This window comes from Streptomyces uncialis (genome assembly GCF_036250755.1).
Classification (GTDB): Bacteria; Actinomycetota; Actinomycetes; order Streptomycetales; family Streptomycetaceae; genus Streptomyces; species Streptomyces uncialis.
On record NZ_CP109583.1, the window covers coordinates 1610838 to 1668508 of the forward strand.

The 57671-nt window shown below is 72.8% G+C and carries 48 protein-coding genes and 1 riboswitch (1 of these 49 only partly in view); of the genes, 14 read left to right on the plus strand and 34 right to left on the minus strand.

What is annotated here, in order from left to right; genetic code table 11:
* Positions 1-229: 229 nt before the first annotated feature.
* Together OG711_RS06400 and OG711_RS06405 are read left to right on the plus strand one after the other, a co-directional pair.
* On the plus strand, positions 230-1438 hold the full coding sequence (locus OG711_RS06400) for a Glu/Leu/Phe/Val dehydrogenase dimerization domain-containing protein (RefSeq protein ID WP_329558697.1): 1209 nt from the start codon (positions 230-232) through the stop codon (positions 1436-1438).
* Between the two features lie 113 nt (positions 1439-1551).
* The gene (locus OG711_RS06405; RefSeq protein WP_329558698.1) at positions 1552-2214 is read left to right on the plus strand and encodes a TetR family transcriptional regulator C-terminal domain-containing protein; all 663 of its coding nucleotides are present in this window, start codon (positions 1552-1554) and stop codon (positions 2212-2214) included.
* A gap of 76 nt (positions 2215-2290) precedes the next feature.
* On the opposite strand, the gene OG711_RS06410 is transcribed toward OG711_RS06405, so the two are convergent.
* Positions 2291-3496: a DUF6745 domain-containing protein gene (locus tag OG711_RS06410; RefSeq protein ID WP_329558699.1), complete on the minus strand. Its 1206-nt coding sequence runs from the start codon at positions 3494-3496 to the stop codon at positions 2291-2293.
* 306 nt (positions 3497-3802) lie between these two features.
* Positions 3803-4129: a hypothetical protein gene (locus OG711_RS06415; protein WP_099280332.1), complete on the minus strand. Its 327-nt coding sequence runs from the start codon at positions 4127-4129 to the stop codon at positions 3803-3805.
* Between the two features lie 200 nt (positions 4130-4329).
* Between OG711_RS06415 and OG711_RS06420 the strand changes: the two genes are divergently transcribed.
* The 5 genes from OG711_RS06420 (at position 4330) to OG711_RS06440 (ending at position 9535) form a co-directional block, all read left to right on the plus strand.
* Positions 4330-5286 carry an STM4015 family protein gene (locus OG711_RS06420; RefSeq protein ID WP_329558700.1) on the plus strand — a complete coding sequence of 319 codons (957 nt, stop codon included), beginning with the start codon at positions 4330-4332 and terminating at the stop codon, positions 5284-5286.
* 2 nt (positions 5287-5288) lie between these two features.
* On the plus strand, positions 5289-6422 hold the full coding sequence (locus OG711_RS06425) for an STM4014 family protein (protein WP_329558701.1): 1134 nt from the start codon (positions 5289-5291) through the stop codon (positions 6420-6422).
* 61 nt (positions 6423-6483) lie between these two features.
* On the plus strand, positions 6484-7299 hold the full coding sequence (locus OG711_RS06430) for an STM4013/SEN3800 family hydrolase (protein WP_073785187.1): 816 nt from the start codon (positions 6484-6486) through the stop codon (positions 7297-7299).
* A complete protein-coding gene (locus tag OG711_RS06435; RefSeq protein ID WP_329558702.1) occupies positions 7296-8678 on the plus strand; it encodes an STM4012 family radical SAM protein in 1383 nt (460 codons plus the stop codon). The genes OG711_RS06430 and OG711_RS06435 overlap by 4 nt, the downstream gene beginning before the upstream one ends.
* A 5-nt stretch (positions 8679-8683) precedes the next feature.
* Entirely contained in the window at positions 8684-9535 is an 852-nt protein-coding gene (locus OG711_RS06440; protein WP_099280328.1) for an STM4011 family radical SAM protein, read from the plus strand.
* Positions 9536-9554: 19 nt separating this feature from the next.
* Here OG711_RS06440 and OG711_RS06445 read toward each other — a convergent pair whose 3' ends face one another.
* Positions 9555-10346 carry an SGNH/GDSL hydrolase family protein gene (locus OG711_RS06445; protein ID WP_329558703.1) on the minus strand — a complete coding sequence of 264 codons (792 nt, stop codon included), beginning with the start codon at positions 10344-10346 and terminating at the stop codon, positions 9555-9557.
* A gap of 222 nt (positions 10347-10568) precedes the next feature.
* Entirely contained in the window at positions 10569-11534 is a 966-nt protein-coding gene (locus tag OG711_RS06450) for a M23 family metallopeptidase (RefSeq protein WP_329558704.1), read from the minus strand.
* 2 nt (positions 11535-11536) lie between these two features.
* A riboswitch (cyclic di-AMP (ydaO/yuaA leader) is annotated at positions 11537-11657 on the minus strand.
* 457 nt (positions 11658-12114) lie between these two features.
* Between OG711_RS06450 and OG711_RS06455 the strand changes: the two genes are divergently transcribed.
* Positions 12115-12912, plus strand: a complete 798-nt coding sequence (locus OG711_RS06455) for a tyrosine-protein phosphatase (RefSeq protein ID WP_329558705.1) — start codon at positions 12115-12117, stop codon at positions 12910-12912.
* 746 nt (positions 12913-13658) lie between these two features.
* On the opposite strand, the gene OG711_RS06460 is transcribed toward OG711_RS06455, so the two are convergent.
* The 17 genes from OG711_RS06460 to OG711_RS06540 form a co-directional block, all read right to left on the minus strand.
* Positions 13659-13820 (minus strand): DUF6126 family protein, encoded by a 162-nt coding sequence (locus OG711_RS06460; RefSeq protein WP_178390913.1) that lies wholly within the window; start codon positions 13818-13820, stop codon positions 13659-13661.
* On the minus strand, positions 13817-14476 hold the full coding sequence (locus OG711_RS06465) for a helix-turn-helix domain-containing protein (protein ID WP_266506318.1): 660 nt from the start codon (positions 14474-14476) through the stop codon (positions 13817-13819). The genes OG711_RS06460 and OG711_RS06465 overlap by 4 nt, the downstream gene beginning before the upstream one ends.
* A 61-nt stretch (positions 14477-14537) precedes the next feature.
* The gene (locus tag OG711_RS06470; protein WP_266506320.1) at positions 14538-15923 is read right to left on the minus strand and encodes an aspartate aminotransferase family protein; all 1386 of its coding nucleotides are present in this window, start codon (positions 15921-15923) and stop codon (positions 14538-14540) included.
* 153 nt (positions 15924-16076) lie between these two features.
* Positions 16077-17099: an adenosyl-hopene transferase HpnH gene (gene hpnH, locus OG711_RS06475; protein ID WP_073782431.1), complete on the minus strand. Its 1023-nt coding sequence runs from the start codon at positions 17097-17099 to the stop codon at positions 16077-16079.
* A 5-nt stretch (positions 17100-17104) separates the two neighbouring features.
* The gene (locus tag OG711_RS06480; RefSeq protein ID WP_329563647.1) at positions 17105-17779 is read right to left on the minus strand and encodes a phosphorylase family protein; all 675 of its coding nucleotides are present in this window, start codon (positions 17777-17779) and stop codon (positions 17105-17107) included.
* Positions 17780-17868: 89 nt separating this feature from the next.
* Positions 17869-20130: a squalene--hopene cyclase gene (shc, locus tag OG711_RS06485; RefSeq protein ID WP_329558706.1), complete on the minus strand. Its 2262-nt coding sequence runs from the start codon at positions 20128-20130 to the stop codon at positions 17869-17871.
* 104 nt (positions 20131-20234) lie between these two features.
* Complete coding sequence (locus OG711_RS06490) at positions 20235-21368, minus strand: polyprenyl synthetase family protein (protein ID WP_073782429.1); 1134 nt, start codon at positions 21366-21368, stop codon at positions 20235-20237.
* Complete coding sequence (gene hpnE / locus OG711_RS06495) at positions 21365-22804, minus strand: hydroxysqualene dehydroxylase HpnE (RefSeq protein ID WP_073782427.1); 1440 nt, start codon at positions 22802-22804, stop codon at positions 21365-21367. The genes OG711_RS06490 and hpnE overlap by 4 nt, the downstream gene beginning before the upstream one ends.
* A 172-nt stretch (positions 22805-22976) precedes the next feature.
* The gene (gene hpnD / locus OG711_RS06500; RefSeq protein ID WP_073782425.1) at positions 22977-23927 is read right to left on the minus strand and encodes a presqualene diphosphate synthase HpnD; all 951 of its coding nucleotides are present in this window, start codon (positions 23925-23927) and stop codon (positions 22977-22979) included.
* Positions 23924-24898, minus strand: a complete 975-nt coding sequence (gene hpnC, locus OG711_RS06505; RefSeq protein WP_329558707.1) for a squalene synthase HpnC — start codon at positions 24896-24898, stop codon at positions 23924-23926. Before hpnC ends, hpnD begins: the two co-directional genes overlap by 4 nt.
* Before the next feature lie 421 nt (positions 24899-25319).
* Positions 25320-26075: an ABC transporter ATP-binding protein gene (locus OG711_RS06510; RefSeq protein WP_107499094.1), complete on the minus strand. Its 756-nt coding sequence runs from the start codon at positions 26073-26075 to the stop codon at positions 25320-25322.
* 16 nt (positions 26076-26091) lie between these two features.
* Positions 26092-27021 (minus strand): ABC transporter permease, encoded by a 930-nt coding sequence (locus OG711_RS06515; protein WP_329558708.1) that lies wholly within the window; start codon positions 27019-27021, stop codon positions 26092-26094.
* Between the two features lie 110 nt (positions 27022-27131).
* On the minus strand, positions 27132-28016 hold the full coding sequence (locus tag OG711_RS06520) for a glycosyltransferase family 2 protein (RefSeq protein ID WP_073782419.1): 885 nt from the start codon (positions 28014-28016) through the stop codon (positions 27132-27134).
* Positions 28017-28024: 8 nt separating this feature from the next.
* Positions 28025-28804, minus strand: coding sequence for a CDP-alcohol phosphatidyltransferase family protein (locus OG711_RS06525; protein ID WP_073782417.1), 780 nt, complete (start codon positions 28802-28804; stop codon positions 28025-28027).
* Positions 28782-29843 (minus strand): iron-containing alcohol dehydrogenase family protein, encoded by a 1062-nt coding sequence (locus OG711_RS06530; RefSeq protein WP_073782415.1) that lies wholly within the window; start codon positions 29841-29843, stop codon positions 28782-28784. Before OG711_RS06530 ends, OG711_RS06525 begins: the two co-directional genes overlap by 23 nt.
* A complete protein-coding gene (locus tag OG711_RS06535) occupies positions 29831-30583 on the minus strand; it encodes a phosphocholine cytidylyltransferase family protein (RefSeq protein ID WP_073782413.1) in 753 nt (250 codons plus the stop codon). Before OG711_RS06535 ends, OG711_RS06530 begins: the two co-directional genes overlap by 13 nt.
* Positions 30580-32418, minus strand: a complete 1839-nt coding sequence (locus tag OG711_RS06540) for a DUF5941 domain-containing protein (RefSeq protein ID WP_329563652.1) — start codon at positions 32416-32418, stop codon at positions 30580-30582. Before OG711_RS06540 ends, OG711_RS06535 begins: the two co-directional genes overlap by 4 nt.
* Positions 32419-32704: 286 nt before the next feature.
* On the opposite strand from OG711_RS06540, the gene galE reads away from it, so the two are divergent.
* From galE to idi, 3 genes are all read left to right on the plus strand, one after another.
* On the plus strand, positions 32705-33691 hold the full coding sequence (gene galE, locus OG711_RS06545; protein ID WP_329558709.1) for a UDP-glucose 4-epimerase GalE: 987 nt from the start codon (positions 32705-32707) through the stop codon (positions 33689-33691).
* A gap of 150 nt (positions 33692-33841) precedes the next feature.
* Positions 33842-34780, plus strand: a complete 939-nt coding sequence (locus OG711_RS06550) for a cation diffusion facilitator family transporter (RefSeq protein ID WP_073782407.1) — start codon at positions 33842-33844, stop codon at positions 34778-34780.
* 745 nt (positions 34781-35525) lie between these two features.
* Positions 35526-36119: an isopentenyl-diphosphate Delta-isomerase gene (idi, locus tag OG711_RS06555; RefSeq protein WP_073785181.1), complete on the plus strand. Its 594-nt coding sequence runs from the start codon at positions 35526-35528 to the stop codon at positions 36117-36119.
* Between the two features lie 122 nt (positions 36120-36241).
* On the opposite strand, the gene OG711_RS06560 is transcribed toward idi, so the two are convergent.
* Both OG711_RS06560 and OG711_RS06565 read right to left on the minus strand, forming a co-directional pair.
* Positions 36242-36769: an ATP-binding protein gene (locus tag OG711_RS06560; protein ID WP_399546453.1), complete on the minus strand. Its 528-nt coding sequence runs from the start codon at positions 36767-36769 to the stop codon at positions 36242-36244.
* Positions 36770-36942: 173 nt separating this feature from the next.
* Complete coding sequence (locus OG711_RS06565; protein ID WP_329558710.1) at positions 36943-37605, minus strand: HdeD family acid-resistance protein; 663 nt, start codon at positions 37603-37605, stop codon at positions 36943-36945.
* Positions 37606-37677: 72 nt separating this feature from the next.
* On the opposite strand from OG711_RS06565, the gene OG711_RS06570 reads away from it, so the two are divergent.
* A complete protein-coding gene (locus OG711_RS06570; protein ID WP_073782401.1) occupies positions 37678-38439 on the plus strand; it encodes an enoyl-CoA hydratase/isomerase family protein in 762 nt (253 codons plus the stop codon).
* Between the two features lie 15 nt (positions 38440-38454).
* On the opposite strand, the gene OG711_RS06575 is transcribed toward OG711_RS06570, so the two are convergent.
* Both OG711_RS06575 and OG711_RS06580 read right to left on the minus strand, forming a co-directional pair.
* Positions 38455-39078 (minus strand): DJ-1/PfpI family protein, encoded by a 624-nt coding sequence (locus tag OG711_RS06575; RefSeq protein ID WP_073782400.1) that lies wholly within the window; start codon positions 39076-39078, stop codon positions 38455-38457.
* A gap of 131 nt (positions 39079-39209) precedes the next feature.
* Entirely contained in the window at positions 39210-40172 is a 963-nt protein-coding gene (locus OG711_RS06580; protein WP_329558711.1) for a GlxA family transcriptional regulator, read from the minus strand.
* Between the two features lie 136 nt (positions 40173-40308).
* On the opposite strand from OG711_RS06580, the gene OG711_RS06585 reads away from it, so the two are divergent.
* Positions 40309-41172: an SCO6745 family protein gene (locus OG711_RS06585; RefSeq protein WP_266506345.1), complete on the plus strand. Its 864-nt coding sequence runs from the start codon at positions 40309-40311 to the stop codon at positions 41170-41172.
* A gap of 155 nt (positions 41173-41327) precedes the next feature.
* Here the strand turns inward: OG711_RS06585 and OG711_RS06590 are convergent, their stop codons facing one another.
* Positions 41328-41621, minus strand: a complete 294-nt coding sequence (locus tag OG711_RS06590) for a hypothetical protein (RefSeq protein ID WP_329558712.1) — start codon at positions 41619-41621, stop codon at positions 41328-41330.
* A 290-nt stretch (positions 41622-41911) separates the two neighbouring features.
* On the opposite strand from OG711_RS06590, the gene OG711_RS06595 reads away from it, so the two are divergent.
* Positions 41912-44368 carry a Tex family protein gene (locus tag OG711_RS06595; protein WP_073782394.1) on the plus strand — a complete coding sequence of 819 codons (2457 nt, stop codon included), beginning with the start codon at positions 41912-41914 and terminating at the stop codon, positions 44366-44368.
* A gap of 256 nt (positions 44369-44624) precedes the next feature.
* On the opposite strand, the gene OG711_RS06600 is transcribed toward OG711_RS06595, so the two are convergent.
* The 8 genes from OG711_RS06600 to OG711_RS06635 all read right to left on the minus strand — a co-directional run.
* Positions 44625-46262 (minus strand): ABC-F family ATP-binding cassette domain-containing protein, encoded by a 1638-nt coding sequence (locus OG711_RS06600; RefSeq protein ID WP_073782392.1) that lies wholly within the window; start codon positions 46260-46262, stop codon positions 44625-44627.
* Positions 46263-46856: 594 nt separating this feature from the next.
* A complete protein-coding gene (locus OG711_RS06605) occupies positions 46857-47885 on the minus strand; it encodes an oxidoreductase (RefSeq protein WP_266506352.1) in 1029 nt (342 codons plus the stop codon).
* A gap of 751 nt (positions 47886-48636) precedes the next feature.
* Complete coding sequence (locus tag OG711_RS06610; RefSeq protein ID WP_329558713.1) at positions 48637-49995, minus strand: M14 family metallopeptidase; 1359 nt, start codon at positions 49993-49995, stop codon at positions 48637-48639.
* Positions 49992-52238, minus strand: coding sequence for a Xaa-Pro dipeptidyl-peptidase (locus OG711_RS06615; RefSeq protein ID WP_329558714.1), 2247 nt, complete (start codon positions 52236-52238; stop codon positions 49992-49994). The genes OG711_RS06610 and OG711_RS06615 overlap by 4 nt, the downstream gene beginning before the upstream one ends.
* A 156-nt stretch (positions 52239-52394) precedes the next feature.
* Positions 52395-53327 (minus strand): oxygenase MpaB family protein, encoded by a 933-nt coding sequence (locus OG711_RS06620; protein WP_329558715.1) that lies wholly within the window; start codon positions 53325-53327, stop codon positions 52395-52397.
* Between the two features lie 329 nt (positions 53328-53656).
* On the minus strand, positions 53657-54343 hold the full coding sequence (locus OG711_RS06625; protein WP_329558716.1) for a hypothetical protein: 687 nt from the start codon (positions 54341-54343) through the stop codon (positions 53657-53659).
* Positions 54344-54487: 144 nt separating this feature from the next.
* A complete protein-coding gene (locus tag OG711_RS06630) occupies positions 54488-56740 on the minus strand; it encodes a 3-hydroxyacyl-CoA dehydrogenase NAD-binding domain-containing protein (RefSeq protein WP_329558717.1) in 2253 nt (750 codons plus the stop codon).
* Positions 56741-56804: 64 nt separating this feature from the next.
* A protein-coding gene (locus OG711_RS06635; RefSeq protein WP_073782385.1) for an acetyl-CoA C-acetyltransferase crosses the window boundary here: on the minus strand, positions 56805-57671 show its 3' portion. Its footprint extends 348 nt past the window's final position; only the last 867 of its 1215 coding nucleotides appear in the window; the start codon falls outside the window, past its right edge; the stop codon is at positions 56805-56807.

Genomic DNA, 57671 nt, shown 5'->3' on the forward strand with positions numbered 1-57671 from the left:
CGCCGCGCCGTACGATGCCAGCGCCGTCCGGCGGCACACGGCGTCGGCCGTGCGCAGACGCCGCGACGGCCGCCCCGGAGGCGGTCACAAGGCGTGACGGGAGCCGCGAGCAGCCGCGTTGACACATCCCTGACGCGGTCCCGATACTGACCGGCGATTCAGTTGCAGGCCGGTCGGCTCGCCCCATCCCTCCTTCGGGCCTCTGATCGCCGTCGCCCCAGGAGTACGCATGCTCAACGCCCTCGCCCCGGACAAGCTCCCGACCGCGCCCCTGATATCCCTGACCTGGACCGACCATGTCACCGGCAGCCGCGGCCACCTCGTCGTGGACCGGCTGGTGCGCGGCGTGGCGAGCGGCGGGGTGCGGATGCGGGAGGGCTGCACGCTGGAGGAGGTCGCCGGGCTGGCGCGCGGGATGACGATGAAGGAGGCCCTGCACTACGACCCCAAGGCGCGGTACGTCCCGCTGGGCGGCGCCAAGGGCGGGATCGACTGCGACCCCCGGCATCCGGACGCGTACGGCGTGCTCGTGCGGTACCTGCGCGCGATGCGCCCCTACCTCGAGAGCTGCTGGGCGACCGGCGAGGACCTGGGCCTGACCCAGGACACCGTCGAGCGGGCCGCGGCCGAGGCGGGGCTCACCTCGACGGTGCAGGCCGTGTACCCGCTGCTGGACGACGAGGAGGCGGCCCGCGCGCGGCTCACCGACGCGTTCGCCTGCGAGGTGGACGGCATCGGCCTGGACGAGCTGGCCGGGGGCTGCGGGGTGGCCGAGGCGGTCCTGTCCGCGCTGGACGACGCGCGGATGCCGTACGAGGGCACCCGGGTCGCCCTCCAGGGGCTCGGGACCATGGGCGGGGCGACGGCCCGGTTCCTGTCCCAGGCGGGCCTCACGGTCGTCGCGGTGGCGGATGTGCGGGGCACCATCGTCAATCCGGCCGGTCTCGACGTCGAGGCGCTGCTCGGGGCCCGCGACAGCTTCGGGACCGTCGACCGCGCGGTGCTGCGCGAGGGCGACCGGGAGATGCCGGGCGACGCGTGGCTCGCCGTGGACACCGATGTCCTCGTCCCCGCCGCGCTCTCGTACGTCATCGACTGCACCAACCAGCACCGGGTGACGGCACGGTGGATCGTGGAGGCCGCCAACATGCCCGTCCTCCCGGCGGCGGAGTCCCTGCTGACGACGCGCGGGATCGCCGTGATGCCCGATGTCGTCGTCAACTCCGCGACGAACGCCTGGTGGTGGTGGACGCTCTTCGGCGACATCGGGGCGGACCCCGACGAGGCGTTCGCGCACATCCGCGGCTCCATGCGGGATCTGATCGCCCGGGTGCTGGCCCGTGCGGAGGCGGACGGCACCGCGCCCCGTGCCGCCGCCCACGCGCTGGTCGCGGATCTCGTCCCGGAGATCACGGAACGCTTCGGCACCTACCGCTGACGCCCCGCCGGGGGCGTACCGGGTGTGTCCGGGCCTTCCGGCGGCGCGGCGGAGTGTCCCGGCTGTCGTCGTGCGCCGACCGGGCAGCACGGGGCAGCCCTTAGGGTGACGGGATGGCCAGGGTGCGATTGAACGTCAGTGAGCGGCGCGAGGAGTTGTTGCGTGCCGCGATCCAGCAGATCGAGGTACGCGGCGCGGCCTCCGTGCGGATCGCCGATGTCGCCGCGGCGCTCGGGGTGAGCAACGCGCTGGTGCTGTACCACTTCGCCTCCAAGGAGAAGCTGGTCGCCGCGGCGTTCGCCCACGCGGCGGAGGCCGATCTGGCCCGGCTGCGGGCGGTACTGGGCCGCCGCACGACCGCGCTGCGCCGGTTGCGCGCGGCCGTCCGCTGGTACGCCCCCACCGGTCAGGCGAAGGGGTGGCGGCTGTGGATCGAGGGGTGGGCCGTCTCCCTGCGGGAGCCCGCGCTGCGGTCGGTGACCCGGGATCTCGACCAGCGGTGGAAGTCCGCGATCGCCGAGGTGATCGCGGAGGGTGTGGACGCCGGGGAGTTCAGCTGCCCGGACCCCGCCGCGACGGCCCTGAGGCTGACCGCGCTGCTGGACGGGCTGGCCGTCCAGGCCACGGTCTACACGGGTAGCGTCTCCCGGGCCCGGCTCCAGGCGTGGGTCGACACCGCGCTGGCCCGTGAACTCGGCTTCTCCCCGGAGGCGTTCACCGCGGCCGTGGCGCAGCCCTCCGCCCGCCCGCCGGCCGGTACCCCGCCCCGGCCCTGACGGGGCTCCGGGCGGGGCGGTGAGCCCACCTGGCCGGGCGGTGAGCCCGTCCGGCAGGGCGGGACCGGGCGGTCGGTCAGGTCTGGCGCAGCGGGGTGTAGGTCTCGGCGCTGAGGCCGAAGGTCCAGGCGACGCCCTCGCGGGCCGTGGCCGTGGCCGGGGGGACCCGCAGCCAGTAGGTGCGGCTGGTGCCGTCCGGCTCCGGGGTGGAGTTGACGACCTCGACCATGACCACGTTCTCGTCGCCGGGCATCGGTATCGACCAGAGGACGCCCGTCTCGTCCCGGTGCAGGGGGACGGCGCCCGACTCCGCGAGATACCGGTCGTACCCGTAGTGCTCCAGCATCACCCGCCGGAGTTCGGCGTTCTCCTCCAGCCGGATGCGGTCGGGGGTGAGCCCGGCCAGTTCCTCCAGGAACTCGCCGGGGACCGGCATACCGCGCCAGGAGTACAGGGCGAAGCCGTCGGGGTAAGCGAGCGCGGGTCCGTCCGCGCGGTCGAGGCGGCCCGCCTCGTCCCGGTGCAGGGCGCTGGGACGTTCACAGACGACGGCGACGTTCTCGTACGGCCACCACCAGCCCGCAGAGCGGGCGACCGCCGCGATCCCGTCCAGGGGACCGTCGTCGGGGTGGTCGAAGGCGCAGAGCCAGGCGGCGTCCTGCTGGCCCAGGACGGCGTCCAGCAGGAGAAGGCGGACCTCGCTCTCCTCGCGCCCGCGCCGCCGGGCCTCCTCCGCCGGGTCGCCGCCGGTGCCCTGGCCACCTGTGGCCGTGTCCGTGCCCGGGTCCGTGCCTGCACCGGTCGGCGCGGCGGCGGGTGCGGCCGCCGCCACCGCGTCCTCCACGAGTCCTTCCCGCAGCCGCTGGGTGAGAGCCTGCGCCGATTCCCAGAGCCCCGCGCCGGTCGTCCCCCAGTGACCGGACCAGCCGACCGGTCCGAGCCGGTCGTGCAGCCGAAGGCGCTCCGCCGCCCAGGGCGCGTTCCTGACGGCGTCCCGGACACAGGCGCCCGGCTCCCCGCCCAGCGCGTCCGCGCCGGCCGACAGCAGCCGTACGGCCTCCCGGGGCGAGCCCGCCCACACGATCCGCTCCGGCTCCGCGAGGCCCGCCCGCCGGTAGGCGAGCCGTACCCCGGACTCCGCGGCGGGCCGGTCGGCGGGCTCCGTCGACACCCCCACGGACCGCCAGTGGGCGACCCTCGCCAGCACATCGTCCCCGGCCGGACCGTCCCCGGTGCCGACCGGCAGCGCCGCCGTGCCTCGCTCCCCCATGTCCACCGTCATGTCCCGCTCCCCATCTCCCGGTGCCCCCTGGCCCCGCTGTGTCCATGTGCCGTGTGTACGGCCGTGCCGTGCACCGGTCGCTCTCCGCGTACCGGCGGCTGTGCGTGGTGTACCGGCCGCGCCCGCGTGCCGGGTTGTGCCTGGGTGCGCTCACGCTCCGCGTACCGGCGGCCGTGCTTCGTGTACCGGCGGCTGTGCGTGGTGTACCGGCCGCGCCCGGGTGTGCGCCCGTCGGCGGGAGTCCGACCGTCTGCCGGAACCTGCCGGTGCGGGAAGCCGCCGCTCCCCCACGCCCCGGCCCGGCGGTCAGTCCGCGACGACGCGTACCGAACCCGGTACGTACTCCCGCTGCCTGATCACCCGGTACCAGCCCTTGGGCAGCGGGATCGCGGAGTGCTCCTCGTGCACCACCCGGCCGCCGTCCGGCAGATGCAGCAGGAAGGGACCGAACAGGCCCTCCTCGCGGACCAGCCTGCCGGGGCCGACGACCGCGTGGGCGTGGCCGGTGACCTCGCCGAGCGCCAGGATCAGCCGGCCCCGGGCGTCACGCGGTTCCTCCGGTGCCGTGGCGGCGTGCGACGGTACCGCGTCCTTCGCGACGGGCACGATGAGGACATCCCCCTGCCGGTACATGGCTCTCCCCTTCCGGGTCGTCACCTGGTGCGACGACCACGCTTTCGACAGTAGGGGCAGGGTCTGACAACCGGTCCCGGCGATGCTTCCGTTCACCCCCGGCCGACCCGGTTGTCAGTGGGGCTTGGTACAACTTCAGGCACATCGGACCCGCTCTGTGCCGGGCTCCGGTGACCGGCCCCGTATCCAGGAGCAGCGGAATGATCACGAACCACCACGAACAGCACTTCGGCCTTCCCCCGTTCGACTTCCCGCGCCACGGCGCGGAGATCCCGGCGGAGCTGCCCGACCCCGCGTCCGTCGCCTGGCGGATCGTCGTCGACTCGTACGACAGCGAGGAGTCCTGGCCGGAGGCGTTCGCGCGGTTCCGCGGCGCCGTCGACATCGGCCGGGTCAGGGCGCTGGTCGTGGGCAGTTGGAGCGATCCGTACGAGAACGGCCCGCAGGATGTGATCGAGACCCTGTGCTCGGTGCGGGAGGAGATGCCGGAGCTGCGCTCGCTGTTCCTGGGGGACATATCGTCCGAGGAGTGCGAGATCTCCTGGATCATCCAGGGGTCCGTGGCACCCCTGCTCGAAGCGTTCCCGCGGCTCACCGAGTTCATCGTGCGCGGCGGCACCAGCCTGGACTTCGCGCCCGTCCGGCACGAGTCGCTGCGCAAACTGGTCATCGAGTCCGGCGGGCTGCCGCGTGAGGTGGTGCGCGGGGTCGCCGAGAGCGACTTCCCCGCGCTGGAGTGCCTCGATCTGTGGCTCGGCACCGCGGAGTACGGGGGCGACGCGGAGCTCTCCCATCTGGCGCCGATCCTCGCGGGTACGCGGCTGCCCGCCCTGTGGGCGCTGTCCCTGCGCAACAGCCAGATCCAGGACGAGATCGCGGCGGCCACGGCGATGGCGCCGGTCGTCGCCCGGCTGAAGGTGCTGGACATGTCCATGGGCACCCTCGGCAACGAGGGGGCGGCCGCCCTGCTGTCGGGGCAGCCGCTCACCCATCTGAAGGTGCTGGACCTCAACCACAACTACCTCAGCGAGGAGATGCGCGACCGGCTGCGCAAGGCGCTGGAACCGGCCGGGGTGGAGCTGGACCTGGACGGTGACGACGTCGAGGAGGACGACGAAGACGACGAGGTCTGGCGGTACGTGGCGGTGTCGGAGTAGCCATGCGCGCCGAACCTCCTCGTTTCGCGGTCGTCGGGAACCCCGCCAACCGCCGCACCGGATTCTTCCTGGACGCGGTACGCGCCGCCGGGCTGCCCGACGCGCGGGTGCTGCCCTGGGTGGACGTCCTGCGCGGTGGTGCCGGTTTCCGTCCCGGTGAGACCGTCCGTGTCGACTCCCCGGGTGAGGACCCGGAGGTCGAGCGGCTGCTGCGGGGCACCGACGATCCCGCGCGCGTGGAGGGCACGGCGCGCTGGTACACGCGGTTCACGGCGGCCGTCCGCGAGGTGGCGGACTCCGCGCGCGGCGCGGACTGCCTGCTGCTGGACGGCCCCGGGGACCTGGCGGCGCTGTTCGACAAGCGCCTGTGCCACGCGGCGCTGAGCCGCGCCGGGGTGCCCGTACCGCCGTCGCCGACCTCGGGCGGCGGGGTGCCGGTCCGGGGCTGGGACGACGTACGGGAGCTGATGCGCGGGCAGGGGACGCCCCGGGTGTTCGTGAAGCTCGCGCACGGTTCGTCGGCGTCCGGGGTCCTCGCGGTGGAGTCCGCCGGAGCGGGGCGGCTGCGTGCCACCACCTCCGTCGAGCGGACCCCCGGCGGGCTCTTCAACTCGCTGCGGGTGCGGCGGTACACCACCGAGCGGGAGATCGCCGCGCTGGTGGACGCGCTCGCGCCGGACGGGCTGCACATCGAGCGCTGGCTGCCGAAGGCCTCGCTGGACGGGCGGGTGACGGATCTGCGGGTCGTGGTGGTCGGCGGACGGGCCACCCACGCGGTGGCGCGCACCAGCCGTTCCCCGATGACGAATCTGCATCTCGGCGGTGCCCGCGGCGATCTCGCGCGGGTGCGGGACGCGGTGACGCGGGCGGGCGGGGACTGGGCCGGGGCGCTGGAGGTCTGCGAGCGGGCCGCGGCGTGCTTCCCGGACACCCTGTGCGTGGGTGTCGATCTGCTGCCGCTGGTGGGCTGGCGCCGGTTCGCGGTCGCCGAGGTGAACGCGTTCGGTGATCTGCTGCCGGGGCTGACCGGGCTGCCGGGCGGTCCGGCGGAGGGCCTGGACACCTATGCCGCCCAGGTCGCCGCGGTCCGGCGCGGCTGGTCCACGGGAGCGGAGGCCGACCGTGCAGCGGCATGAGACGGGCGGGGCGGCGAGCGCCCTGGACCCGGGAACGACCGGTGCTCCGGGCATCCCCGACATGAACGCGGTCGTCGGCCGTGACGATCTGCTGCTCGTCACCCTCGACACCCTCCGGTACGACGTGGCGGTGGAGCTGGCGCAGGCGGGGCGGCTGCCGAATCTCGCCCGTCATCTGCCGGGCGGCGGCTGGGAGAAGCGGCACGCGCCGGGCAGCTTCACCTATGCCTCGCACCAGGCGATGTTCGCGGGATTCCTGCCGACCCCGGCGACGCCCGGCCCGCATCCCCGGCTGTTCGCGGCCCGGTTCGCGGGCAGCGAGACCACCGAGCGGCGCACCTATGTGTACGACACCCCCGATCTCGTGTCGGGTCTCGCGCGGGACGGCTACCGCACGGTGTGCGTGGGCGGGGTCGGGTTCTTCAACAAGCAGGGCGCCTTGGGGGACGTGCTGCCCGGCATGTTCCAGGAGAGCCACTGGGAGCCGGGGTTCGGGGTCGCCTCACCGTCGTCGTTCGAGGCGCAGGTCGCGTGCGCGGAGCGCGTCGTCGCGGGGCTGCCGCCCGAGCGGCGGCTGTTCCTGTTCCTGAACGTGTCGGCGCTGCATCAGCCCAACTGGTTCCATCTGCCCGGCGCGACCCGCGCGGCGGGCGACAGCCGCCGGACCCACGCCGCCGCGCTGGAGTACGTCGACCGGCACATCGGGCGGCTGTTCGCGGCGATGAGCAGCCGCCGCCGATGCTTCGCGATCGTCTGCTCGGACCATGGCACGGCCTACGGCGACGACGGATTCACCGGTCACCGCCTCGGCCACGACGTGGTGTGGACCGTGCCGTACGCCCACTTCTTCCTGGACCCGACCGAGGCAGCCTCATGAGCACCACGCATCCCGCCGCGACACCCGTGGCCACCGGGCCGGACACCCCGCGCCCGTACCAGAACTACGTCTACGCGTACCCGCACAAGACGGCGTACCGTCCGCTGCCCGAGCCGGGGCCCCGGCTCGCGGAGCTGTGGCGCGGTGAGCCCAAGGACGCCCTGTCGCTGTATCTGCACATCCCGTTCTGCGACGTGCGGTGCGGCTTCTGCAATCTGTTCACCCGGATCGGCGCGCCCGACGAGTTGTCGACGCGCTATCTGGACGCGCTGGAGCGGCAGGCGGGGGCGGTGCGGGAGGCGCTGGCCGGGGACGGTCCGGTGCGGTTCGCGACGGCGGCGTTCGGCGGCGGCACCCCCACATTCCTCACGGCCGACGAGCTGACCCGGCTGTGCGACATCGCGGAGCGGCGAATGGGCGCCGATCTGCGGGCGGTCCCGCTGTCGGTGGAGGCGTCCCCGTCGACGGCGACCGCCGACCGGCTCGCCGTCCTGGCCGAGCGGGGCGCGACCCGGGTGAGCCTCGGGGTGCAGAGCTTCGTGGACGCCGAGGCGCGGGCGGCGGTCCGGCCCCAGCGGCGCGCCGATGTGGAGGCGGCCCTGGCCCGGATACGCGCGGCGGGCATACCCGTGCTGAACATCGACCTGATCTACGGGATCGACGGGCAGACCGAGGAGTCCTGGCGGCTGTCCCTGGACGCGGCGCTGCGCTGGCGGCCGGAGGAGCTGTATCTGTACCCGCTGTACGTCCGGCCGCTGACCGGGCTGGGGCGGCGGGCGGCCGTCGGTGAGCGCGCGTGGGACGAGCACCGGCTGGGGCTGTACCGGGCGGGCCGGGACCATCTGCTCGCGCACGGCTACGAGCAGCGTTCGATGCGGATGTTCCGGCGCGCGGACGCCCCCGCGCAGGGCCCCGACGACTACGCCTGCCAGACGGACGGGATGATCGGTCTGGGCTGCGGCGCGCGTTCGTACACCTCGGCGCTGCACTACTCCTTCGACTACGCGGTGGACGCGCGTGAGGTCAGGTCGATCATCGACACGTACACGGCGACGGAGGACTTCGGCCGTGCCGTCCACGGGCGGTACATGACCGAGGACGGCGACGGGGACGAGGCGCGGCGCAGACATCTGCTCCAGTCGCTGCTCCAGGCCGGCGGGCTGGAGCGGGCCGACTACCGGGGGCGGTTCGGCGGGGACCCGGAGGACCACTTCGGGGCGGAGCTGGCGGGCTTCGCCGCGCGCGGCTGGCTGGACGGCGGCGCCCCGGCGGGGGTGCTGCGGCTGTCGCCGGAGGGGCTGGCGTACTCCGACGCCCTGGGTCCCGAGCTGTTCTCCCCCGCGGTGCGGGCGGCGATGGCCGCGTACGAGGCACGGTGAACGCCATGGATCTGACCGTGCTGTACCGGGGGCCGCTGGCGTCGTGCGACTACGACTGCCCGTACTGTCCGTTCGCCAAGCGGCGTGACAGCGGGGAGCAGCTCCGTGCGGACCGGGCGGCGCTGGCCCGGTTCACCGAGTGGGTGGGCGCGTACGAGCAAGGGCGGCTGTCGGTGCTGTTCACCCCGTGGGGCGAGGGGCTGGTGCGGTCGTGGTACCGGCGGGCGCTGGTGGAGCTGTCGCGGCTGCCGCATGTCGAGCGGGTGGCGATCCAGACGAATCTGAGCTGCCGTACGGACTGGCTCGCCGAGGCCGACCTGGACACGGTCGCTCTGTGGTGCACGTACCACCCGGGCCAGACGCCGTACGAGCGGTTCCTCGGCAAGTGCCGGGAGCTGAGCGCGCGGGGGGTGCGGTTCAGTGTGGGGATCGTGGGGCTGGCGGAGCATCTGGAGGACGCGCGGCGGCTGCGGGCGGAGCTGCCGGAGGAGGTGTATCTGTGGGTGAACGCCGCGGAGGGGCACACGTACTCCGACGAGGAGGCCGACCGGTGGACGGCGCTGGACCCGCTGTTCCCGTACAGCCGTCATCCGCATCGCAGCGCGGGGCTGCCGTGCCGTACCGGTGAGTCGGTGGTGTCGGTGGACGGTGACGGCACGGTCCGCCGCTGCCACTTCGTCCCGGCGGAGCTGGGCAATCTGTACGACGGCTCCTACCGTGCCGCGCTGGCGCCCCGGCCCTGCCCGCTGACGCTGTGCGACTGCCATATCGGGTACGTGCATCTGGAGACGCTGCCGCTGTACGACGTCTTCGCGGGCGGGGTCCTGGAGCGGATACCGGCCGGGCCGGGCGGCTGAGCCGGGCCGGGCGGCCGGGTCACAGGGGCAGCAGATCGGGGCGCTTGGCCTCCACATGATCGCCGGAGGACTCGCCCCGCAGCCGCCGCCCGATCCAGGGAACGAGGTACTCGCGCGCCCAGTGGATGTCGTCGCGGCGCACTTCGAGGGTGCCCCGGGGCGGCAGCGGGGGCCACGGCTGGTCGGGGTCGGCGGGGACCTCGACGCCGAGCACCTGACCGGCCCGCAGGGCGACCCGGGTGTGGCCCTCGGCCGAGAGATGCAGCCGGTCGCCGTCCCAGGCGCGGCGGTCCTGCACGGTCCGCAGCGACCACAGGTCGAGGACGGGGCATCCGTAACGGTCGGCGATGGCCCGGACATGACCGTTGTAGGTGGCGATCTTGCCGCGGAACCGCCTCAGTACGGGGATGTCACGGGTGTCGAAGCCGGTGGTCACCATCACGGTCGCCACGGTTCCGGTGAGGTCCGCGACGGCGCGCTCGAAGCGTTCGGCGACCTCGTCGGGGTCGGTGCCGGGCCGGATGATGTCGTTGCCCCCGGCGCAGAACGTCACGAGGTCGGGGGCGAGCCGCCGGGCGCGGGGGATCTGCTCCGCGACGATCTGGTCGAGGAGTCGGCCGCGTACGGCGAGGTTGGCGTACCGGAAGCCGTCCTCCGCCAGCCGGTCGGCGAGGAGGACCGCCAGCCGGTCGGCCCATCCCACGAACGCTCCGCCGGGGCCGGGGTCACCGACCCCTTCCGTGAAGCTGTCGCCGATGGCCGCGTAGGACCGGAGGGGGTGCGGTGGGGGGAAGGTCGACTGTGCGCTCACGTCGGCCCATCTTTCACGGCGGGCCGTGACCTACGCCACCGTAATAATGCGCTGAGGGGGGTTGACGGGACGTGAGAAAGGCCATGCCGCTGTTTTGCGCCGGGCAGGAATAGCGGGCGCCCCCGACGACAGCGCGCCGCTCACTGTGCGGTGGCACGCGAACGGGGCCGTATCCGCCGATACGGCCCCGTTCAGGGATGCGGCCGGTGGCCGCGGGAGTCGTCAGATGCCGACGCCCTTCGACCGCAGGTAGGACATCGGGTCGATGTCGGAGCCGTAGTCGGGCGAGGTACGGATCTCGAAGTGCAGGTGCGGCCCGGTGCTGTTGCCGGTGGAACCGGCGAGACCGATCTGGTGGCCGCCCGTGACCGACTGCCCGGCCGAGACGGTGAGCTGCGAGAGATGCGCGTACTGCGAGTACTTGCCGTCGGTGTGCTGGATGACGACCTGGTTGCCGTACGAACCGGCCCATCCGGCCGACACCACGGTGCCGGGGCCGACGGACTTCAGGGGCGTACCGGCGGGCACGCTGAAGTCGACACCGGTGTGGTAGCCGCTGGACCACATGCTGCCGGAGGCGCGGTACCCCGTGCCGACACCGGAGTCGACGGGCCGGGTCCAGCCCGAGTCGGCCTGCTCCGGGGCGGCGGCCTCGGCGGGGGCGGCCTTCGGGGCGGCGGCCTTCGGGGCGGCGGCCTCGGGCTCCGCGGCCTTCGGCTGCGCCTTGGGCGCGGCGGCCTTGGGCGCCTGCGCCTTCGGGGCCTGCGCCTTCGGGGCGGCCGGCTTCGGCGCGGGGGCCTCGGGCGCGGCAGCGGCCTTGGCGCCGATGGTGAGCTTCAGTCCGGGATGGATCAGGCCCGGGTCCGAGCCGACGGTGCCGCGGTTGTCGTCGTAGAGCCGCTGCCAGCCGCCCTGGACGGCCTGCTCGTCGGCGATCTTCGAGAGATGGTCACCGACCTTGACGGCGTACGTCCTGACCTCGGAGGTCTTGACGGCGGTCCGCTCGGCGGGGGCCTGTACGGCGTTCTGGGCGCCGGTCACGGCCGGGGCGGAGTGCGGGGTGGCCGCCTCGGCGCCGGTGGCGCCGATCAGCGGCAGGGCCAGGGCCGCGCCACCGGTTCCTGCGACGGCGATCGACCTGGCTATACGGGTGGACTTGGGACGGCGGTGCTTACCCTTCGCGGGCATGACGTTTTCCTCTCCGGCGCCTGCGAGGTGAGCTGTCGGGTTCGGGCTGGAGATGCCCGGCCGCGCTTTCACGCGGCTTCACCCCGAGCCGGTCCGGTTGCCCGGACACGGCGTACTACCTGTGGGTTCCCCGCTCCTGCCGGTGTCGGGTGACGTTGCGGACCCCGGACGGCGGCAGGACTAGGCGTCCGCCCGGATTGAGCGTGACGCTAGGCGAGCGGGCTCGCCGTGGACAACCAAGACCCCCGGGGCGACCGGCCATTCCTTGATCCAAGGCCGGATTCCCGGTCACCCTGCGTCGACCGCGGAGGTCAGCGGGAGGCTCAATTCCCGGACGGTGAAAGGGCGCCCGGGAGTCCTCGTCCGACACCCAACGTGACAATTATGATCCCGGTCACGGGTATCCGGACCAGGGCACTTTATTCCGGGGCCAGTTCAACTTAATGCCACTAAACAGACATAGAGCATCATCAACCCTTTATCACCACTTGGGGTCTGATCATCCGATGACTGGATGTCGTATCGTCGGAATCGCGCTCGTCGGCGGAGGTGCCGGCGGCGGACCGGGAGGAGCCCCCGCGTGACGCAGCAGATCCCGTCGACCGAGCCCGAACTGACCGGAGTCCGCAACTTCCGTGACGTGGGTGGCCTGCCGACCACGGACGGCAGGCGCGTCCGCCACGGGGTGCTGTACCGCAGCGGGCATCTCGCCCAGGCGACCGCGGAGGACAGCGACTACCTCGCCTCGCTGGGGCTGCACACCATCTTCGACTTCCGCGACTCCGCGGACCGGGGGCTCGACGGTCTCGATGTGGCACTGCCGGGCGTCCGCAACGTGAACGTACCGCTGAGCGATCCGGCCGACGGTACGGAGTTCTGGCAGATGGTCCGGCAGGGGGATCTCGCCCAGCTCCGCGAGCACCTCGCGGAGGGCCGCGCGGCGAACCGCATGGTCGAGGCGTATCGGACGATCATCGAGGAGCGGACCGCCGAGCACGGGCGGGTGCTGCGGTCGCTCGCGGACGGGAGCGTGCCCGCGCTCATGCACTGTGCCGCGGGCAAGGACCGCGCGGGGCTGTCCATAGCGGTGACGCTGCTGGCGCTCGGTGTCGAGCGGGACGCCATCGAGGCGGACTACCTCAAGTCGAACGCGGCGCACCGGCGGTACCGGGTGCGGCGCAGCGAGGCCGCGGTGGACGGGTACGCGCCGGAGGTCATGGAGCTGTTGCGCCCGCTTTTCGACGCGCGGGTCGAGTATCTGGCGGCGGGGTTCGACTCGATCGACCGGCGCTGGGGCAGCACCGAGGCCTACCTGTCCGACGGCCTCGGCCTCACCGCCCCGGACCGTGACCGCCTTCGCGACCGCTTCTTGGCGTAAGGGTCTGTCCGGCTGGACGCACTCCGTTCCTGTGCCGTCGCTCGTGGGTTTCGCGCAGTTCCCCGCGGGTCGCCTTCGCTTGCGCTTCCCAGGTCCGTCCGGCTGGACGCACTCCGTTCCTGTGCCGTCGCTCGTGGGTTTCGCGCAGTTCCCCGCGGGTCGCCTTCGCTTGCGCTTCCCAGGTCTGTCCGGCGTGGCGCACTTCGTTCCTGTGCCGTCGCTCGGTGGTTTTGCGCAGTTCCCCGCGCCCCTTTGGGGCGCGTTCTGCTTGTTCTTCGGGTCGGGGCCGGTCGGGATTCTCCGTCCTCGATCCGACACGCTCGGTAACACGTCCAGCGGAGCTACTGAAGAGCATCGGAGTCTGCGAGCAGAGATTCCCGCCCACCCCCTCCCGCAGCAGCGCGACTGCACGAGGAGGAGGGCGAACAGCAACATCAGGCGGCCGAGGCGCCCCAAAGGGGCGCGGGGAACTGCGCATCCACCGAGCGACCCGCACGAACGGGGTGCGCCCACCGGGGCCGACCTAAGGGGCGCGGGGAACTGCGCGAAAGACGAGGGCCGACCCGCACCCGAAGAGCGACCGCAAGGGGGCACCACCCAGGGGCGCGGGGAACTGCGCACCCCACGAGCGACCCGCACAGGGACAAGTAGGCCCAGCACAGGAAACCCGGGGGCGGGGCTCACCGGGGGGGGCCGTAGGTGAACCGGGGCGAGGGGGGACGCCCGCTGCCGCCCGACCGGTCAGGTCACTTCGCTCCGGCCTCGAACAGCAGCCAGATGAACCCGGCGACGGCGTGTCCCACCGCCACATAGATGATCAACCGGATCCAGATGCTCCGCGGCATCTTGTCCTCGATGTTCTGCCGGGACGGCGGACGCGGTTCCGTGGGCTGAAGGGGCTCGGTCATCGGAGGTCTCCCAGGGTGTGGCCGTCGGCCGGGCCCAGACACAGCGCGGTGGACGGACTCTGCAACAGGGTGTGCACGAAGAGGAGGTCGGTCCCGTCCTCGTCGGCGGCGCCGATCCGGTGGGGGGTCAGCGAGTCGAAATGCGCGCTGTCGCCGGGCGCGAGCACATGCGTACTGTCGCCGAGTCGCAACCGCAGCCGCCCGGAGAGGACGTACAGCCACTCCTCGCCGGGATGGACCCGCACGATGTCGCCCTGGGTGCCGTAGGGCACCCGTACCCGCAGCGCCTGCATACCGCGGCCGGGCGCGCCGGCCTGCCAGTACGTCCAGCCGCCGGCGAGCGTGGGGTCCATGGCGGCGCCGTGGACGATGGACTCGCGGTCGGCGACCGTCTCGCCCAGCAGCTCGGACACGGTCGTGCCGTAGATGCGGGCCAGTGAGAGCAGCATCGGCAGTGAGGGCTGCCGGCGGCCGGTCTCCAGCCGGGACAGATGTGCCGGTGAGAGCCCGGCCGTGGCCGCGGCGGCCTCCAGGGTCAGCCCGGCGCCGCGGCGCCGCTCCCGCAGCTGCGGGGCCACGGCGGGCAGCTCGTCGGCGACCGGGGTGCCGGTGGCTTCCGTGGGGTCCGGCCGCGGGGCCGGTTCGGAGGGGCTCATACCCTTGATTGAGCCAGAAAAATGCCTCCCAGGCAAACTACTTGCCTGGGAGGCAAAACGATCAGCGTTCGGCGACGGCCTGTCTCACCAGTGTCCTCCCGAAGTCCCACATCAGCCCACCCCCGCTGTGTGCGTCGTCCATCACGGCGGTGAACGCGGTGACGAACCGGTCGATGTCCGCCTCGTCCACCACCAGCGGCGGGATCAGCTTGATGACCTCCATCCGGTCCCCCGAGACCTGGGTGAGCACCCGGTGCGTCCGGAGCAGCGGGCCGACGACCATCTGTGCGAAGAGTCCCTTGCGGGCCGTCTGGAGCATGGTCCAGCCGCCGCGCAGCCGCAGCGAGCGGGGCCGCCCGAACTCGATGCCGATCATGAGCCCCCGGCCGCGTACCTCGCGCAGCATCTCGTAGCGGTCCACGAGGGCCGTGAGCCGGGTGCGCAGCAGGTCGCCGGTGACGCGCGCGTGCGCCACGAGCTGCCGGGACTCGATGACCGACAGCACCGCGAGGCCCGCCGCCATGGCCTGGGCGTTGGAGCCGAAGCTCGCGGAGTGGACGAGGACGCGGTCCATGGACGAGTAGACCTTCCGGAAGATCCAGTCCTTGCCGAGGGTCGCGCCGACCGGGACATAGCCGCCGGACAGGGCCTTGGCGACGCAGACCAGGTCCGGTTCCACGCCTTCCTCGTGCTGGTAGGCGTAGAAGTCGCCGGTCCGGCCGAGGCCGGTCTGGACCTCGTCCGCGATGAGCAGCGCCTTGTGCGCCCGCAGCAGTTCCTGGGCGGCCCGCAGATAGCCGGGCGGGCTCTCGTGCACGCCCTTGCCCTGGATCGGCTCCACGATGAGCGCGGCCACGTCGCCCCGGCGCAGTTCCCTCGCCAGTGCGTCCAGGTCGCCGAGGGGGACGGCGGTGTCGGGCAGCAGCGGGGCGAAGCCGTCGCGGAATCCGGCCTCGCCGTTGACGGAGAGGGAGCCGGTGGTGAGTCCGTGGAAGGCGTGGGCGCAGTAGAGGACCCGGGGGCGCCCGGTGGCGTAGCGGGCGAATTTGAGGGCGGTCTCGACGGCCTCGGTGCCGCTGTTGCCGAAGAAGACGCGGTCCAGATGCGGGCTGTGGGCGAGCAGTCTCTCGGCGAGCAGGCCCGGCAGGGGCTGGCAGTCGAAGCGGGTGAGGTCCGCGAGTGAGGCGTCGAGCACGTCGTGCAGCGCTTTGCGGACCACGGGGTGGTGGCGGCCGAGGCCCATGACCCCGAATCCGGCGAGCATGTCGAGATGGTCGTTGCCCTCGGCGTCCCAGAAGTGCGCGCCCTCGGCCCGTTCGTACGTCTTGTCGAAGCCGATGGTGTGCAGCATGCGCGGCAGTTGGTGGTTGAGGTAGCGGCTGTGCAGCTCGTACCGCTCGGCTCCGCGACTGGCGAGCAGCGCCGCCAGGTCGAACTCCTCGGTCATCGGGGCGTTCCTGGTGCTCGTGGTGCGGTGGGTGCCCTGGGGCCGGGTCCGGCGGCGTGGCGGACCGGGCCCGGCCTGGACGCCCCTGGCGGGCCGGGGCCGGGGTGCGGCCCCGGCCCCGTTCGGTGGGTGCCGGCCGTCAGCCGGCGGGTGTCATCCCCGGTTGCCGGAGACGGTCTCGCGGGCCGCGCGCAGCGACTCCTTGAGGGAGCCCATGGTGGCGAGGACGGCGGTGGGCTCGTAGCCGCAGTGCGCCATGCAGTTGGCGCAGCGCGGGTCCTTGCCCCGGCCGTACGCGTCCCAGTCGGTCTTCTCGATGAGGTCGCGGTAGGTGGGGACGTAGCCGTCGCTCATCAGGTAGCAGGGCTTCTGCCAGCCGAAGAGGGAGTAGTTGGGGATCGCCCAGGCCGTGCAGGGGAAGTCGACCTTGCCCTCCAGGAAGTCGAGGAACAGGGGCGAGTGGTTGAGCCGCCAGCGGCGCCGGTTGCCGCCGGCGAACGCCTTGCGGAAAAGTTCCCGGGTCTGTTCGACGCCGAGGAAGTGTTCCTGGTCGGGCGCCTTCTCGTAGGCGTACGCGGGCGAGATCATCATCTCGTCCACCTGGAGCTCGTCGTTGAGGTAGTCGAGGACCTCGACGATGGTCTGCGGGGTGTCCGTGTTGAAGAAGGTGGAGTTGGTGGTGACCCGGAAGCCGCGTTCCTTGGCCTCCTTGATGGCGGCGACCGCCTCGTCGAACACACCTTCCTTGGCGACCGATTCGTCGTGCCGTTCGCGCAGACCGTCGATGTGCACGGCGAACGCGAAATAGGGCGAGGGGGTGAACTTCTCCATCTTCTTCCGCATCAGCATCGCGTTGGTGCACAGGAAGACGTACTTTCTGCGGGCCACCAACTGCCGCACGATCTCGTGGATCTGCGGATGCATCAGCGGTTCGCCGCCCGCGATGGAGACCATCGGGGCACCGGATTCCAGGACCGCGCCGACGGCCTGTGCCACCGGCATCCGCTGCTTGAGGACGCCTGCCGGGTGCTGGATCTTGCCGCAGCCCTCGCATGCGAGATTGCACGCGAAGAGCGGTTCCAGCTCCACGATCAACGGGAACTTGTCCCGCCTGCGGAGCTTCTGTTCGAAAAGGTACGTCGCGACCTTGATGGACTGACGGAGCGGCATGGCCATTCAGCTCACCTCCAGGGGAGCATCACCTTGCGGTGCCATTCACAGAATGCGGGGATCACGGCACGAAGAACATGGAAAGCCGATATTCCACCGCGGAGTGTGCCGATTCGGACCAGTTCATGTGTCGGAGCGTCCACGACCACCCGTACGGCCGCAACCGGACGGGTCCGTCCGCCGGGGTCCGCCGGGCCGGGTTCGGGCAGTTCCGCGACGGCGGCGGTACGCAGGGTGACCGCCGATTCCATGTCGGCCGCGATCGCGCCGGTGGCCAGCAGGGCGGCGCGCTCGGGGCCGCGGACGACATGGTCGGTGCCCAGGAGCGGGCCGGTGTGGACGGTCCGGCCGGGCAGCAGCCGGGTCAGGGAAGCGGTCAGCGGTCCGGTACCGGCGCAGGGGACGGTGTCCGCTCCGTCCCGGGTCTCGGTGGCGACCACCAGGTCCCCGGGGCGCATACCGGGTGCGAGTCCCGCGCAGAACCCGGTCGCGAGGACGGCGGCGTCCCGCAGGGCCGGACGGGTCAGGGCGCGGCTCACCGCCCGTTCGGCGGCACGCGGGCCCATGCCCGTACGCAGCACCGTCACGGGCCCGGTCGCGGAGCGGCTGCCGAGCAGCAGGGCGAGCCGTTCGACGCCGAGGGCGCAGGCGATCAGCAGCGGGGCCGGCCCGGTGCCCGGGGTCACCGGACCGGGGCGGTCCGGCGGGGTGGCGGCCCGCTCAGGGCGGGCCGCCCGGCGGAGCGGATCGGGAGGGCCGGCCGGGGTGGCGGCCATCAGCTCCCCTTGCCGGCCCGCTCGGCGATCCGTCCGGCCGCGGCGGCGGCGAGCGCGCGGGCCGCGCGCACCACACCGGGTCCGGCGCCCCAGACGGTCGACACCTCCCGTACGGTCACCCGGCCGATGTCCCGGGCGCCCGTCAGGGATCTCAGGACGGCCGGGGAGCCCGTACCGGCGGCCGGGACATGGGCGCCGAGGCCGGTGGGGTCCTGGCAGGTGAGGCCGCCGGGGGTGGCGGGTACCTGGCCGGTGCCCTTGGCGGCCGGTGCGCCGACGCGGTCCGGGGAGGGTTCCCCGTACACGTAGCGGCCCAGGGCCGTGAGGGGGAAGACCTGGCGGTAGAGGTGGTAGTTGATGGAGAAGTCCCACGGGAAGCCGGTCCCGGTGAAGTGGGGTTCGTCCCAGGAGCCGTCGTCCCGCTGGGTCCGGGCGAGCCAGTCGACGCCCCGCTCGGCGGCACCGCCGTCCCGCTCCCCCGCCGCGATCAGCGCGAGCAGCGCCCAGGCCGTCTGGGAGGCGGTGGAGACACCGCGTCCGCCCCAGCCCGGACCGTCGTGGTAGGAGCGCAGGTCCTCGCCCCAGCCGCCGTCGGTGTTCTGCACGGACTCCAGCCAGGCGACGGACCGGCGGATCGCGGGGTGGGTGCCGGGCAGCCCGGCGGCGGTGAGCGCGGGGACGACCGACCCGGTGCCGTAGATGTAGTTGACGCCCCAGCGGCCGAACCACGCGCCGCAGGACTCCTGTTCCGCGAGGAGCCAGGCGATGCCCCGGCGGGTGCGCGGGTCGTGCGCGAGCCCCTCGAAGGCCAGCATCTCCACGACATGGGCGGTGACATCGGCCGAGGGCGGGTCGACGACCTTGCCGAAGTCGCAGAACGGCAGCCGGTTGGGGAAGGTGCTGGTGTTGTCCACGTCGAAGGCGCCCCAGCCGCCGTCCTTGGACTGCATCCCCAGGTTCCACGTGACACCACGCGCGACGGCGGCGTCCATGCGCGCGGGATCGGGGTGGCGGACCCGGCGCAGCGCGAGGACGACCTCGGCGGTGTCGTCGATGTCGGGGTAGTTGTCGTTGTGGAACTCGAACGCCCAGCCGCCCGGGGCGAGATCGGGGCGGCGGACCGACCAGTCACCGGGCCGGTCGATCTGTTCCGCGAGCATCCAGTCGGCGGCCTTGACCAGTTGGGGGTGGTCGGCGGGGACCCCGGCGTCGGCGAGCGCGATGGTCGCCAGACAGGTGTCCCAGACGGGCGACTGGCATGCCTCGACCATCCGGGAGCCGTCCTCGCGCCATACGGCGAACCGGTCCAGGGACTCCAGACCGGCGCGCAGCACAGGATGGTCGAGGTCGAAGCCGAGCAGGTGCAGGGCGATGATGGAGTACACGGCGGGGGGCTGGATGCCGCCCCAGCAGCCGTCGTTCTCCTGGCGTTCGACGATCCAGTGGGCCGCGGACCGGACGGCCGCCGACCGGACGGCCCTGGGCGCCACCTTGCGGTACAGGTGCAGCGCCTTGTCCAGCCGCTGGAACACCCCGTCCCAGCTGGTGAGCGGGGCGAGGGGCCGCGCGGGGCAGGGGTCGGCGGGGTCCGTGTGCAGTTCGTCGAGCGGGAAGGGCGCCGGGCGTACGGGCCGCTTCGCGGAGACGATGGTGAGCGCCACGATGGTCTGGCGGGCCCAGCATCCGAAGTCGTAGATGTTGAGCGGGAACCAGGAGGGCATGTAGACGAGTTCGGGCGGGACCTCGGGGAGGTCGGACCACTTCCACCAGCCGAACAGGGCCAGCCAGATCCGGGTGAAGACCCGGGCGGCGGCGATGCCTCCCCGGTCCCTGATCCAGGCGGAGGCGCGTGCCATGTGCGGGGCGTCCGGGCTGTCCCCGGCGAGCCGCAGCGCGACATACGCCTCGATGGTGGCGGAGAGGTCTCCGGGGCCGCCGTGGAAGGTGGCCCAGGTGCCGTCGTCCCGCTGCTTCCCCCGGATGAAGAGGGCCGACGCCTGGGTGGTGGCGTCGTCCCGGATGCCGAGGAACTGCCGCAGGAGGAGGTCCTCGGCGTCCATCGTGACGTTCGTTTCGAGGTCGCCCTTCCACCAGCCCTGGGGGTCCTGGCGGGAGAGCAGGAAGTCGGTGGCGCGCCGGGTGGCGCGCAGGGCGGCGTCGAGGGTTCCGGCCGCCTGCGGGATCGGTTCGGTGGGATCGGAAAGGGCCGAGGGCGCGCGGGGCGGTACCGCTCCGGTGCTTCCGTCGGTCGTCGCTGTCATGGCTTCCCCTTCGTGCAGTGTGGTTCTTCTGCTGGGTCCGCCGTCGGCCGGTGCGCTGGATGGACACCGGCCGGCGACTGCGAGTCATATGGAAGTGTTGATCATCATCTCTTTCGTACGACGACGAAGTCGGCGAGCGCGGTGAGCTGCGCCCGTACCCGCTCGGGCATGTCCACGGAGTTCAGGGCCTCGATGGCGACGGTGTGCTGACGGCGGGCCTCCTGGTTGGTCCACTCCCGGCCGCCGGCCGCCTCGATGAGGGCGGCGCGGACGGCGAACTCCGTCTCGGAGAAGCTGTCGAAGTCGTTGCTCTTGGCGTCGGCGGCGAGCAGTTCGCCGAGTTCCTCGGACGCGCTTCCGCCCGCGGCCAGGGCGGCGACGACGGGCAGGGACTTCTTGCGCTGGCGCAGATCGCTCCAGGTCTGCTTGCCGGTGGCCTCGGGGTCGCCCCAGATGCCGAGGACGTCGTCGATCGCCTGGAAGGCGAGCCCGAGGTGGTGCCCGAAGCGTTCCAGGGAGTCGGCGGTGCGGTCGTCGGCGCCGCCGAGGACGGCGCCGATGGAGGAGGCGCAGGCGAGCAGGGCGCCGGTCTTGTTGCCCTCCATCTCCAGGCACTCCTCGACGGTGACCCGCTCGCGGTGCTCGTAGGAGATGTCCTGGGCCTGGCCGTCGATGAGGGCGCGGCTGGCCCGGGTGAGCCGCCGCGTGGCGCGCCCCGCCTCGACGGTGCCGAGTTCCAGCAGCACCTCCCCGGCGAGGGCGAACAGGGCGTCGCCCACCAGGATGGCCTGGGCGGGGCCGTGGACCTTCCATACGGTGTCGCGGTGCCGGCGCTGTTCGTCGCCGTCCATCAGGTCGTCGTGCAGCAGGGAGAAGTTGTGCACCAGCTCCACGGCTACCGCGCCGGGCACCCCGGTCTCGGGCGGGGCTCCGGCGGCCTCCGCGGAGAGCAGGGCGAGCGCGGGACGGACGGCCTTGCCGCCGTCGCCGTCGGCGGGGTTGCCGAGCGCGTCGATCCAGCCGAAGTGGTAGGCGGCGACGGTGTCCATGGGCGGGGCGAGGCGGTCCACGGCGGCCCGCAGCACGGGCGTCGACAGTGTCCTGCCGCGCTCCAGCAGCGCGGTGACGTCCACGGCCTCGGCGGACGTTTCGGCCGGGGGCACAGTGGGCACAGTCTCTCCTCTTGTCGCGGTGGTGCAGGGGGTACGGGGGCCAGCCCCGCGGTGATCGAGTCTCATGCCGTCTCCCGGAAGAGATGATCACGCGGCCGGCCGATGACCCCGAGCGCCGCGTCGGCGGCGCTGACACCACTGCGTACGGCTCCCTCCATGGTCGCGGGCCAGCCCGTGGCGGTCCACGCCCCGGCGAGGTGGAGACCGGGCACCTGGGTACGGGGGCCGGGCCGCAGGGCGGCGGTGCCCGGCGCGGGCGCGAAGGTCGCGGTCCGTTCCCTGGTGACGAAGAAGTCGTGCACCCGGGCGCCCCGCGCGGCGGGCAGCAGCCGCTCCAGCTCGGGCAGGAAACGCTCCCGCAGTACCGCCACGGGCTCGTCGATGTACTCCTGGGCGGCCGACTGGGAGAGCGCCAGGTACTGGCCCTCGGTCACCCCGGACGCCTCGGTGCGGTCGAAGACCCACTGCACCGGGGAGCCCAGCGCGGCGAAGAACGGCCGCCGCAGCACCGTGCGGTCGTAGTGGACATGGATGTTGAGGATCGGCGCGGTGCCGAGTCGCAGCAGCCGCTCCGGGTGGTCGAGCGCGCCCGGCGGCAGCAGGTCGTACGCCTCGCGCTGGGCGACGGCGAGGACGACGGTGTCGGCCTCGATCCGCTCGCCGGGCAGGTCGACGGCGAGCCGGCCGGTGCCGGTGCGGGAGACGGAGGCGACCCTGGCGCGGACCTCGGTGCGTACCCCGGCGGCGTCGAGGGCCTTGCGGGCGAGGGTGTCGTGGAGTTCCCCGAGCGGGACCCGGGCCCAGCCGATGTCGGCGGCGCCGGGCTCCTCCAGCAGTCCGGTCCTGAACACCTTCGCGGCGAGGGCGAGCGAGGTGTCCGCGGCGACGGCGTTGAGGGTGGCCACCCCGACCAGGTCCCACAGCGCCTCGACGGCGCGCGGGGACTGGCCGTGCCGGGCGAGCCAGCTCCCGAAGTCCTCCTGGTCGAGGGCCGGGTCGGCGGGGTCGAGGGCCTTGAGGGCGAGGGCGGCGCGGCCGACGGAGGCCCGTTCGGCGAGCGACAGATGCGGGTAGCGGGCGAGTCCGCGCGCGAGGTGCAGCGGGACGGGCAGGGCGTCACGGCTCAGGGTGCCGAGCCGGGGCCCTTCGCCGGAGCGGGTGCGCACCCGGTGCGCGGCGTCCACGACGGGGACGCTGAGCCGGTCCTGGAGCGGCGCCAGGTCGGTGCCGCCGATCCGGTCGAGGAACCAGCGGTAGGCGGTGCAGCAGCGCAGATAGACGTGCTGGCCGTTGTCGACGGTGAGGTCGCCGCGCTGGAAGGAGAAGGCGAGGCCGCCGAGCCGGGGCCGTCCCTCCAGCAGGGTGACGGCCGTCCCGGCGTCGGCGAGGCGCAGCGCGGCGGTGACCCCGGCGAGGCCGCCGCCGACGACCACGGCCGCCCGTGCCGGGCGGCCCTCGGCGTGACTGTCCGGCCCGGTGGGCCGCAGGTCGGTGTCGCTCACGCGGCTCCCTCGGGTGCTGGGTCGTGCGGCACCGGCCGGGCGGACCCGCGGGGCGTGCGCCCGCGCGGACCGGTGGCGGGCGCTGTCATGGTCAGAGACCCGGTGCGGGCCCCGGGGGTTGACCGGGCCGGTGGGCAGGGTTCGGCGGACCCGCCGGGGGCCGGTGTCCTCATCAGGGCCGCCTCCGGACGCTCTGCCGGGCGATGTGCCGGGCGTCGAGCCCGGACAGTCCGCGCACGGCGACGTACGCCTTCTCGTGGCCGGGCAGCGAGACCCGGCCGCGCAGCACGGCCTCCGGCTCGCGCTCGATGCGGTCGAGGAGACGGCGGTAGATCCCGGCCATGGCGGCGACGCAGGCGCCGCTGCGCCGGTCGAGCATCGGCAGCAGCCGGTAGCCCTCGGCGAACAGGGCGCGGGCCCGGCGGACCTCGTAGTGGACGAGACCGGCGAAGTCGGAGCCGGGGGGCGGCTGCGGTCCGTCGAACCCGGCGGAGCAGCCGAACTTGGCGAGGTCGTCGGCGGGCAGGTAGACCCGGCCGCCGGTGGCGTCCTCGCGGACGTCGCGGAGGATGTTGGTGAGTTGCAGCGCGAGGCCGAGGGTGTCCGCGTACTCGGGGGCGCGTTCGGTGCCGCGGGCGCCGGGCTCGGTGCCGAAGACGCCGAGCGAGAGCCGTCCGATGGCTCCGGCGACACAGCGGCAGTACCGCTTGAGGTCGTCCCAGGTCTCGTACTTCTCGCCGTGGACGTCCATGAGGACGCCGTCGATGAGTTCGTCGAGCCCGCCCAGCGGTACGGGGAAGACCGTGGCGGTGTGCCGCAGCGCGACCGCGACGGGGTCGGTGTCGTCCTCGTCGACGGCTCCGTCCCGTACCCGGGTCAGCAGTTCACGGGTCTCCTCCAGCCGGGTCCGCTTGACCTCCGGGGGCAGTTCGCCGTCGCCGATGTCGTCCACGCGCCGCGAGAAGGCGTACAGCGCGGACATGGCTCGCCGCTTCGCCGTCGGCAGCAGTCTGATGCCGTAGGCGAAGTTGCGGGCCTGCTGCCCGGTGACGGTCTCGCAGTAGCTGTACGCGGCGAGTACCGGTGCGGACACATATGGGTCTGGCTCCACGGCCCGGCTCACCCCTCTCCTCGCAGTGTCGCGCCCACCTCGCGCAGCAACCGGACCTTGGTGGGCTCAGGTGGTCCGGGAAGTACGTCGTAGGAGACGGCCGTGATGGCGTGGACGGCCGCTCTCCCTCCGCCCACGAAGCCCGCGAGGAGCAGCCGCAGCCTGCCGTGGACGCTGCCCACCAGCGGAAGGCCCTCGTCGAGCAGGTGCCGGGCGCGCTGTGTCTCGTAGGCGACGAGCGCGCGCACCGAGGCGCCGGTGGTGCGTGCCGCGAGGTCGCTCTCCTGGACATGGAAGCGTCGCATGTCCTCGGCGGGCAGATAGATCCGGTCGCGGGCGAGGTCCTCGCTGATGTCCTGGAGGTGCTCCACGATCTGGAGCGCCGTGCAGACGGCGTCGGAGCGGCGGACGCGTTCGGGGGTCGAGGTGCCCGTCACGGCGAGGACGAGACGGCCGACGGGGTTCGCGGAGAGCTCGCAGTACGCCAGCAGCTCGTCGTAGGTCGCGTAGCGGGTGACGAGCTGGTCCTGGCGGTTGGCGGCGATCAGCGCGAGGAACGGTTCGGGGTCGAGACGGTGGCGGCGGAGCGTGGGGACGAGCCGCCGGAGCAGCGGGTGGCCCGGGTCGCCGGTGGTGAAGGCGCGGCGGAGGTCGTCCTCGAAGGCGTCGAGGAGGAGGAGCCGGTCGTCGGCGGCGTCGCCGGTGACGCCGAGGTGGCGGGCGTCGGCGCCGCCGGGCGCGAGGTCGCCGTCGCCGATGTCGTCGACGAGCCGGGCGAAGCCGTAGAGCGCCATGAGGTCGTCGCGCCAGGCGCGGGGCAGGAAGAAGGGGGCCACCGGGAAGTTCTCGTGCGCGGCCTTGTCGAGGGTGGCGAGGGCCGCGGGGGTGCCGTGGGCGGGGGTGCCGCCCGGGGTGGGCCCGGTGGCGGGCGCGCCCGCGGGGCGGGGGGCGCTGCGCGTGGGTGTGTTCCGGGCTTCCGTCACCGGGCGCCGCCCGGTGCGAGGACTGCGGAAGCGTCGCGGAGCTGGAGACTTTCCGTAGCCATTGCCGTCACATCTCCGTTCTACACTACCGACCGAATGCATCCTCTTTCGGACACACCGCCCGGGTCATTCACCGAGTGCGACAGGCGGTAGTCCGCTATCTCCGCACTTGCCGTGAATCAGGACCGTCACAGCTTACGTTGTACGCCGTCGAACCGTTGGCCCGGGGTTCCCGGCCCGCCCGGCGGTGCGCAACCCGGGGGTGGATTGCCTGGCGTACGGGGATTTCGGCAAGGCGGCCGGCATTCCGGACCGCAATGCCGGTGGCCGGTCACCGACACGAAGGAACCCCGCGCGGTGGTTCCGGCGGGGTTCACTCGTCGTGCCAGGTTTTCCACGGTGATTACGGGACGGAAAGCTTTTACTTTCCGGTGAACTTCTCGTACTCCTTGAGCACGTCGTCCGTGGCACCGTCCATCCGGAGTTCGCCGTGCTCCAGCCAGAGCACCCGGTCACAGGTGTCCCGGATGGACTTGTTGTTGTGGCTCACCAGGAAGACCGTACCGGCTTCCTTGCGCAACTCGCGGATACGGGCCTCGGACCGCCGCTGGAAGCTGCGGTCGCCGGTGGCCAGTGCCTCGTCGATCATCAGGACGTCATGGTCCTTGGCCGCCGCGATGGAGAAACGCAGCCGGGCCGCCATTCCCGACGAGTAGGTCCGCATCGGAAGGGTGATGAAATCGCCCTTCTCGTTGATGCCGGAGAAGTCCACGATCTGCTGGTAACGCTCCTTGATCTGCTCACGTGTCATGCCCATAGCGAGACCGCCCAATATGACGTTCCGCTCTCCCGTGAGGTCGTTCATCAGGGCCGCGTTCACCCCGAGCAGCGACGGCTGGCCGTCGGTGTAGACCTTGCCGCGCTCGGCGGGCAGAAGTCCCGCGATGGCCCGCAGCAGGGTCGACTTGCCGGAACCGTTGGAGCCGATCAGTCCGATGGCCTGGCCCCGGTAGGCGACGAAGGACACACCGCGCACGGCGTGCACCTTGCGCACCCCGCGCTCCTCGCCGCGCCGCAGGATGCGGCTGAGCGCGGTGGTCGCGCTGCCCTTGCCGGTCTTGGCGCCATTGACCCGGTAGACGATATGGAGCTCGTCCGAGATGACGGTGGGGCGCATGTCGCCCGTACTCTGCTCAGCCACGGCCGTACCTCTCCTCCGCCTTCCAGAAGTACACGAATCCGCCGACCGCCACGAGGACGGACCAGCCCAGGGCCAGCGCCCACACATGATCGGGCAGCTGGTCGTTGCCGTAGCCGTCGATGATCGCGAACCGCATCAGGTCCATGTACACCGCGGCCGGGTTCCACTGGAGGACGTCCGCGATCCAGGAGGGCCTGCCCTCCAGCATGATCGGGATGGAGAACATGACGCCCGACGCGTACATCCAGGTCCGCATCACGAACGGCATGAGCTGCGCGAGGTCGGGGGTCTTGCTGCCGAGCCGCGCCATGATCAGCGCGAGGCCGGTGTTGAAGAGGAACTGGAGCACCAGGGCGGGCACGATCAGCAGCCACGACGGGCCCGGGTAGCTGCCGCACGCGATCGCGACGGCGAACACCACGAGCATCGAGAACAGCAGCTGCTGGAGCTGCTGGAGCGCGAAGGAGATCGGCAGCGAGGCCCGGGGGAAGTGCAGGGCCCGGACCAGGCCCAGGTTTCCGGAGATCGCCCGGACCCCCGCCATCACCGAACTCTGGGTGAAGGTGAAGACGAACACCCCGGTCACCAGGAACGGGATGTACACCTCCCTCTCCATACCGCGGTCGGCGTTCAGGATTATCCCGAAGATCAGGAAGTAGACCAGCGCGTTGAGCAGCGGGGTGACCACCTGCCAGAGCTGGCCGAGCTTCGCCTGGCTGTACTGGGCCGTGAGTTTCGCCTGCGAGAACGCCAGGATGAAGTGGCGCCTGCCCCACAGCTCACGAACGTAGTCGAGGACTCCCGGCCGGGCGCCGCTCACGGTCAGTCCGTGCTTGGCGGCCAGGGCGGCCGGGGAGAGTCCGTCATCGGGCGACGGGGGCGCACTCACCGCGACACCGCCGTCATGCGTTGTCTCACTCACAAGTAGGAAACTTTCGTCCTCAAGAGATGCGCTGCCTGGCCGGACACAAGCAGGTGCCGGTTGCCCTCCGGGGTGAGAGCCAGGCCGGAATGTTCTCAGACCAGAGCTTGTCAGATCACGGGCGGGCGGCCCAGTCGGGTCAGCCGCCATACCGTACGCCACTTCATGGGGCGACGGGGCCCGCAGGGACCGCTCCATCCTTCCCGGAACCCGCCGAACCACGCCTTGAGCGCGGGTCCGGAGGGGCGCCGGGCCAGGGTGAGCAGCAGCCACACACCCAGGTACACGGGCACCAGGGGCAGGGGCAGATTGCGGCGGGCCAGCCAGACCCGGTTACGGGCCACCATGCGGTGGTAGACCGCGTGCCGGGACGGCGCCGTGGTGGGGTGGTGCAGGACCATGTCGGAGCGGTAGTCGATCTGCCAGCCCGCGTCGAGCGCGCGCCAGGCGAGATCGGTCTCCTCATGGGCGTAGAAGAACTCCGCCGGCAGCGGGCCGACCTGGGCGATGACCTTCGTCCGCACGGCGTTGGCGCCGCCCAGGAACGTGGTCACCCGGGAGGACCGCATCGGGTCGGAGGCACGCAGCCGCGGTACGTGGCGGCGCTGGGTGACCCCGGTCTCCGGGTCCGCGATCCGGAAGCTGATGATCCCCAGCTCCGGGTCCCCGGCGAACGCCGCACGGCACAGCTCGGCGGTGTCGGTGAGGGGCAGCGAGCCGTCGTCGTCCAGGAACAGCAGGACGTCGACATCGGTGCCGGACGGGCCGAACGCCTCGATCCCGACGTTGCGGCCCCCGGGGATGCCCAGGTTCTCGGGCAGTTCCACCGTGCGCACCCCGGCCGGGACCTCGGGTACGGGCGAGCCGTTCCCGACGACGACGACCTCGACCGGTTCGCCGTCCTGCTTCGCGACCGAGTCGAGCAGGGCGCGCAGTTCCTCGGGGCGGTTGCCCATGGTGATGACGACCGCGCCGACCTTGAGGGGGTTGCTCACCGACGGCCTCACTTCAGCCTGCTGGACGCCAGGATGGACACCAGGTGCAGCAGGGTCTGGAGGATCGCGATCCCCGCGAGGACGGCGATACCGAGCCGGGTCCAGAACAGATCGCCGCCGATCATGTCGAGCACGGCGACGAACAGGATGAACAGGCTCGCCTCGACCCCGCCGACCAGCCGGTGGAACTTCAGCGCGGCGGCTGCGCGGCGGGCCAGGGCCAGACCGGAGGAGCGGGGCGTGGCCGCCTCGTCCTTGACGGCCGGCAGCCCGCTGCGGGAGCGCGCCACGTCGACCAGGTCGGTCTCGGCCTTGATGAGGATCGCGCCGAGGGCGGCCAGGGTGCCGAGGAAGGCCCACAGCCACTCGGGGCGGCCGTCACCGAAGGCGTCGGCGCCGCGGACACCGAAGCCGACGAGCAGCGCGGCCTCGCAGAGGTAGTGGCCGACCCGGTCCAGGTAGACGCCCGTGATGGAGGTCTGCTTGCGCCAGCGGGCGACCTCGCCGTCGACACAGTCGAGCAGCAGGTAGAGCTGGATGAGGACCGCGGCGACCAGGGCCCCGGTCAGGCCCGGTACGAGGAGCGCGGCGCCCGCGAGGATGCCCGCCACGACCATCAGGTACGTGAGCTGGTTGGGCGTGATCCTGGTGTTCACCAGGTAGGGGTCGCAGCGCAGCGAGATCTCCCGCATGTACAGGCGTCCCGCCCAGTGCTCACCGCTGCGCCGGTCCTTGACCCCTTCGGGGTGCACGACCGGGCGGAGTTCAGCTACCGATGGCCTTGGCATAGTCGGCGTATGCGTCCTTGATCTGGTCGGTGTTCAGGTCGAGGTGTTCGAGGATGGTGAAGCGGCCTGGCCTGGTCTGCGGGGCGAACGCGACGACCTGCACGAACTCGTCGACGCTGAAGCCGATCTCCTCCGGCAGCACGGGCAGTTCGTGGCGGCGCAGGACCTCGGCCATGTACCGGGACTCGTCGTGGGCGCCCCGCAGGTGCATGGCGAACGCGGCGCCGAGTCCGACCTGCTCGCCGTGGCTGGCGGCCCGCTTGGGGAAGAGGAGGTCGAAGGCGTGGTTGATCTCGTGGCAGGCACCGGAGGCGGGGCGGGAGTCGCCCGCGACCGACATGGAGATCCCGGTGAGGACGAGTCCTTCGGCGAGCACCTGGAGGAAGGCGTCGTCGCCGACCGAGCCGGGGTGACGCAGTACGGCCTCGCCCGCCTGGCGGGCCATGGCGGCGGCGAGACCGTCGATGGACTCGCCGGTCTGCCGGTGGGCCAGCTCCCAGTCGGCGACGCAGGAGATGTTGGAGACGGCGTCACCGATGCCGGAGCGGACGAAGCGGGGGGGTGCCTCACGGACGACGTCGAGGTCGATGACGACGGCGATCGGGTTGGGCACCCCGTAGGAGCCGCGGCCCGCGTCGTTGTCGAGGGTGGCGACCGGGGAGCACAGTCCGTCGTGGGCGAGGTTCGTCGCGACGGCGACCAGCGGCAGGCCGACGCGCGCCGCGGCGAACTTGGCGCAGTCGATGATCTTGCCGCCGCCGAGACCGACGACCGCGTCGTAGCGCCCCTTCTTGATGGCGTCCGCGAGCTTGATCGCGTCGTCCAGGGTGCCGCCGCCGACCGGGAACCACTCGGCGCCGGGCAGCGCCGGCTCCAGCCGCTCACGCAGCCGGGCACCCGAGCCGCCGCTGATCGCGACGGCGAGCTTGCCCGACGAGGAGATCCGCTGGTCGGCGAGGACCCCCACCAGGTCGTCGAGGGCACCCGCGCGGATGTCCACGACGACCGGGGAGGGGATCAGGCGTGTCAGTACTGGCACGCGATCTCACGCCCCTTGGCGAGGTCGTCGTGGTTGTCGATCTCGACCCACTTGATGTCGCCGATGGGGGCGACGTCGACCTTGAAGCCACGGTTGACGAGCTCCTGGTAGCCGTCCTCGTAGTAGAGGTCGGGGTCCCGCTCGAAGGTGGTCTTCAGGGCGTCGGCCAGCTCGTCGGCGGCCTCGCCCTCGATGAGGGTGACACCGATGTACTCGCCGGTCGCGTCGGCGGGGTCCATCAGCTTGGTGATGCGCTGGACGCCCTTGTCGGGGTCCACGACGACCTTCATCTCCTCGTCGGCGAGCTGCTTCACCGTGTCGAGGGCGAGGATGATCTTCTTGCCGTCGCCACGGGCCGCGAGCAGCGTCTTCTCGACGGAGACGGGGTGCACGGTGTCGCCGTTGGCGAGGATCACGGTGTGCTTGATGGCGTCACGGCCGCACCACAGGGAGTAGGCGTTGTTCCACTCCTCGGCCTTGTCGTTGTCGATCAGGGTGATCTTGAGGCCGTACTTGGCCTCCAGGGCGGCCTTGCGGTCGTAGACGGCTTCCTTGCGGTACCCGACGATGACCGCGACCTCGGTCAGGCCGATCTCGGCGAAGTTGCCGAGGGTGAGGTCGAGAACGGTGAGGCTCTCCTCGTCCCCCTCGGGACCGACCGGCACCAGTGCCTTGGGCAGGGTGTCGGTGTAGGGGCGAAGACGCCGTCCGGCGCCGGCAGCCAGCACGAGGCCGATCATGCGGGTTCTCCTTCATCGTGTACGGCGGGTGCTCCGGAGGAGACCCAGAAGCGGATGCTCTCTGCGAGCACCACGAGTGCCACGGCCACGGCCAGGGCCGTGAGCAGCGCGGTGAAACCTTGGGTGCCGAGCAGGGCCGCGGCCAGGGTGATCAGCAGGACCCTGCCCTCCTGCCCCCCGATCGCGCGGACCAGCCAGCTCGGCGACGCGCCGGTGCCACCGCGTATGCGGTACACCGTGTCGTAGTGATGGTAGGCGACCGCCGCCACCAGCCCGAAGGCAGCGGGCAGCGCTCCGTCCGTCCCGGCCTGGGCGGCCAGGGCGAGCACGGTGCCGTATTCGGCGGCGCGGAAGAAGGGCGGCACCAGCCAGTCGAGGGCGCCCTTGAGGGGCCGGGCGACGGCGAGAGCGGAGAGCACGATGTAGAGGCAGGCGGCGGCGACGGTGAGCCAGCCGCCGAAGCCGGTGAACACTGCGGCGCCGACCACGGCCGCGCCGCCGAGCAGCGCGAAGGCCGGGGGCGCGAAGACCGGCATCCGGCGGGCGACACCCTGGAACGCGGTCGCGAGCACCTCGGCCGGGTAGCCCCGGTCGGTGAGGTCGAGCAGGGCCTGGGCGGCCCCGTCGGTGCGTCCGGCCTTGCGGGTCAGGGAGCGCAGGACGCGTCCGGCGGTGGTGTAGCAGGCGGCGAACGCGCAGCCCACGAGCAGGACGACCAGGGTGATCCGGGGGGTGGTGACGGCGGTGAGCACGGCGATCAGCGCCCAGCGTTCACCGATCGGCAGCACGATTATGCGGCGCACCCAGACCGTCCAGCCGACCGAGTCGAGCCGGTCGGAGAGGGCTGCGGTGGGGCTGATGCTCGCGGTGGCGTCGTGGTTGGCCTCGATGAAGGCGAAGTCGATGATATGGCGGCAGGTCTGGAGGACCATCGCGCCCAGCGCCAGCGCCCAGACGTCGTCGCCGCCGCGGGCCGCGCCGAGGGCGAGGCCCGCGTAGTAGGCGTACTCCTTGGCGCGGTCGAAGGTGGCGTCGAGCCAGGCGCCGAGCGTGGAGTACTGGAGGGAGTAGCGGGCGAGCTGTCCGTCGGCGCAGTCGAGGACGAACGAGAACAGCAGCAGGGCCCCGGCGGCGACGAAACCGGCACGGGTGCCGGTCGCGGCGCAGCCCGCGGCGATCAGCGCGGTGATCAGCGACGCGGTGGTGACCTGGTTGGGCGTGAAGCCCCGGCGGGCGCACCAGCGGGCCAGGTGGCGCGAGTAGGGGCTGATGGCGTAGGTGGTGAAGAACCCGTCGCGGGACTTCACCGAGGTCCGCAGCCGGACGGCCTCGTCGTCGACGGCGGCGACGGCCTGGCGGGCCTCGTTACGGGTCTGGGGGTCGACCGGGACGACGGCGACGAGGGTGCCGAGTTCCGGTCGGTGCACGGCGGTCCCGGCGGCCTCGGCGAGGGCGGCCGCGCGGTCGGCGGGGCTGTCGACGGTGACGGCGGCGGTGCCGTGCGCGGCTCCACCGGCCGGTTCGGCCGCGGCGGGAACCGTGCTCTCACGCAGGGCCCGTTCCAGGGCGGCGCGGGCGGCGGGCCGCGCGGTGACGGCGCCGGGGATCGCGGCGGCGTCGAAGCGGGGGTCGGTGAGAGCGAGCCGCAGCGCGTGGACATGGCCCACGAACCGGCTGTCCACGACCGCCACGCGCTGCCCGGACGGGACGGCGCCGAGCAGGGCGGGAACGTCGGCCGGGTCCTCCGCGACCCGCACGTCGAAGCCGAGGCCGCGCAGATCGCCGTCGAGCGACGACCCCGGGACCGGCCGGCCGGTGAGGATGGCGGTCGACAGAGGAATTCACTCCCTGGGTGCCCCGACGCGCCGGCGCCGGGCATGTACGTGGATGGGGCGCGCCCCGGGGGCCGGGGACGGCCGGGCGGCGTGTCGGCAGAGGCTATCGGATGGATACCGACGGGTGTTCATCGCCCGTTCACGCTCCGATCAGCGCGGTCTGCCGCCCCCGCACCGCCGCGATCATCATTGTTGATCGGAGGCCGCATCACAAACCGCCGGGTGTGCCGGTCCCCGCGCACCCCGGACCCGGCCGCCGGGTTTGCCCGGCATAGGCTGCCTTGGCATGACATGGATGATCACAGGTGGGGCCGGATACATCGGGGCGCATGTGGTGCGGGCGCTGACCGGGGCCGGGGAGCGGGTGGTCGTCCTCGACGACCTGTCTTCGGGAGCCGCGCGGCGGCTGGACCCCGGGGTGCCGGTGGTGCGGGGCTCGGCGCTGGACGGGGAGCTGCTGGCCCGGTCGCTGGCCGAGCACCAGGTGACGGGCGTGGTGCATCTCGCGGCCCGTAAGCAGGTCGCGGAGTCGATGGCCCGGCCGTCGCGCTACTACGCGGACAATCTGGGCGGTCTCGGCACGCTGCTGGAGGCGGTGACCGGGGCCGGGGTCGAGCGGTTCGTGTTCTCCTCGTCGGCGGCGGTGTACGGCACCCCGGACGTCGAACTGATCACCGAGGACACCCCGTGCGCCCCGGTGAACCCGTACGGCGAGACCAAGCTCGCCGGTGAGTGGCTGGTCCGGGCTGCGGGGCGGGCGCACGGGATGTCGACGACGTGTCTGCGCTACTTCAACGTCGCGGGGTGCGCGGCACCGGAGCTGGCGGACACCGGGGTGTTCAACGTGATCCCGATGGTGTTCGACCGGCTCACCCGCGGCGAGGCACCGCAGATCTTCGGCGACGACCATCCGACGCCGGACGGGACCTGCGTCCGCGACTACGTGCATGTCGCCGATCTCGCCGACGCGCACCTCGCGGCGGTGCGGCGGCTGTCCGGGAAGCCCGCGGGGGATCTCACGCTGAACATCGGCCGAGGAGAGGGCGTTTCGGTACGCGAACTGCTGACGCTGATCGCGGAGGTGTCCGGGGACGGCCGCGCGCCGCTCGTGGAGCCCCGGCGCGCGGGGGACGCGCCGAGGGCGGTGGCGTGCGCCCGGCGGGCCGCCGAGGAGCTCGGCTGGACGGCCCGCCGGGACGCCCGCGAGATGGTCGGGTCGGCCTGGCGGGGCTGGCTCGCGCACCGGTCCCCGCAGCCCGCCGAACAGCACTAGCCGATCTTGTCAGCGCTCTGACCTGCGGTTCGTTTCCGCAGGTCAGAGCACATGACAACGGTGTTCACTGCCGTGTTGCCGGATACCCCCCACCCGTAGTTCACTGAGGTCCGTAGAGGACATCCACCACTGCGGCGAAGGATGGTTTTCATGGGGGCAGGGCACGATCACGGGCATTCGCACGGCGCACCCGTCACGGGTACGGCGGCGTCCGCCTATCGCGGACGGTTGCGGATCGCGCTGGCCATCACGCTCGGTGTGCTGGTGATGGAGATCATCGGCGGCCTTGTCACCGGGTCGCTGGCGCTCGTCGCGGACGCGGCCCATATGGCCACCGACGCGGTCGGGCTCAGTATGGCTTTGCTCGCCATTCACTTCGCGAACCGCCCACCGAGCGTGAACCGGACCTTCGGACTGGCCCGCGCCGAGATCCTCGCGGCCCTCGCGAACTGTCTGCTGCTGCTCGGTGTCGGCGGCTATGTGCTGTACGAGGCGATCCAGCGGTTCATCACCCCGACCGAGATCGAGGGCGGTCTGACGGTCGTCTTCGGCCTGATCGGCCTGGTCGCCAACATCGTCTCGCTGGGGCTGCTCATGCGCGGCCAGAAGGACAGCCTCAATGTCCGGGGCGCCTTCCTTGAGGTCCTCTCCGACGCGCTCGGCTCGCTCGCGGTCGTCATCTCGGCACTGGTCATCCTGGGCACCGGCTGGCTGTACGCCGACCCGGTCGCCTCGCTCGTCATCGGGCTGATGATCGTGCCCAGGACGGTGAAGCTGCTGCGCGAGACGCTGAACGTGCTGCTGGAGGCGGCGCCCAAGGGGGTCGAGATGAACGAGGTGCGGGCGCACATCCTGGCGCTGGACGGGGTCGAGGAGGTCCACGACCTCCACGCGTGGACGATCACCTCCGGGATGCCGGTGCTGTCGGCGCACGTGGTGGTCAGCGGGGAGGTGCTGGACCGGGCGGGCAACGAGCGGATGCTGCACGATCTCCAGGAGTGCCTGGGGGACCACTTCGACGTGGAGCACTGCACGTTCCAGCTGGAGCCCGGGGGGCACGCGGCGCATGAGGGGAAGGTCTGCCACTAGTCGCCTTCGCTTGCGCTTTTGAGGTCTTCCGGGGTGGGCGCACTTGTCCTCGTGCGGGTCGGACGGGGGTGCGCAGTTCCCCGCAGGTCGCCTTTGCTCGCGCCCTGGATGCTGCCTCTTGCGGTCGCTCTTCGGGTGCGGGCCGGTTCTCGTCTTTCGCGCAGTTCCCCGCGCCCCTTTGGGGCGCACCCTGTGGGTTCTTCGGGTCGGTGCCGGTCGGGATTCTCCGTCCTCGCTCCAACGCGCTCGGTACGACGTCCATGTGGTCCTACTGAAGAGCATCGGAGTCTGCGGGCAGAGATTCCCGCCCACCCCCTCCCGCAGCAGCGCGACTCCGCGAGGAGGAGGGTGAAAATCAACCCCAGGTGGGCGCCCCCGAAGGGGCGCGGGGAACTGCGCAAGAACGAGGACCGGGCCGCACCCGAAGAGCGACCGCGAGGGGGCAGCATCCAGGGGCGCGGGGAACTGCGCACCCCACGAGCGACGGCGCAGGGACGAGTGCGCCAACCCGGGAAGACCTCAAAAGCGCAAGCGAAGGCGACTCGTACGGATGCGCGAACCCGAGGCGGGGAATTTTCGCCCGGCCGACCGGGAAACGCTCAGGTATCCGGTTGCTTCCGGCGTCCGAACAGTTACCGCGTGTCCCCGCCGACCAGGCGAACGGCACGCGCGGCCGCCGTCGATGCCGGAAGTGTCGGTGATGTACGGCAGACTTGACGTGCGAGGACCGAAGCGAAGGATGGGCATGCCGATCACACCTGCGACCGCGGAGCACTCCGCGCCGAACACAGCCGCCGAAACCATCATGCTGGAGCTGGTGGACGAGGACGGCACCACGATCGGCACGGCCGAGAAACTCTCCGCCCACCAGGCCCCGGGCAGACTGCACCGGGCGTTCTCGGTGTTCCTGTTCGACGAGCACGGCCGTCTGCTGATCCAGCGCCGCGCGCTCGGCAAATACCACTCCCCCGGTGTGTGGTCGAACACCTGCTGCGGACACCCGTACCCCGGCGAGGCACCCTTCGCCGCCGCGGCCCGGCGCACCTTCGAGGAGCTGGGCGTCTCGCCCTCGCTGCTCGCCGAGGCGGGGACCGTGCGGTACAACCACCCGGACCCGGCGTCCGGTCTGGTCGAGCAGGAGTTCAACCATCTGTTCGTCGGGATGGTCCAGTCCCCGTTGCGCCCGGACGGCACGGAGGTCGAGGAGACCGCGTTCGTCACCCACGCGGAGCTGATGTCCCGGCACGAGAAGGACCCGTTCTCCGCCTGGTTCCTGACCGTGCTGGACGCGGCGCGCCCCGCGATCAGGGAGCTGACCGGCCCCGGCGCGGGCTGGTAACCGCGCGTACAGCGGGAACCGCGCCGGTTCGGGGGGGCCGGTACGGGAGCCGCCCGGCCCCTGGGGGTCCGGCCGGGCACGCTCCCGCGCACGTTTTTCTGACAGGTCGGCGTTCCGACGGGTCAGCGGCGGGGGCCCTGGGGCCGGGGCACCCTCGGGGGTCTCAGGGGCAGGGCCGACCAGACGACCTTGCCCCCGTTCGCGGTCTGCTCCACGTCGCACACGCCGCCCGCCTCGCGGGTGACCTCCCGGACCAGCAGCAGTCCCCGGCCCCCGGTCTGCCCGTGGTCCGTCTCCAGGACCGTCGGCCGGTACGGATGGTTGTCCTCCACGGACACCCGGACCCACTCGGCGCCGACGGCGACCTCCACGGTCAGCAGCGGCGACAGCACCGCCGCGTGCTTGACCGCGTTGGTCGCCAGCTCCGAGACGATCAGCAGAAGCCCCTGCACCAGATCGTCGGACACGGGCACCCGCTGGCGTACCAGCAGGTCCCGGACCGCGTGCCGCGCCTGGGGTACGGAGGCATCCGCCGCGGGCGCCGTGAAACGCCACACACCCTCGTACGGCAGGGGGGCCGGGCCGGCCTCCGGCGGTGCTCCGAGATCGGTGCCCGGGGGTGGTCCCGAGTCCCACCCGCCACTGTCCATCGTCCGGTCGCCGCCTTCGCGCTCGATTGTCTCCACACGTCGAGTGTTGGGAACGCCCTGGTCCGTACCGGACGACTGACCAGAAGTCAGCGAGTATCGACGGCTTCTGACCGATCCCGTGTGAGCGCGTCGGCGGGGCGACCGCCGATGACCCGATTTGCCAGGTTGAAGCCCTATTCAGGTTGTACGTGTTTGGGGGGCGGATCGTCCGTTTCCCGCCCCTTGTCCAGGGATCCGGGCGCGTCCGGGCCGCCGGTCCCGTCCGGTTCGGCCAGGGTGTCGGAGACCAGCCCCACGATGTGCCGCCCGCCCAGACCCGTGGCGATCAGCCCCAGGCCGTCGAACAGCACGGCCAGCGAGAAGAAGCAGCCGATGACGTAGACACTGCTGCTCGGCCAGCCCGCGAGGACCAGCACGCCCAGCAGTACCCCGAGGGCGCCCTGGACCAGCGTCCACCCGGACTGCGCGCCCCGCGCGACCAGCGCGCCCACCAGCCGGAACAGTCCGCCCGCCAGGAACAGCAGCGCCGCGAACATGGTGAGCGTGGCGGCGGCCACGTCCGGTCTGCGCAGGATGACGACCCCGGCCGCCAGATACAGGGCCGCGATGAGCACCGCGGGCCAGAAGTAGTCCTGCTGCCGGGACTGGACGGCGTGCACCAGGCCGATGACACCGGCGATGAGGAGCAGCCAGCCGAACAGGAGCATGGTCGTCAGCGTGGCCACACCGACATAGACCAGGCCGACCACTCCGGCGACGACCAGCAGGGTTCCGAGGACCACCAGGCCCGTGAAACCGCGCCGGAGCTTCCTGACCTCGCCACGGGGCGTACTCATGGGCGCCTCCCAAGGGCCGCGGTACCCCCAGTGATGATCGTACGTTCGGCCGGTGCGGATAGCATCCGGCACATGGAGCCTCAGCTGCCGTACGGCGTGACCGACGGGGTCGCCACGATCGTGATCTGCCAGCCCGCGAAGCGGAACGCCATGACGGAGGAGATGTGGCGGGCGATGCCGCCCATCCTCGACGCGCTCGCCGGCGACCCCGCGGTGCGGGCGCTGGTGCTGACCGGCGCCGGCGGGACGTTCTGCGCGGGCGCGGACATCTCGTCGCTGAGCGGCCCCCCGGGCACCGCCGAGGCGGCCCAGGGGCTGGCGGTGGCCGCGGAGGACGCCCTCGCGGCCTTCCCCAAGCCGACACTGGCCGTCGTACGCGGCCACTGCGTCGGCGGCGGCTGCCAGCTCGCCGCCGCGTGCGATCTGCGGTTCGCCGACGAGGACGCGCTGTTCGGGATCACCCCCGCGAAGCTCGGGATCGTGTACGCGCACTCGTCGACCCGGCGGCTGGTGTCGCTGGTGGGGCCCGCCACGGCCAAGTACCTGCTGTTCTCGGGGGAGCTGATCGACGCGCGGCGGGCCCTGGCGACCGGGCTGGTGGACGAGGTGCTGCCCGCGGCCGAGCTGGACCAGCGGGTGGCGGAGTTCACCCGGGTCCTGACGGCCCGCTCCCAGCTCACCCAGGCCGCGGCCAAGGAGTTCGCGGCCGGCCGGGCGGACCGGATCGAGCACTGGGCCGCGCAGGCCCGGGGCAGCGGCGAGACCACCGAGGGTGTCGCCGCCTTCCTGGAGCACCGCGAACCCCGCTTCGAGTGGACCCCGCCCGTCGGCTGAGCCCCCCGTACGGTCCTACGCCGAGACGCTCCGCCACTCGGCGACCAGGTCGGCGGGAGCCTTCTCCGGGGAGCCCGCGTCGTACGGCGGCTGGGGGTCGTACTCCAGCAGCAGCTGGACCGACTGGGCGCGGCGGTCGCCCGCGATCCGGCCGACCAGGGTGAGGCCCATGTCGATCCCGGAGGACACCCCGGCGGCGGTGACGTACTTGCCGTCCATGACGACACGGTCCCCGGTCGGCTCGGCCCCCGCCTCGCGCAGCTGCTCCAGGGCGAGCCAGTGCGAGGTGGCGCGGCGGCCGGTGAGGAGTCCGGCGGCGGCCAGGACCAGCGAACCGGTGCACACGGAGGTGGTCCAGGTGCTCTCGCGGTCGGCGGCCCGCACCCAGTCGAGCAGGACCGGGTCGGTGGTCTGCGGTGTCATGTCCGGGCCGCCGGGCACGACGAAGATGTCGGGACGGGGCACCTCCTCGAAGGTCCGGTCGGCGACGAGCGCCAGACTGCCGCTGTCGTTGCGGACGGGTCCGGTACGGGCCGCCACGAAGACGGTCTCCGCGCCGGGGATGTGCTGGAGCGTCTCGTAGGGGCCGATGGCGTCGAGGGAGGTGAAGCCCTCGAAGAGGACTACGGCGATCTGCATGGTGGGACCTCTCGGGTCGTTCGCGTGACGGGACGGGAAGGTCGTGGCGGTGATGGTGATGGTGCGCTTGTGGTGACGCGGTCGCGGTGGCATGGATGCGGCGTGCGGCAGCGGTGCGACGGCCGGGTGGCTCAGGGGGTGGGGCGGAAACGGCGGCGGTAGTCGGCCGGTGGGGTGCCCAGGGTGCGGACGAAAGCGCGGCGCATGGCCTCCGGGGTGCCGTAGCCGCAGCTGCGGGAGATCTCCTCGATCCCGTCGGGGGTCTCCTCCAGCAGTCGCCGCGCGTGCTCGACGCGGACCCGGTCCACGTACCGTCCCGGGGTCGTACCGGTCTCCGCCCGGAAGGCGCGGGCGAAGTGACGGGGCGACAGCCGGGCGCGCTCGGCCAGCGCCTCGACCGACAGATCGCCGCCCGGATGCTCGGACACCCAGCGCTGCACCTCGCGCAGCGGGGACCGGCTGGCCGTCTGCGCGGCGAGCTGCGCGCTGAACTGGGCCTGGTTGCCGGGGCGGCGCAGGAAGACGACGAGGTACCGGGCGATGGTCAGCGCCGCCTCCCGTCCGTGGTCCTCCTCGACCAGCGCGAGCGCGAGATCGATGCCCGAGGTGACCCCGGCGGACGTGGCCACGTTCCCGTCCCGGACGAAGATGGGGTCCGGGTCGACGGTGACGGCCGGGTGCTCCCGGGCGAGCCGGTCGCAGAACGCCCAGTGGGTGGTCACCCGGCGGCCGTCGAGGAGTCCGGCGCGGGCCAGCAGCATGGCGCCGGTGCAGACGGACACCAGCCGCTCGGCGCGTGGCGCGTGCGCGGCCAGCCAGCGGGTCAGCGGATCGTCCTCGTGATGGTTGCCGTCCCCGCCGGGGACGACCAGGGTGTGCGGTACGGGGGCCGAGGCGAGGTCCGTGTCCGGGACGAGACGCAGTCCGCTGGACGTCCGTACCGGGCCGCCGTCGAGGGAGGCGGTGCGTACGTCGTAGCCCGCCGCCGGGTCACCGACGGCGTGCGCCGCCCCGTGGAACACCTCCAGGGGGCCGGTGACATCGAGGCTCTGCACGCCCTCGAAGAGGACGACGAGTACGGTTCGCTGCGTCATGACGTCGATTCTTCGGCGGCGGACGGCTGGCCGCAATGACGGGTTCCCCACCTTTCCTGCCATCACGCCCCGTCATGATCCGGCCCGGCCCGGCGCCCCTTCCACCACGTACCAACCAGTCGGTAACGTACGGGGCATGAGCACTCTGCCCGAGCGCGCCGGACGCCGGTGCCACCATGTCCTGAACCCGCTGCACTCGACGCACTACTTCTCCCCGGAGCTGGCGGCCGAACTGGCCGCCCTCGGGATCAAGGACCCGGGCGCCGCGTATCTCGCGGTCCGCGCGGCGGCCCTGGGCCCGGTCGGTCCCGGCGTCGTGAGCGCGGCGTTCTACAACTTCAGCCACACGATGGTGGCCCGGCACGTCCCCGAGGTGTGGCGGACGGCCGCGCCGCCGGAGGTGCTCGCCGCACGGCTGCGTGCCGTGGACGCGGTGCTGCGCCGGCAGCTCGGCGAGGAGGCGCTGGCCTCACCGGAGATGGCGGAGGCGGCGGAACTCGCGCTGCGGGCCGCCGAGGGCTGTACGCGGCCCGCGCGGCCGATGTACTCCGCCCACGCCGACCTGCCGGTGCCGGACGCGCCGCATCTCGCGTTCTGGCACGCGGCGACGCTGCTGCGCGAGCACCGCGGCGACGGTCATCTCGCGGTGCTGCTGGAGCTGGGGCTCGATCCGGTGGAGGCCCTGGTCAGCCATACCGCGACCGGCTGGGGCATGACCCCGACGTGGGTCCTGGCGTCCCGGGGCTGGACCCGCGCCGACTGGGACGCGGCGGCCCTGCGCCTGCGCGACCGCGGCCTGCTGACCGCCGACGGCGAGCTGACCGACGCGGGCCGGGAGACCCGACGGGAGCTGGAGGTACGCACCGACCGCCTCGACCTGAGCCCGTACGAGCACCTGGGCGCGACCGGGGTGGCCCGTCTCACCGAGATCGCCACGGTGTTCGCGGGGGCGGCGCTGGAGGCGGGCGCGTTCCCCGCGGAGGCCTTCGGCAAGGACTGAGGACGCCGGCGGGCGTCCTGTCGACGGCCGCCGGACACTCGACGGCGGGCGGCCGGGGTCCCCTGGGTGGGAGATCCCCGACCGCTACGTCTGCGGGGCCGCACACTCGGCGCCGAACAGCGCCCTGAGCAGTCCCGCGGCGATGGTCAGCGCCTTCACGCAGACCCCAGGTACTCGGCGAGATCCGGATTCTCCCGGGCCGCGAACTCCCGCAGCTCGGAGAACCCCACCCCGCCCGGCATCGCTGTCATGAGCCGTTCCAAGGACGTTTCCCAAGGAAGCATCTCCGGAGACAGACTGGGCGGCACGCTCTCCGGATCACGCTCCGCGGCGATCAGCCGGCAGAGGACCGCCGCGATGGCCAGATCCCTGCTCGTGCAGTCGGGAGCGTCGCGGATTCGCGCGACCTCACCGGCGAGTACCAGCAGTTCACGTGCGTCCTGGGACATCTCTCTCATGTACCGACCGCCGATCCGCTGGGACGCCTGGTGATGGGTAGGTAACGTCTTCGCCGCGCTGTGGCTGGTGACACCCGTGCTTCCGACGGGAAGCCGCCGACGCACCCCGGGGCCCACCGGAGCCGGATTCTCGAAACGCTTTCCGCCGCTGGCGGTTGTCCCCGCTGAAACGACCATCACCGTACTCGGTGACCGTGCGTCGCGGGGGCGGGGCGGGGGTGTGGTCGGTATGACCTGCCACAATTGCCGCGCAACCTCATGGGATAAGGCGGTACGGGATCGTGACGACACCCCTCGTAGGGTCCATCGAAGGCAGGATCGCCGAGGAGCTCGGCGTGCGGGAGCGGCAGGTGCGGGCCGCGGTGGAACTGCTCGACGGCGGTTCGACCGTGCCCTTCATCGCCCGGTACCGCAAGGAGGCGACGGAGACGCTCGACGACGCGCAGTTGCGCACGATCGAGGAGCGGCTGCGGTATCTGCGCGAGCTGGAGGACCGGCGCGCGGCGATCCTGGAATCGGTGCGCGAGCAGGGCAAGCTGAGCGACGGGCTGGCGGCGGCGATCCGGGCCGCCGACACCAAGGCGCGGCTGGAGGACATCTACCTCCCGTACAAGCCCAAGCGGCGGACCAAGGCGCAGATCGCCCGCGAGGCGGGCCTCGCCCCGCTCGCGGAGGGCCTGCTCACCGACCCCGGGGTCGAACCGCTGGCCGCGGCCGCCGCGTTCGTGGACGCCGACAAGGGTATCGCCGATCCGCAGGCCGCTCTCGACGGGGCCCGCGCGATCCTGACCGAGCGGTTCTCGGAGGACGCGGACCTGATCGGTGAGCTGCGCGAGCGGATGTGGACGCGGGGCCGTGTCACGGCGAAGGTGCGTACGGGCAAGGAGGAGGCGGGCGCCAAGTTCGCCGACTACTTCGACTTCACGGAGCCGTTCACCGCCCTTCCCTCGCATCGGGTCCTCGCCATGCTGCGCGGTGAGAAGGAGGAGATCCTCGATCTCGTCCTGGAGCCGGAGGAGCCCCGGGACCCGGCGGCGCCACCGGTCCCCACCTCGTACGAGAGCAGCATCGCGCAGCGGTTCGGGGTGAGCGACCGGGGCAGGCCGGGCGACAAGTGGCTGGCGGACACGGTCCGGTGGGCGTGGCGCACCCGTGTGCTCGTCCATCTCGGGATCGATCTGCGGCTGCGGCTGCGGACGGCCGCCGAGGACGAGGCGGTACGGGTCTTCGCGGCGAATCTGCGGGATCTGCTGCTGGCCGCCCCGGCGGGCACCCGTGCGACCCTCGGTCTCGACCCCGGGTTCCGTACCGGGGTGAAGGTCGCGGTGGTCGACGCCACGGGCAAGGTCGTCGCGACGGACGTGATCCATCCGCATGTCCCGCAGAACCGTTGGGACGAGTCGCTGGCCAAGCTGGCGCGCCTCGCGAAGGAGCACGCGGTCGACCTGGTCGCGATCGGCAACGGCACCGCGTCCCGGGAGACCGACAAGCTCGCCGGTGACCTCCTCACCCGCCATCCCGAGCTGGGGCTGACGAAGGTGATGGTGTCCGAGGCGGGCGCGTCGGTGTACTCGGCGTCGGCGTTCGCCTCGCAGGAACTGCCGGGGATGGATGTGTCGCTGCGTGGCGCGGTGTCCATCGCGCGGCGCCTCCAGGACCCGCTGGCGGAGCTGGTGAAGATCGACCCGAAGTCCATCGGGGTGGGCCAGTACCAGCACGACCTGTCCGAGGTGAAGCTGTCGCGTTCGCTGGACGCGGTCGTCGAGGACTGTGTGAACGGCGTGGGCGTGGACGTCAACACGGCCTCGGCGCCGCTGCTGTCCCGGGTGTCGGGTATCGGCTCCGGGCTCGCCGACAACATCGTCGCCCACCGCGACGCGAACGGCCCGTTCCGGTCGCGCAAGGCGCTGAAGGACGTGGCGCGGCTCGGCCCGAAGGCGTACGAGCAGTGCGCGGGCTTCCTGCGCATCCAGGGCGGTGACGATCCGCTGGACGCCTCCAGCGTGCACCCGGAGTCGTATCCGGTGGTCCGGCGGATGGCGAAGGTGTCCGGCGGTGAGGTGGCCGCGCTGATCGGCAACGGCGGCACCCTGCGGTCCCTGCGGCCGGTGGACTTCGTCGACGACACGTTCGGTCTGCCCACGGTGACGGACATCCTGCGCGAGCTGGAGAAGCCGGGCCGGGACCCGAGGCCCGCGTTCCGGACGGCCACCTTCAAGGAGGGCGTCGAGAAACTGTCCGACCTGGAGTCCGGGATGGTCCTGGAGGGCGTCGTCACGAATGTGGCCGCGTTCGGGGCGTTCGTGGACATCGGGGTGCACCAGGACGGGCTCGTCCATGTGTCGGCGATGTCGAAGACGTTCGTGAAGGACCCGCGCGACGTGGTGAAGCCGGGTGATGTCGTCAAGGTGAAGGTCATGGAGATCGACATCCCGCGCAAGCGGATCTCGCTGACGCTGCGTCTGGACGACGAGCCCGCCGCGGATGCCGGGGACGGCTCCGGGCGTGAGCCCCGGGGCCGGGAGCCGCGCGGGGCCGGGGGCGGCAAGCGGGCGCCGCAGCCCCGGCAGGGACAAGGACCGAGCCAGGGTCAGCGGCAGGGGCAGGCGCAAGGGCAGCGTCAAGGGCAGGGACAGGGGCGTGGCGGGTCCGCTCGGCAGGCGCCGCCGCCCGCCAACAGCGCCATGGCCGACGCGCTTCGCCGCGCGGGGCTGGGGAAGGGGCCGTCCGCCCGGTGAGGTGAGCGCCCTGTGAGGTGAGGGGGCGCGGTCCGGCGGGGACGACCGGGCCCGGCGGGGGCGGCTGCGGCCGTTTCCGCCGGGCGGTCGGGCGGGCGGGCGTGCGGTGAGGTCCGTGCCGGGGCCGTTCCACCGCCGAGGGACCGTCCCCGGTGAGGTCCGGGCCGGGGGGCGCCTCGTCGCCGTGCGCACCGGGCGGGCCGCCTCAGCGGTCGCCCGGTGGTCGGACCCGTCCGGGGCGGTGGCCCGGGTGCGGTCAGTGTTCGGTGAGGGTGCCGTCGGCCAGGGCGAGACGGCGGGTCGTGGTGACCGCCTCCAGCATCCGCCGGTCGTGGGTGACCAGCAGGAGGGTGCCCTGGTAGTTGTCGAGGGCGGATTCCAGCTGTTCGATGGCGGGCAGGTCCAGATGGTTCGTCGGCTCGTCCAGGACGAGCAGATTGACGCCCCGGCCCTGGAGCAGGGCGAGGGCCGCCCGGGTCCGCTCCCCCGGTGAGAGGGTCGCCGCCGGGCGCAGCACATGGTCGGACTTCAGGCCGAACTTGGCGAGCAGGGTGCGCACCTCGGCCGGTTCGGTGTCCGGGACCGCCGCGCGGAACGCGTCGAGCAGCGTCTCGGGGCCGTGGAAGAGTCCCCTGGCCTGGTCGACCTCGCCGACGACGACCCCGGGGCCGAGCGCGCTGTGCCCGGCGTCCAGCGGGAGACGGCCGAGGAGCGCCGCGAGCAGGGTGGACTTGCCCGAGCCGTTGGCCCCGGTGACGGCGACCCGGTCCGCCCAGTCGATCTGGAGGTTGACGGGCCCGAAACGGAAGTCCCCGCGCCGTACCTCCGCGTCGCGCAGGGTGGCGACGATCGTGCCGGAGCGGGGCGCGGCGGCGATCTCCATCCGCAGCTCCCATTCCTTGCGCGGCTCCTCGACCTCGTCCAGCCGCTCGATGAGACGTTCGGTCTGCCGGGCCTTGGCGGCCTGCTTCTCGCTGGACTCGGCGCGGGCGCGGCGCAGGAGCTTGTCGTTGTCCGGGGAGTTGCGCAGGGCGTTCTTGACGCCCTTGTCCATCCAGCCCCGCTGGACGCGGGCGCGGGACTCCAGCGCGGACTTCTTGTCGGCGTACTCGTCGTACTCGGCGCGGGCGTGGCGGCGGGCCGTCTCGCGTTCCTCCAGGTAGGCGGCGTAGCCACCGCCGAAGATGCTGACCTGCTGCTGGGTGATGTCGAGTTCGAGGACCTTGGTGACGGTGCGGGTCAGGAACTCGCGGTCGTGGCTGACGAGGACGGTGCCCGCGCGCAGCCCCCGGACGAAGCCTTCGAGCTGTTCCAGTCCGGCGAGGTCGAGGTCGTTGGTGGGCTCGTCCAGCAGGAACACGTCGTAGCGGGACAGCAGCAGCGACGCGAGGCCGGCGCGGGCGGCCTGGCCACCGGAGAGGGTGGTCATCAGCTGGTCGAGGCCGACGCCGAGACCGAGGGACGCGGCGACCTCCTCGGCGCGTTCGTCGAGGTCGGCGCCGCCGAGGGCGAGCCAGCGCTCCAGGCCCACGGAGTAGGCGTCGTCGGCGCCGGGCGCCCCGTCGACCAGCGCCTGGGTCGCCTCGTCCAGGGCGCGCTGCGCCTCGGCGACCCCGGTGCGGCGGGCCAGGAACGCGCGGACCGACTCGCCGGGGCGCCGCTCGGGTTCCTGCGGGAGGTGGCCGACGGTGGCGTGCGGCGGGGACAGCCGCAGTTCGCCCTGTTCGGGGGTGTCGAGGCCCGCGAGCAGGCGGAGCAGCGTCGATTTGCCCGCGCCGTTGGCGCCCACGAGCCCGATCACCTCACCCGGGGCGACGACGAGTTCGAGTCCGGCGAACAGGGAGCGTCCGCCGTGTCCGGCGGCGAGGTCCTTGGCGACGAGCGTGGCGGTCATGGAGGTCCGATCGTTGGGGGCGGTGGAGAGGTCCGGGCGGCCGGGGCGGCGGCCCCGCCCGGACCGGGCACGGTGGCCGGTACGGGAACCGTGGCGCGTACTCGCGGGGAGCCGGTGCCTGAGCCGGGAGCGCGGTCCGTGACCCGTGGTGCGGCGCCCGGCCGGTGCGCTGCTCCGGGGCGGTGCACCGGTGGACCGCCCCGGTGGCTCGGTCCACGCGCCCCGGACACGGTACGCCCCGGAGCGGCGCGAACCACGCCGGGGTGGCGGCCGGACCGGGGTCCTGGCCGGAACCGGCTACCGGAGCCGTGGCCGGGACCGGTTGCCGGAGCCGTGGCCGGGACCGGTTGCCGGAGCCGTGGCCGGGACCGGATACCGAAGTAGTGGCCGGGTCGCGGAAGTGCTCGGGGATCGGGGCGCCCGGGGTGGGGCGGTCCCGGTGATCCGGGCGGTCCGGGCGGTCCGGGCGGTCCGGGCGGGCATCGTCAGGGGTGTCCCGGTGGGGTCACCGCTCCATCGTGGCCTGGCTCATCGCGTCACGCGTCACTCTTCGTCGTCGGGCGGGCCCTGGTGCGCCCCGGGCCGCTGCCGGGGTCATCGCGCGGAGGGCGCGACGAGCACGCTGTCCGTCGTACGTGCCACGAGGAAGGATCTTCCGCGTGATGTCCGGCCGTCAAGCGGGATTCGGTGGTGGCCGGGGCCGAGGACCCCGTCGAAGAGTTCATGGGTGCGGGTGCGGCGGAGCCGGTCGAGCCGGTACGAGAGCAGCCGGACCCGGCAGGTGGACGTGATGTCGACGCCCGCGTCCCCGCCGGTGGTGACCAGATGGGTGAGGCGGCGGCGTTCGGCGGGCGCGGTGTCGAGGGCGTGCTCGATCTGCGCGAGGAGCAGCGGCACGATCGGCGCGAGCCCGTCCACGTAGGCCACCGGCGCGGCCGCCCGTTCGAACGCGGCACGTACCAGGGCGCGTTCGGTGGTGTCGATGCCCTGGCCGAAGGCGACGGCGCCGTAGGTGCGCAGTTCGTCGGCGGACACCTCGGCCGCGTCGCGGGTGATCTCGGCGCCGATACCGATGGTGCGCAGGGCGGCGGCGAGCCGGGCCAGGACGGCCACCCGGTCACCGATCAGCAGCACACGGCGCCGTACGGCGCCCGCCGCGTCGGCGATCCGGGCCAGCGCGTCCCGGTACTCGGCTCCCCGGAACCGGAACGGCCCGGTGCCGTGGTAGCCGTTGAAGGCGAGGTCGGCGTGGGCGGATGTCTGCCAGGCGAAGTCGCGCCAGACGTAGTCGTCGGGCGAGGCGGCGTCCCTCTCGATGACGGCCGTGACGGCTCCGCACTCGATGGCCCGGCACTCGGGACAGCCGTAGATCACATAGCGCCCGCCGGGCAGCGGGGCCGGTGCTTCCAGGAGCAGAGAGCGCACCTGTGCGGTGAAGATCGCGGGAGGCACGTCGGAGGCGAGTGGGGAGACGGCGTCCAGATCGGCGAGCCGGAAGAGGAGGGGACGGCCGTCGACGATGAAGTCCACGAAGTCCCGGTGCGCCTGGAACTCGCCGTTGGCGAGCACCCCACCCGCCCGCGTGGCGGGTGCCAGTCCGAAGGTCGCGTACGCGGCAGACATGTCCTGAGTATCCCCAGCGGACACGCTTGGTGAGCACACCGTCACCGCTCCCGGCGCGGTCCGGCCGGAGCCCGGCGGCCCGGACGCCCTGTCGGTGGGACGCGACCGGGCGCGCCGGACCGGTGGTGGCGGCGCACCGGGGGCCGCGCGCGTCCGCCACCGGGGCGGGGGCGACGGAGGCGGCCGGGCGGATCACCTCGTGTGTTGCGGGATGTTCGGGTGCCCCGCCGGGTCGGGCCGCCCGCTCGGGCGGCCGGGCGGGCGCGGAAGCCGTCCGGACCGCGTCCGCCCGTGGTCCGACGGGCGGGGCGGGACGGGCGAACGCATGGTCTAGGGCGTACACCGGGGCCCGGCGCTGGACGGGTGGGAGCGCGGGGACCAAGGCGGAGGGGCCGGGACGCGGCGGCCGGTCGGAGCGGCGGTCGATGCGGACTGCGGGGTGCGGCGGCCGGGTTGCGGCGGACGGTGCGGACTGGGGGTGAGACGGCCGGGGTGCAGGGACCTGTGTGGACCGGGGAGTGAGGCACCCCGGGTGCGGGGGCCGGGGCGGACTGGGGAGCGGGGCGGTCGATGTGGACCTTGGAGTGAAACGGCCCGGGTGCGGGGGCCGGAGTGGGCTGTGGAGCGGGGCGGTCGACGGGGGTGGGCCGGGGCGGGCGGTCGGGGGTGCGCCGCCGCGAGGGATGGGGGCGGTGGTGCGGGCGTGAGGGGTGCGCCGCCCGGGGCGGGGTGGCGCACCCGTGCGGGTGGGTCAGGGGGTGGCGCAGTCGCTCACCGGTTCGGCGGCTGTCAGCCGGTAGGTCGCCCTGGCGTCCAGGAGCAGCGGGACGAGCGCGCGCTGCGACTGCCGCAGCGGTACGAGGACACCGTCACCGTTCGCGCGCACCCGGACCCCGTGCAGCGCCAGTTCGTCACCGAACTCGGCGTACTGGCCGGTGCTGAGGCGGTAGCCGCACGGCGGATCGGCGAGGGTCTCGGCGGGGTCGGCGGGGTCGTTGTCCGCTCCGCCCAGATAGACGGGACCCCGGTCGAGGTGACCCGCCACGCGGGCCGTCCCGGTCGCGGCCTCGATCCGGGCCCGCCGTTCGCCGGTGAAGCGGTACAGCCCGCCGAGCGCGGCGAGCTGGGAGCCGACCCGCCGGCGGTTGTTGACGGCCTCGTCGGTCTGTTCGGCTTCGGTCAGCGGGTCGACCCGGCTCTCGATGAGGAGTCCGACGGAGTGCTTGATGCCGGAGGCGTTGCGCAGGATGCGCTCCTGGCCGTCGCCCGCGACCTGCCGTATCGGCTCGCCGGTGACGGGGTCGGTCCAGATGCCGTACGTACCGGTGGAGTGGCCGGAGCGGTGGGCGGCCGGGCGGACGTACGCCCCGGACAGGGTCCGTGCCTCGCGGTGGACCGCCCGGTCGGTGTTGAGGTTGCGGGGCCAGAGGTCGAACAGGTCCTTGTCGTAGGTGCGGGGGGTGGCTCCGTACTCGTGCAGGTCGTAGACGATGTCGGGCCGGTGGTCGCGGATCACGGCGGCGAGGGCGCGGGCCTCGGCGGTGCGCAGCGCGAGGTGGTCGCGGTTGATGTCGACACCTTGGGAGTTGCCCCGGGTGTCGGCGGCCCGGCCGTCGGGGTTGGCGGTGGGGACGACGAGGAGGTTGGTGCGGGAGAGGAACGCGCGGGTGCGCCGGTCGTCGTCGAGGGCCAGGTCCCGGACGGTGCTCAGACAGGCTTCGCGGCCCGCGGGCTCGTCGCCGTGCTGGCTGCACACCAGCAGCACGGTGGTGGGTGCGGGACGGGGTGCGCCGACCCGGACGAGCCGCAGCGGGCGCCCTTCGGCGGTGGTCCCGATCCGGGACCGGGTGATCCGGTCGGACCGCTCGTCGACCGACGCCAGGAACGTTTCTTCCTCGTCCTGGCCTGTCCAGCGGGCGCCGTCGGACCGTTCGAAGCCGGTCCGGGGCGGGGCGGGGTCGTCGTGGGCCTGGGCGGGCGCGCCGAGCAGCGGCACCGCGAGGGCGGTGGCCGCGGCGATGAGCAGGGCGACGCGCGACCGGTGTCCGGCGCGGGGCACGGGACTCGCGGAGCCCGGCAGGGAGGAAGTGGTGGGGTGCGGTGGGGTCATCGGTGTTCGCCTCCGGGGAGCGGGACGCGGCGGGCGTGGGACGGGGGGCCCACCTGGTCGGGGTCCGTGACGTGCGGGACCGTCACGGCGGGCGTACCCGTGGTGGCGCGGACGAACGCGGAGGCGCCGCCGACGACCGGTACGCGGGCGCTCGTCCGGGTGAGGTCGAGGGTGAGGGTGGGCCGGTCGGCGGGCGGGTCGATGAGGTCCTTGTCGGTGCCCGCGACGATCAGGGCGAGCCGGTGCCCGGCGGGCACGACATGATCGGTCGCGGCGAGCCGGACGGTCAGGGGGTACGCGGTGCCCGGGGTCAGCGGCCGTCCTTCGCGGGCGGAGGCGTGGGTGCCGAGGTCGGCCCAGCCCCGGCTGACGACGGTCGCCGACACCTCGGCCGTGGTGGCGGCGGTCTCGCGGTAGCAGGGGCTGTCGGCCGGGGTGGCCGCGCCCCAGCAGGTGCGGTGCGGGAGGGTGGTGATGCCCTCGCCGCGGTCGCCGTAGTCGCGGATGGTGGCCGGGCCGAGATCGACCAGGACGGCCGTCAGATGCGCGGTGGGCGTGGTCGGGGTGACGGTGACCCGTACCGAGGCGGAGCCGGACAGCCGCAGCTCGCGGCTGAGCGGGCGCGTGGTGAAGCCCGCCTTCTCCGGGGTCGCGGTGTCGATGGCGGCGGCCCAGTCGCTCTCGCCGCGTGCGGGGTCGTCGGTGAAGGTGGCGGTGCCGCGTCCGGGACGCGGCCCGAGGCCGCCGGCGCCCTGGCCGTCGCCCTCGGTGGGGCGCAGGGTCACGTGCTCCGTGGGGCGGGGCGGCCAGTGGCCGCTGGTGGCCCAGCGGTCGGGGGCGCGTTCGATGTCGGCCATGGGTTCACGGTCGATGCCGTTGTCGAGGCCGAGGAGTTCATGGTCGAACCAGCGGTGCAGGGTGTCCACCCAGTCGGCGCGGCGGAAGTCGAAGGGGTCGACGTGCCCGGTCTGGCTGAGCCATATCTTGCGGTCGACGCCCGCTCGCGCGAGGGCGTCCCACCACTGGCCGAAGTGCTGGGAGCGGACGTTGAGGTCCTGCTGGCCGTGGACGACGAAGACACTGGCCCGGACCCGTTCCGCGTCACGGACGTAGTCGCGGTCGTCCCACAGCCCGGTCCAGTCGCCGTTGCGGGGTGCCTCGTCGACGAGTTGCCGTTGCACGGCGGCGCAGCGGGCGCGGGCCTGGGGGGTCTCCACGTAGTCGGACAGCCATTCGGGGCCGGAGTCGTAGAGCGGGGCGCCCTGGGAGAAGTAGTAGTCGTACCAGGACGAGATCGCGGCGATCGGGACGATCGTCTCCAGGCCCTCGACGCCGGTCGCCGCGACACCGTTGGCGATGGTGCCGTCCCAGCTCTTGCCGATCATGCCGGTGCGGCCGTTGGTCCAGTCGGCGCGGGTGCGGACGCCGCCTTCGCGGGTGGTGTAGGCGCGGGCTCGGCCGTTCAGCCAGTCCACCACGGCCTTGGCGGAGGTGATGTCGGAACGTCCGCCGACATCGACGCAGCCGTCGGAGCGGCTGGTCCCGGTGAGGTCGACCGCGGCGAAGGCGTAGCCCCGGGGGACGAAGTAGTTGTCGTAGTACAGCGGGAAGGTGACGGGGTCGCCGTCCGCGTCGTACGCCTTGCGCTGGCCTTCGTTGCCGCGTCCGCAGCAGGCGTAGTAGGGGCTGGCGTCCATGATGACGGGGACGTCCCGGCCCTGGCGGGCCGGTTCGGAGGGGCGCACGATGTCGACGGCGACCCGGTCGGAGCGTCCGTCGTCGTCGAGGTCGAGACGGGTGTCGACCCAGACGGACTCGCGGATCGCGTTCTCGTAGGAGTGGACCGGGCGGCTGGGCGGGGCGGTGGACGCGGCTCCGTCGCTGGGCGGTCTGTCCGTGACCGATCTGTCGGGTGCCGCTCTGTCCGTGGTCGCTCTGTCCGTGAGCAATCCGTCGGAGGCCGCTCCGTCCGTGGTGGGGAGGTCCGGGACGGTGCCGCGCGGGACGGCCGGGGCTGTTTCCCGGTGGGCGGCGGACGCGGGTGCCGGGGCGCTGGGTGGGGCGGCCGTGGCGGTGCCCGTGAGGGGCGGGGTGGCGGTCGCGGTGAGGGCGAGCGCGGTGAGCGTGAGGGTGGCGAGGACGCCGCGGAGCCGTCCTCGGGTCAGGTGCGGTGGGGTGGGGGTACGGGGTCCGGTGTGGGGTTGCTGATGACTGAGGCGTGGGTGACGCTCATGTATCGGCATGCGCGGGAAGGTACTCCTGTCAACTCCCACGCAAAAGAGTGCGGTTCACGCCGCCGTCGTCCCGCTGGACCGGCGGCGGTCCAGCGGGACGACGGGTGGGGGTGCCTGGGGGCCTTGTGAGGGGACCTGTGGGGGCGGTAGGGCGGGTGGGGGCGGCTAGCCGTTCCCCCGCGGTCGGGCGAGTCCGTGGCGGACGCGCGCCGCGTGCGCGGAGGGGAAGTAGCGCAGCCGGGACGGGAGCCGGGGGACCACGGTGCTCACCACCTTGCACAGGAGGCTCAGCCCGCGCTCCTGGCGGGTGGTCCAGGGCAGTCCGAGCACGGCACGCGCCTCGGGCGGCAGGAGGCCGATCGACAGGAAGCGGCGCAGCCGCAGGAACAGCGGGCGCAGCACCGGCCACAGCGCGCGCACCGGTACCCGCAGCAGCCGGGGGCCGAGGTCGAACACGGGCAACGGCGCGTCCGGGTCCAGCAGTTCCCGGGCCACCCGTGTCATCTCCAGCTCCGCGAGGCCCCGGTGGTAGTACGGCCAGAACTCCTCGACGGTGAGCGGGAGTTCCCGTTCGGGGATACCGAGGATCTGTCCGACCTGGCGCCACTCGGCGTACAGCCGCCGTTCCTCGGCGGGGGTGAACGGGCGCCCCCACAGATAGGGGTGGGCATAACGGCTGATGGGGAATCCGGTGGCGTGCACCCAGGCGTAGGTGCGGGCGTGCAGCGCGTGGTAGGGACGGCCGTGGGCGTCGGCGCCGGTGATCGACCGGTGCAGGGCGCGCAGCCGGCGGCCCTCCTCGACGGCTTGCTCACCCCCGTACACCCAGAGCAGGACGGAACGCATGGACCGGACCCCGCGGCCCCACGGGTCCGTCCGGAACGCGGAATGGTCGTCGACACCGGCCCCCACGGCGGGGTGGGCGACCTGGAGGATGAAGGCCGGGGCGAGGGTGATCAGGGTGCGGATGTCACCGATGTCGTTCCACAGGAGTCCTCCGGGCGGAGGGGGCTCGGGGTCGGGGCCGCGCACCGGTCCGTCACCGTGGGTGACGACTCCGGTGGCGGCGGGACGAAAAGACTGGACACGAGATGACATATGTCCAGTATGCGCATGAGAGTGACGGGAGGGGCTGCTGTGACCTCGCGGGCGCCTGTGCTGGTCAGGCGGTTACCGGCCCCCGCACCCTTCGGCCGACAGGGTGATCTCCACGGCGCCGCGTTGACGACGGCCCCGGTGGCGCTGCCCGTACGGTGCGTAGGCGGTGGATGCGGGGGCGGGTTGCGGGGGCGGGCATGACGGGCGGGCGGCCGGTAGGTCTGCGGTCAGCGGTCGGTAGCCGGTCGGGCTTCCCCGGCGGCCGGGGCTCCGGCCGGACCCTGAGGGTGGGACGGCTGCGGTGAGGGTCGGGGTGGCCGCCGGGGTGGTCAGCCGTGCTTCTTGCCGATGACACGTGCACGCTGCCGGACCAGGCGTTCGGCCAGGTCGGAGGCGAGTTCCGCGACGGTGACACGCAGTTCGGCCTCGGCGGCGGCCCGTTCGGCCTCGTCCCGGGACTGGGCGGGCGCGGCCGGGGCCTCCGTCCCGCCGGGGATCGTCCCGGGACGGGTGGCGCCGAAGGTCGGCACACGTTCCTCGCGCGGACCGTCGGACGCACGGGCCTGCCGACGGTCATCGCCCCCGGGGACGGGCCCGCCGCCGCCCCCGGACCCGGCAGCGCGGGCCGCTCCGGCCCGCGCGGGACGAACGTCGCCCACGAAGGTGCCGCCTGCGGAGGCTTCGGAGGCTTCGTCCACGGAGGTGCCGTCCGCCAAGGTGTCGTCCTCGCGGACGCCGTCGAGGAGCGCCGCCGTCTGCGCCCGCTCGCGAGCGGCGCGCGCCCGGATCTCCTCGGCGCGCCGGGCCATGCTCGCCATGCTGCGGCCACCGTCGCCGTACTCGCCGCCGCCATGGTCACCGCTGCCGTCCCCGTCCCCGCCCTCCGCCGCGACGCGGTACGCCTTCGGTACCAGCCGCACCATGGCGACGAGGCCCAACGGGAGGAGAAGCAGTGCGAGGTCGAGCATCGGGCCTCTCGGGTGGAAGGGGCCCAGGTGCGTCGGCAGAAGATCCATGCAGCGGTCCTACCCGCTCATCCGTGCGCAACAACGCGCGTCCGAGGCCGAGTTGACATCGAACGTTCGAACACCTGAGGGCCACGGGAGAGGTCCCGGACGGCCAGGGCCCGGGCGGTGGACCCAGCCGGGACGGACGGCGGCTCACCGGTCCCGGTACGTCTCCCCCCGCCCGGCCCGTTCCACGAGGGACGCGGGCGGGGTGAACCGCTCCCCGTAGCGCTCGGCCAGCTCCCGCGCGCGGGCCACGAAACCGGGCAGTCCGCCTTCGTAGCCGTTGATGTACTGGAGGGCGCCGCCGGTCCAGCCGGGGAAGCCGATGCCGAGCAGGGAGCCGATGTTGGCTTCGGCCACGGACGTGAGGACGCCCTCGTCGAGCAGACGGACCGTGTCGAGGGACTCGGCGAAGAGCATGCGCTCCTGGAGGTCCAGGAACGGCACCTCCGTACCGGGCCGGGTGAAGTGCTCGCGCAGCCCGGGCCACAGACCGTCCCGCTTGCCGTCGGTGTAGTCGTAGAAGCCCGCTCCCCCGCCGCGGCCGGTCCGGCCGAACTCCTCGACCATACGGTCGATGACCGCCTCCGCGGGATGCGGGAGCCAGGTGCCGCCGTTCGCTTCGACGGCCCTCCGGGACTCGTCACGGATCCTCCGGGGCAGGGTCAGCGTGAGCTCGTCCATCAGGGCGAGGACCTTCGCCGGGTATCCGGCCTGGGCCGCCGCCTGTTCCACCGACGCGGGCTCGACGCCCTCGGCGACCATGGCGACGCCCTCGTTGATGAACTTCCCGATGACCCGGGAGGTGAAGAAACCACGGGAGTCGTTGACGACGATCGGGGTCTTGCTGATCTGCCGTACCAGGTCGAAGGCGCGGGCCAGGGTCTCCTCACCGGTCCGTCCGCCCTTGATGATCTCGACCAGGGGCATCTTGTCGACGGGCGAGAAGAAGTGCAGCCCGATGAAGTCGGCGGGGCGTGCCACGCCTTCGGCGAGGGCGGTGATGGGGAGGGTGGAGGTGTTGGAGCAGAGCAGGGCGTCGGGTGCGACGAGGTCCTGGACCTCCTGGAACACCTTCTGCTTGAGGGCGGTGTCCTCGAACACCGCCTCGATGACGGCGTCGCAGCCCGCCGCGTCGGCCGGGTCGGCGGTCGGGGTGATCCGGGCGAGCACGGCGTCGGCCTTCTCGCGGGTGGTGCGCCCCCGGTCCACCGCCTTGTCGCACAGCCGCTCGGAGTAGCCCTTGCCCCGGGCGGCGGCTTCGGCGGTGACGTCCTTCAGGACGACGTCGATGCCCGCGCGGGCGCACGCGTAGGCGATGCCCGCGCCCATCATGCCCGCGCCGAGGACGAGGACCTTGCGTACCTCGCGCGCGGGGATGTCCCCGGGCCTGCCGGTACCGGAGTTGACCGCCTGGAGGTCGAAGAAGAACGCCTGGATCATGTTCTTCGCGGTGCGGCCGGTGACCAGGGAGGTGAAGTAGCGGGCCTCGACGGTCTGAGCGGTCGCGAAGTCGACCTGCGTGCCCTCGACGGCCGCCGCGAGGATGGCGCGGGGCGCCGGGTAGGGGGCGCCGGCCGTCTGCTTGCTGAGCGTGGCGGGGAAGGCGGGCAGGTTCGCGGCGAAGCGGGGGTCGGCCGGGGTCCCGCCCGGGATGCGGTACCCGGGGGTGTCCCAGGGCTGGCGGGACTCGGGGTGCGCGTCGATGAACGCGCGCGCCTTGGCCAGCAGTTCCTCGTGGCTGTCGGCGGTCTCATGGACGAGCGCGGCTTCCAGCGCCCGGCGCGGGGTGTACCGGGTGCCCTGGAGGAGGACCTTCAGCAGGGCGTCCGCGATGCCCAGGAGCCGTACCGTACGGGTCACCCCACCGGCTCCGGGGAGCAGGCCCAGGGTGACCTCCGGCAGGCCGACCACCGTACCGGGGGCGTCGAGGGCGATCCGGTGGTGGCAGGCGAGCGCGATCTCGTAGCCGCCGCCCAGCGCGGCGCCGTTGACCGCGGCGACCACGGGCACGCCCAGGGTCTCGACGCGGCGCAGATCGCGCTTGACCGCCATGGAGCTGTCGAAGATCCGCCGCGCGTCCTCGGGGCCCGCCTGGATCAGCTCCCGGAGGTCACCGCCCGCGAAGAAGGTCTTCTTGGCGGAGGTGACGATCACGCCGCGCACGGTGTCGCGGAGGGATTCCAGACGGTCGGCGACGACGGCCAGGGATGCCTGGAACTCCGCGTTCATGGTGTTGGCGGAGTGGCGGGGGTCGTCCAGGACGAGGGTCACGACACCGGTGTCGTCCTGTTCCCAGCGGATGGTGTCCGCGGCCACCGCGGTGCGCGGCTCGTGCGGATCGGGCGATACGGGGGCGGCGGACGCGGAGTCGGTGGACGCGGGGGCGGTGGGCTCGCTCATGGTGTGACTGCTCCGTTGGGGCGGCGGCTGGGGTCGGGGACGCTACGGGGGGGCGGGTGGGCCGTCAGACGCGTTCGACGACGGTCGCGATGCCCATGCCGCCGCCCACGCACAGGGTGGCGAGGCCGTAGCGCTTGTCCTGGCGCTCCAGTTCGTCGACGAGGGTGCCGAGGATCATCGCGCCGGTGGCGCCCAGCGGGTGGCCGAGCGCGATGGCGCCGCCGTTGACGTTGACCTTGTCGAGGGACAGGTCCATGTCCCGGGCGAACCGCAGCACGACGGCGGCGAACGCCTCGTTGATCTCGACCAGGTCGATGTCGTCCATGGTCAGCCCGGCCTTGGCGAGGGCCTTGCGGGTGGCGGGGGCGGGGCCGGTGAGCATGATGGTGGGCTCGGAGCCGGAGACCGCGGCGGACACGATCCGCGCGCGCGGGCGCAGCCCGTACCGCTCCCCCACCGCGCGGGAGCCGACGGCGACGAGGGCCGCGCCGTCCACGATGCCGGAGGAGTTGCCCGCGTGGTGGACATGGTCGATCCGCTCGACCCAGTGGTACTTCTGGAGGGCCACCGCGTCGAAGCCGCCGAGGTCCCCGATGTCCGCGAAGGACGGCTTCAGCCGGGCGAGGGAGTCGGCGGTCGTACCGGGCCGGGGATGCTCGTCGTGGTCCAGGACGACGAGGCCCGCGCGGTCGGTCACCGGGACGACGGAACGGTCGAAGCGCCCGTCCTTGCGGGCCGCCGCCGCGCGTTCCTGCGAGAGGGCCGCGTACTCGTCCACGTCGCGGCGCGAGAATCCCTCGATCGTGGCGATGAGGTCGGCGCCGATGCCCTGGGGCACGAAGCCGGTGGCGTGATTGGTCATCGGGTCCGCGAACCAGGCGCCGCCGTCCGACGCCATCGGCACCCGGGACATCGACTCGACGCCGCCCGC

Bases quoted from the DNA above. Each gene is read 5' to 3' on its own strand.
- OG711_RS06605 (WP_266506352.1), bottom strand. From the start codon at position 47,885: ATGTCTGCCGCGTACGCGACCTTCGGACTGGCACCCGCCACGCGGGCG.
- OG711_RS06470 (WP_266506320.1), bottom strand. From the start codon at position 15,923: ATGACCGAGGAGTTCGACCTGGCGGCGCTGCTCGCCAGTCGCGGAGCC.
- OG711_RS06570 (WP_073782401.1), top strand. From the start codon at position 37,678: ATGGAGCCTCAGCTGCCGTACGGCGTGACCGACGGGGTCGCCACGATC.
- OG711_RS06510 (WP_107499094.1), bottom strand. From the start codon at position 26,075: ATGCGCCCCACCGTCATCTCGGACGAGCTCCATATCGTCTACCGGGTC.
- OG711_RS06600 (WP_073782392.1), bottom strand. From the start codon at position 46,262: ATGACCGCCACGCTCGTCGCCAAGGACCTCGCCGCCGGACACGGCGGA.
- OG711_RS06425 (WP_329558701.1), top strand. From the start codon at position 5,289: ATGCGCGCCGAACCTCCTCGTTTCGCGGTCGTCGGGAACCCCGCCAAC.
- OG711_RS06400 (WP_329558697.1), top strand. From the start codon at position 230: ATGCTCAACGCCCTCGCCCCGGACAAGCTCCCGACCGCGCCCCTGATA.
- OG711_RS06620 (WP_329558715.1), bottom strand. From the start codon at position 53,327: ATGTCATCTCGTGTCCAGTCTTTTCGTCCCGCCGCCACCGGAGTCGTC.
- hpnH (WP_073782431.1), bottom strand. From the start codon at position 17,099: ATGGCCATGCCGCTCCGTCAGTCCATCAAGGTCGCGACGTACCTTTTC.
- OG711_RS06415 (WP_099280332.1), bottom strand. From the start codon at position 4,129: ATGTACCGGCAGGGGGATGTCCTCATCGTGCCCGTCGCGAAGGACGCG.
- OG711_RS06450 (WP_329558704.1), bottom strand. From the start codon at position 11,534: ATGCCCGCGAAGGGTAAGCACCGCCGTCCCAAGTCCACCCGTATAGCC.
- OG711_RS06590 (WP_329558712.1), bottom strand. From the start codon at position 41,621: ATGTCCCAGGACGCACGTGAACTGCTGGTACTCGCCGGTGAGGTCGCG.
- shc (WP_329558706.1), bottom strand. From the start codon at position 20,130: ATGACAGCGACGACCGACGGAAGCACCGGAGCGGTACCGCCCCGCGCG.
- idi (WP_073785181.1), top strand. From the start codon at position 35,526: ATGCCGATCACACCTGCGACCGCGGAGCACTCCGCGCCGAACACAGCC.
- OG711_RS06410 (WP_329558699.1), bottom strand. From the start codon at position 3,496: ATGACGGTGGACATGGGGGAGCGAGGCACGGCGGCGCTGCCGGTCGGC.
- OG711_RS06460 (WP_178390913.1), bottom strand. From the start codon at position 13,820: ATGACCGAGCCCCTTCAGCCCACGGAACCGCGTCCGCCGTCCCGGCAG.
- OG711_RS06565 (WP_329558710.1), bottom strand. From the start codon at position 37,605: ATGAGTACGCCCCGTGGCGAGGTCAGGAAGCTCCGGCGCGGTTTCACG.
- OG711_RS06435 (WP_329558702.1), top strand. From the start codon at position 7,296: ATGAGCACCACGCATCCCGCCGCGACACCCGTGGCCACCGGGCCGGAC.
- OG711_RS06535 (WP_073782413.1), bottom strand. From the start codon at position 30,583: ATGATCGGCCTCGTGCTGGCTGCCGGCGCCGGACGGCGTCTTCGCCCC.
- OG711_RS06580 (WP_329558711.1), bottom strand. From the start codon at position 40,172: ATGACGCAGCGAACCGTACTCGTCGTCCTCTTCGAGGGCGTGCAGAGC.
- OG711_RS06615 (WP_329558714.1), bottom strand. From the start codon at position 52,238: ATGCCGATACATGAGCGTCACCCACGCCTCAGTCATCAGCAACCCCAC.
- OG711_RS06625 (WP_329558716.1), bottom strand. From the start codon at position 54,343: ATGGATCTTCTGCCGACGCACCTGGGCCCCTTCCACCCGAGAGGCCCG.
- OG711_RS06420 (WP_329558700.1), top strand. From the start codon at position 4,330: ATGATCACGAACCACCACGAACAGCACTTCGGCCTTCCCCCGTTCGAC.
- OG711_RS06610 (WP_329558713.1), bottom strand. From the start codon at position 49,995: ATGACCCCACCGCACCCCACCACTTCCTCCCTGCCGGGCTCCGCGAGT.
- OG711_RS06440 (WP_099280328.1), top strand. From the start codon at position 8,684: ATGGATCTGACCGTGCTGTACCGGGGGCCGCTGGCGTCGTGCGACTAC.
- OG711_RS06630 (WP_329558717.1), bottom strand. From the start codon at position 56,740: ATGAGCGAGCCCACCGCCCCCGCGTCCACCGACTCCGCGTCCGCCGCC.
- OG711_RS06430 (WP_073785187.1), top strand. From the start codon at position 6,484: ATGAACGCGGTCGTCGGCCGTGACGATCTGCTGCTCGTCACCCTCGAC.
- galE (WP_329558709.1), top strand. From the start codon at position 32,705: ATGACATGGATGATCACAGGTGGGGCCGGATACATCGGGGCGCATGTG.
- OG711_RS06560 (WP_399546453.1), bottom strand. From the start codon at position 36,769: ATGGACAGTGGCGGGTGGGACTCGGGACCACCCCCGGGCACCGATCTC.
- OG711_RS06405 (WP_329558698.1), top strand. From the start codon at position 1,552: ATGGCCAGGGTGCGATTGAACGTCAGTGAGCGGCGCGAGGAGTTGTTG.
- OG711_RS06465 (WP_266506318.1), bottom strand. From the start codon at position 14,476: ATGAGCCCCTCCGAACCGGCCCCGCGGCCGGACCCCACGGAAGCCACC.
- OG711_RS06490 (WP_073782429.1), bottom strand. From the start codon at position 21,368: ATGAGACTCGATCACCGCGGGGCTGGCCCCCGTACCCCCTGCACCACC.
- OG711_RS06550 (WP_073782407.1), top strand. From the start codon at position 33,842: ATGGGGGCAGGGCACGATCACGGGCATTCGCACGGCGCACCCGTCACG.
- OG711_RS06585 (WP_266506345.1), top strand. From the start codon at position 40,309: ATGAGCACTCTGCCCGAGCGCGCCGGACGCCGGTGCCACCATGTCCTG.
- OG711_RS06575 (WP_073782400.1), bottom strand. From the start codon at position 39,078: ATGCAGATCGCCGTAGTCCTCTTCGAGGGCTTCACCTCCCTCGACGCC.
- OG711_RS06525 (WP_073782417.1), bottom strand. From the start codon at position 28,804: ATGCCAAGGCCATCGGTAGCTGAACTCCGCCCGGTCGTGCACCCCGAA.